This window comes from Pseudomonas sp. H9 (assembly GCF_004353925.1).
Classification (GTDB): Bacteria; Pseudomonadota; Gammaproteobacteria; order Pseudomonadales; family Pseudomonadaceae; genus Aquipseudomonas.
Genome location: NZ_SMOK01000032.1, coordinates 1 through 54,235, shown reverse-complemented (window position 1 = coordinate 54,235; position 54,235 = coordinate 1). Strand labels below are relative to the sequence as shown.

The window sequence follows — 54,235 nt, the reverse complement described above, 5'->3', positions numbered from 1 at the left end:
TGCTGGGGGTGAGCTTTGCCTTGGTCGGTAATTTCGTTGCGGTCAGCCGGGTGATGTTGCATGAGTTGCTGCACTGGAACATTCCGGCTCCGCGATTGATCGCTGCGGTTGGCCATGTCGCCGGGGATATGCCCAAGGGTGCCCCGGCTGGCCCAGAAGGGTTGGTCGGGCTGGACTCGTTGTGGGAGCTGCTGCTGCGCTCTGCAGTGCTGTGGTATGCCTGCTTCGCCTTATGGACCGTGCTGGGCTAACGCCTCCTTCGGTGGGAGCGGGCTTGCCCCGCGATTGCGGTGTGACAAACAAATAGCAATCGCGGGGCAAGCCCGCTCCCACAATCTCTTAACGTTAAGTTACAAAACCCCGATCCGATATGTGATAAAGCTACTGCTGATAAGTCACCAGTGGCCTTGTGCCATTGTGCGCGTAGAACAATAAGAATCGGAGGGGACTGCCCGTGAAGAGCCTGTTGTATCCGGCCATCGCGCTGATGAATCGTTTGAGCTTCGGGATGAAGTTCAGTCTGATCAGTATTATGTTTTTCCTGCCCATGTTAGTGACCAACTTCTATCTGGTCCGCGACTCCTATGCACAGTTTCGAGCGACTCAGGTAGAGCTGCAGAGCCTTGCCCTGCTCAATAGCAGCCTGGCCTTGCGCGGTGACCTGGAATCTCTGGGTAGTCTGGTGCAGATCAATGCCGTGCTTGGCCAGTCGGGAAAGGCTGCAGACCTGGAGTCGCAGATCTCCCGGCTGCAACAGCAGATACAGAGCCGAATCTCCGGGCTTAGCGCTGTTACCGCCGATGAGAAGCAGGCCGTTGAATTTCAGGCCAAGCGCGACGAAATGCTCAAGCAGCTCAAGACTGCACAGGCAGAGTCGTCGTTATCGAGCAAGGTTGCGCACCTGGACAAACTGTTGGGCCAGGCCCAGGTGCTGAGCAGCATGATCGCCAGCCACGCCGGCCTCAATCAGGACAGCGACCTGGCGATTCGTCAATTCACCGAGTTGATGACCACCGTTACGCCTGAAGTCACCCAAACACTCGGCGACGGCCGCGCGATGGGCGCCTATTCACTGGGCCAGGGCTTTCTCAATTCTGCGACCAGTACACGACTGGAAGACTTGTTGCAGCGCTTGGACAAGCTGGCTGCCAATTACGCACTCAAAATTGAGGATGCGCTGAGCAATGATCCAGATGCAAAAGCGCAACTGGGCAGCCTGGCTGCCGCGAGTCAGGCGTCGCTGAAACAGGCCAATGAAATGCTCGAGGAGCAGGTGGTCGTAGCTGACACGCTTGATGTGCAGTGGTCGGCGTTCTATCAGCAGATCAGCAGCCTGATGGGGCAAACCTACGCGCTCAATACAGCAATCAGCGAATACCTCGACCAGCAATTGCAGGAACGCCTGGGCAAACATCAACTGCACATGGTGTTGCTGGTAGCGGCCCTGGCCGCAGTGTTCTTGCTGATTGTCTACCTGTATGGCGGCTTTTACGCTTCGACCCGACATACCTTGAAAACCCTGGGCGCGGTGATGGACAAGGTCGCTGCCGGTGACATGACCGTGCATTTTCGCGCCCATAGTCGCGATGAGCTAGGGGAGTTGGGGCAGGTGTTCAACGGCACCGTACGGCGCATACATGATCTGATCGAGCAGGTGGGGCACACAGTGTCAGAGGTTGAGCGCCAGACCGAGCAGGTTCATGCGGTGTCGGCGCGCAGTAACCAGGCGGTCAGCGGCCAGCGCGGGCAGATCGAGCAGGTCGCCACGGCCATGAACCAGATGTCAGCCACCGCCCAGGAAGTGGCGCGCAGCGCGGCAGCTGCGGTCAACAGTGCCCACAGCGTCAATCAGGAAACCGTCAATGGTCGCGGTCTGGTCGAATCCCAACAGGGCAACATCGTGCGTCTGGCGGGGGAAATCGATCAGTCGGTAGACGTAATCAACCAGTTGGCCAGCGACAGTCAGGCAATCAGCCGCGTGCTGGAAGTGATCAAAAGTATTGCCGAGCAGACAAACCTGCTCGCCCTCAACGCAGCCATTGAGGCCGCGCGCGCCGGAGAGCAGGGGCGTGGGTTTGCGGTGGTGGCCGATGAGGTTCGCACCCTGGCCAAGCGCACGCAGCATTCGACCGAAGAAATCGAGCAAATGATTTCGCGCCTGCAAGGTGGTGTTGGTGCGGCGGTCAAAGCCATGGATGCCAGCCATCAGGTGGCGGCGGGTACGGTTGAGCAGTCACAACGGGTGCAGCAGGCACTGGAGAACATTCTTGGCGCAGTGGGCAGTATCGTTGACCAGAACCAACAGATTGCCGCTGCCGTGGAACAACAGACCAGCGTTGCCCATGACATTGACCAGAACATTGTCGAAATCAACCGTGCCGCAGAACACACCACCCAGGGCGCACATCAGACAGAGGATGCCAGCCGCCAGTTGTCGGCTCAGGTAACGGAATTAAAGCGGCTGATCAGTGCGTTCAGAGTCTGATGGAGCGGTTGCTGAAGTTTTCCACGCTGTGACAAAGTAGCGGCCTGAAGGATTCCAGGGAGCCGGATGTGTCGGCAACGCTGCGGGTGTAGTCTCACCCTCACAGCAACGGAACCTCGAATCCCCGCGATTCGGCTCCCTCAGCATATTCACTGACGAGGTACAGACATTGGCCATCATCCATCCTAAAGTTCGCGGTTTTATCTGCACCACTACGCACCCGACGGGTTGCGAGCTGAACGTACGTGATCAGATCGAAGCCACCCGCAAGCTGGGCGTGCGCAAGGATGGTCCGAAAAAGGTCCTGGTGATCGGCGCATCCAGCGGCTATGGCCTGGCGGCACGTATCACAGCAGCTTTCGGTTTCGGCGCTGACACCTTGGGTGTTTTCTTCGAAAAGCCGGGCACTGAAACCAAGGCCGGTACCGCTGGCTGGTATAACTCTGCCGCGTTCGACAAATTCGCCAAGGCCGAAGGCCTGTACAGCAAGTCGATCAACGGTGACGCCTTCTCCGACGAAGCCCGCGCCAAAGTCATCGAACTGATCAAGAACGAAATGGGCGGCCAGGTTGACCTAGTGGTCTACTCGCTGGCTTCGCCAGTACGCAAGCTGCCACAGACTGGCGAAGTGGTGCGCTCGGCCCTCAAGCCGATCGGCCAGCCGTACAAGTCGACCGCCATCGACACCAACAAAGACACCATCATCGAAGCTTCCATCGAGCCGGCCAGCGAGCAAGAAATTGCCGACACCGTGACCGTGATGGGTGGCCAGGACTGGCAGTTGTGGATCGATGCCCTGAACGCCGCCGGTGTTCTGGCACCGCAAGCGCGCACTGTGGCCTTCAGCTACATCGGCACCGAGATCACCTGGCCAATCTACTGGCACGGCGCGCTGGGCAAGGCTAAGCAGGATCTGGACGAAACCGCCAAGCGCCTCAACGCGAAAGTCGGCGGTGGTGCGAACGTTGCGGTGCTCAAGTCGGTGGTGACCCAGGCCAGTTCGGCTATTCCGGTGATGCCGCTGTACCTGTCGATGGTCTTCAAGATCATGAAGGAAAAGAACGTTCACGAAGGCACTCAAGACCAGCTCGATCGCATGTTCCGCGACCGCCTGTACCGTGAAGACGGTGCACCAGCGGCGCTGGACGAAGAAGGTCGTCTGCGCCTGGACGACTGGGAGCTGCGTGATGACGTTCAGGACGCCTGCAAGGCCATGTGGCCTCAGGTAACTACCGAGAACCTGTTTGAACTGACCGACTACGCCGGTTACAAGAAACAGTTCCTCAACCTGTTCGGCTTCGAGCGTGCAGACGTCGACTACGATGCCGATGTTGCCACTGACGTACAGTTCGACTGCATCGAGCTGTAATCACAGCCTGCTCGTTACCGCTGTGTTTGCACGGCGGTAACGACTGTTTGAGGTTTCCCAATGAGCAGCCTCGAAACATTTCCCCCTTTGCCAACCGCCAGTAACACCGCATTCGCGTTTCAAGAACGTGCAGGCGATGGCTATCTTCTCGGCGGCTTTTGTTGGCGCCATGCACTGCCGGACAATACCCGCCCGGTCGTCATCATCAATGCCGCGACCTCTGTACGCTGCAACTATTACGCGCGTTTTGCCCAATATTTGTTCAGCCACGGCTTCGATGTCATGACCTATGACTACCGTGGTATCGGCGAGTCGCGCCCGGCGTCCATGCGTTATTTCAAGGCCTCGTGGACCGACTGGGGTTCACTGGACTTCGAGGCCATCGTGCAACGCGCGGTGCGAGAGTTTCCCGGGCAACCGATAGATGTTGTCGGTCACAGCTTTGGTGGCTGCGCGGCAGGTCTGGCGAGCTCTGCTACCCGCGTCCGCAGATTGGTGACGGTCGGTGCGCAGTTCGCCTACTGGCGTGACTATGCCGCCGACAGCCGCTGGCAGTTGCTTGGCAAATGGCACGTGGTGATGCCCGTTTTGACACGGCTGTTCGGTTATTTTCCGGGTAAGCGCCTGGGTTGGCTGGAGGATACGCCAGCGGGCGTGGTGCACGACTGGACGACAAGGACGGCAACCTATGAGTTGCGCCCTAGTGGTAAAGCGGCGGGGGACTTGCCGTTTGCCCGGGTCAAAGCGCAAACCCTGGCGATCAGCCTGACCGATGACCCTTTCGGTACGATTCCGGCGATTGAGCGGCTATTGAGTTACTTCAAAGCCAGCGAGCGTAGCCATTTGCGTATTGCACCTGCTGATATCGACGCGGCGCAGATCGGCCATTTCGCTTTTTTCCACAACCGCTTTCAGCAGCGGCTATGGCCAATTGCCCTGCAATGGCTACAACAAGGGCAACTGGCCGAAGGCACGCCAGGATGCTTGAAGGCGTTTAGCGAGGCTTGAGCGGCTGCTCGGTGAACTTCACGGCGCTCAGGCCGTGTTTGATCAGCGCACGGATGTTGCCGTGGTCGCTGCCTTCCGGGGTCGCCAACACCGAGCGGTAGTGTTCACCAAAGGCTAGCAGCGCTTCTTCATCGCTCAGGCCTTCCAGCAGGGCCAGGCCCAGGGTTTTGCAGGAACCTTCGTTCTGTCCGGCAGCGCTTTGCACTCCACCGTTGTTGAAGGCTTGTGGCTGGTAGTCGTAGTGGGCTGCGACGAAGGCCAGGGTGTCGGCGAATTGATGCTCGCCGGACTTCAGGCTGGCGCGCAGGGTGTTCAGATCAGTCATTTGGCTTTCCTTTGGCGAACGCCGCTTGCTGCTCGGCGCTGGCTTCTTTCTGGTATTGGGCTTTCCATTCGGCGTACGGCATGCCGTAAACCACTTCGCGGGCTTCGTCCATGCTCAGCTCGATCTGGCGCTCGTCGGCGGCGGCCTTGTACCACTTCGACAGGCAGTTGCGGCAGAATCCGGAGAGGTTCATCAGGTCGATGTTCTGCACATCCTTGCGGCTGTCCAGGTGAGCCACCAGGCGGCGGAAGGCCGCTGCTTCAAGCTCGAGTTTCTGTTGGTCGTTCATGGTCATTCTCGTCACAAGGATGCGTCAGTCTACCGCGATGCGGTTTTTCAGGTGGCGACCACCGTTGATCACCACGTTGCTGCCGGTGCTGTACTGGCTTTCAAGCAGAAACCGCACAGCCTCGATCAGCGGCTGTGCGCCGGGTTCGAATTCCAGCAGGGCTTTTTTCAGGGTTTGTTTGCGGTAGGCCTCGTCGCTGTTCTCTTTGAGAATCAGCAGCCCCGGCAAGATCGCGTTGACCCTGACCACCGGTGCGTATTTTTCGGCGAACGACAGCACCATGTTCTGTAGCGCGGCCTTGGTCGCGGCGTAGCCGATGTGGCTCTTGCTGCCGCGCGAGGACGTTTCATCGCAAATGTGGATGATGTCGGCCTTGTCCATTTTCAACAGTTGCTCGCCCAGCGCCAGGTTCAGGTGGTAGGGCGCTTCGACATGCAGTTTGAACATGGTGTTGAGGTTGGCCAGGTCATCATCGAGCCACAGCGAAGCGTTGTGGACGATGGCCCGCAGGCCATCATAGTTGCGTTGCAGGTGATCGATCAGGGCCAGGCGGTCGTCTTCCTGGCACAGGTCGGCCTGGAACTGGATGATGTTCGGGTGCGCCGCCTCAGGGCTTTTGCTACGGCTGGCGCTGACTACGGTATAGCCGGCCTGCGCCAGGTTCACGGCCAATGCCAGTCCGACACGCTGGCTGGCTCCGGTGACAAGAATTGGGCTGTTCATGGTGGGGGCGGTCAACTTATTCAGGTTCTCTTTAGGTAGCCCCCAGCATACCCGAACTAGGCAGGATTGCGCGCACCCTGCGGCCCGGAGCGGTGCGCCGGAGTATTGAGCCAATTGGCCAGCAAGCGGGTCGACAATGGAATGAAGAAGTACACCATCAACGGCGTCAGCCCCAGGGTGCTCAACAAGACTCTTGGCACCAGATCGAGCGCGCTGAGCCAGTGACCGAACAGCAGGTTGAACAGCAGCGAAACGGGAAAGAATGCCAGCCAGATCGCGACTGCCTGTTTCCAGCGAGCAGGGCGCTGCACCGGATTGGTGCCAAACCAGCCGTCCAGGCCACTGGCGCGTAGTTCCAGCGGTTGCTCGAACAGGCCGTTGCCGCGGCTCAACCAGGCCCTGCGTGACGCTGAGTGTTCCCAGGCCTGCATGGTTTGCTCGTTGGTGAAGCGGAAAATGATCTGGAACTCATCACCTTGTGGCGGAGGGGCCAGGACGCCGGAGCCGAGGTAGCCGGTGAAGTCGGTGGCGAGCTGTTCGCCTTCGTGCAGCCAGCTCATGAGGTCTTGATAGCGGCCGGCAGCGACGCGGCGAGTCACCATCAAGGTAACGGGAGGGGTAGACATTGTGTATCTCCTGGCAACCGGGCGTGGCGGGTGGCCTGCCCATGAAATGCGTCCGGGGTGGTGGACAGCATTTGCTTGTATGCAAAAAGCGGGCACAGATTATTGCTGAATTAACCTGACTCGTCAGTGCTGAGGTCTTGGCAATGCAAAGAAATGGACATGGTCGCCCTCCTGTTGCCCGGAGTAGAATGCGCCTACCCCCAAAAACCATGGTTTTCCGGCAATGCTTGAACCTGCCCAGCCTTCGTTGAATCCAGGCGACCTCAATCACGAGGAGCTTTTCCCCATTCGCGAAGTGTCCCGTTTGACGGGCATCAATCCGGTCACCTTGCGGGCGTGGGAGCGCCGCTATGGGCTCATTCAGCCAACACGCACCGAAAGTGGGCACCGACTCTATTCGCACGCCGATATCGAAGAGGTTCGCACCATTTTGGGGTGGATCGAACGTGGGGTAGCGGTCAGTAAGGTCGGTAAAGTGCTTGCTCGCAGCCAGAGCCTCAAACCGCAGAGCGAACCGGCGCCCATCCAGGCGTCTGTGGGCGACTACAGACAATGGCAATTGCAACTGCGCCAGGCCGTCAGAGCGTTTGATTCACAGCGGCTTGAGCAGGTTTACGGCCAGGTGTTCAGTAGCTACCCGTTGGTGGTGGCCTTCCAGGATATTATCTTGCCGGTGTGGCAGGAGCTGCGCAGCACCAAAGAAGCCTTCGGCCATTTCAGCGAATGGTTGTTCCTCGACGGTTTTTTGCGTGGGCGAGTGTTGCAGCGCCTACAACTTTCAGCGCAACAGCAAGAAGTCAGGGTGGTGCTCGCTGCAATTCCAGGACATTGCCGAGAGCTGGAGTTGCTGGTGACGGCGCTACTGCTTGGCAGCAGCGAGATAAGCGTGACGGTGTTGGGGCTGGGGCAGCCTGTCGAAGAGTTGGGCTTGGTGTGTGAACGTATGATGCCCCATGCACTGGTGCTGTTCTCGAATCATCCGCCAGCACAAGACCTGCCCAAACGCCTGGCCCGTCTGGCTCTGACCGTCGAGTGCCCGGTGTTGTTGGCCGGGGAAGCTGCCGATCTGGCTCAAGACAGTTTGATTGGTTCGCAGGTGGCCTGTCTAGGTAGCGAAGGCCGCTTGATGCGCCGACGCTTGCAGCAGTATCTGGCCGGTCACTTGGACAGTTGAGGGTGCAGCTCCGGGTGTGCCTGACGATGGGCCTGGAGAATGTACTCGCGCAGCCGTTCGATTTCTGACGCTTGACTGCCGCTCAGGTTGTAGGCCGCCAGGTTGCGACCAGTGCGGCGCTGCAGCACGCCGTGCAAAGCTATCGGGGTGCCATGGTCGGGCGCGAACCAGAGGTCGAAGCTGCTCGGTGGCTTGGGCTGGTCACGGACTTCCAGCAACACACCCTTGAACGAAATTTCCCGAACCCACAGGCCGGTACTCAGGCCCAGTTCGTCTTCCAGCGCCTGAGGCTTGGACAATGTCAGGCGCCATGGGCGCACCTTGGGGCCTTCTTCTTCGTAGATATGCGGCGCACCCAGTTGCAATTGCAGCGAGTGGAACTCGTCTTCGACCAGGTGCAGGGGAAAGGTCATCTGGTGGTTGTCGAACTGCGCCTGCAAGGTGACCTGCTCTTGGGCAATCAATTGCGTCAGCAGGCTTTTGACTTCGCTGCCCGCATTGACCATCAGGCGCGACAACGACTCAGCTGAAGAAGGCTGCGAGGTGTGTTGCATGGACCTGATGAAATCCAACTCATCCTGGGTCAGGAGGGCGTTTGCGTGCATGGGCGAACTCGAACGTGTCAGTCGTAAATGCGTTTTGTCACCGTCATGGACAACCAAACGGTGGTTTAGTTTTACCGTTGGTCGCTTTCCAGTTCAGCAATGCGTGCGCGTGCTTGCGCCAACTCGATCTCCAGTTCCTTCACCCGCTGTTCGGCCTCGACCTGGCGGCTGACATCTTTCTGGATACCGATGAAATACTTCAGCTGATCAGCTTCGTTGACCACCGGGGTGATCGACAGCTCATTCCAGAATGCGCTGCCGTCCTTGCGGTAGTTGCGCAGGATTTCCCGGCTCGGCTGGCCGCTCTTGATTGCGGCACGGATCAATTCACGTGCGGCCTGGTCACGGTCATCGTTCTGTAAAAAGCGGCAGTCGCGGTAGAGGATATCGTTGGCTTCATAACCGGTCAGGCGCTCGAATGCCGGGTTTACGTAGATCAGAATGGTGTCGTCATCACCTTCTTGTTCGGCGACCACGATGCCGTCGTTGGAGGCATCAATCATGCGTTGCAGCAGTTGGGCGTTGATCATCGGCAGAGTTCGCAAGGTTGTCAGTTGAGCACGCTGGCTGATTCTAGGGGATTGGCCTGGGGCTCACACGTGAAGAATGCGGCCTTTTGCCAGTGTCCGATGCTAGTATCCTACGTTTTTACTCAGTTTCGGAATCCACTATGAAAGTCGCTATCCTTTCCGGGTCGGTCTACGGTACGGCCGAAGAAGTCGCACGGCATGCCGAGGCACTGCTCAAAGCCGCAGGTTTCGAGGCCTGGCACGCTGCCCGCGCCACCTTGCAAGACCTCCAGGGCTTTGCCCCCGACGCCTTCCTGGCCGTGACCTCGACCACCGGAATGGGGGAGCTGCCTGATAACCTGATGCCATTGTTCAGTGAGATTCGCGATGTGCTGCCGGCCGCCTGGCGCGGGCTGCCGGGTGCCGTGATCGGCCTGGGTGATTCGAGCTACGGCGACACCTTCTGTGGTGGTGGTGAGCAGATGCGCGAATTGTTTGCTGAGCTGGGTGTTAACGAGGTGCAGCCGATGCTGCGTCTGGATGCCAGCGAGACAGTTACCCCGGAAACCGACGCCGAGCCTTGGCTGGCAGAGCTGATCAACATCCTGCGCGGTTGATCAACCCGGCTGCGGTTGCTCGCGCAGCAGCTGCAGCCAGGCTTGCGCGGCGTGCGACAGGTAGGCGCCCTGGCGCCAGATAAATGCGATGTCCCAGCGCAGGTCGGCAGGTTCACTCAACACCAGGCGAACTACGCCAGGGCGCTCCAGGCCCCGCGCTACAACCCTGGGTAGCAGCACAACGCCTTGGCCGGCAGCGACCAGCGCGGCAAGGAAGTCGGCCTGGCCGCTGCGCCCACCTTCCCGTGGTGTGAACCCCAATTGTTGGCACGCACTGAGCAGCCGATCATTGAGCACAAAGCTGCGCTGATACAGCAGAAACGGCGTATCGGCCAGTTGCGCCAAGCTGATCTGGCCATTTTTTGCCAATGGGTGATCGGTCGGCAACAGGGCGTCCAGCGCTTCATTGCAAAACGGCTGGAAGGCAAACGCTGGATCATTCGGCGTCAGGCTGCCACCCAGTTCCAATTCGCCGCTCAACACTGCCTGTTCAACACTGCGGCTGCCACCTTCCAGCAAATGTATGGTGATGTTCGGGTAGCGCCGGCGATATTCGGCGAACAGCCGGGCAAACAGGGCATCGCTGCCCAACAGGGGCAGGCCGAGGCGCAGTTCACCACGGCCCAGGTGGCTCAGATCATCGAGTTCGTGCTTAAGCTCCTGGCGCAGACGCAACATGGCTTCGCCGCGCTCCAGCACGATTTTTCCGGCGTCTGTCAGGTGTAGCTGCGAGCCATGCCGTTCCAGCAGCACCACGCCCAGGTCCTGTTCCAGCTGGGCCACCTGCTTGCTCACGGCCGACTGGCTGATGTTCAAGGTTTGCGAGGCCTGGGTGAAGCCGCCGCGGCGGTGCACTTCAATAAAGCTGCGCAGCTGTTTGAATTCCATGATCTGGATTCCATTATGGAATTGAGGCTAGTCTAACAATTCGTTTTTAGCGTGGCGACCTGGGCTCTAGAATAGAGCCTTGAAGAGGTCCCCCTGCCATGAAACCTGCATCCATCAAACGCTTTCTACGCCTGCTCGCCGAGTTAACGGTATTTCTTGCCTTGTACGCATTCGGCGGTCAGTTGGCGGCTTGGCTGGGCTGGCCCATTCCCGGTGGCGTGATGGGCTTGGCGCTGCTGCTCGTGGCTTTCGCCCTGGGCTTGCTGAAACCGGCCACCTTACAGTTAGGCGCCGGATTGCTGATGGCTGAAATGCTGCTGTTCTTCATTCCTGCGCTGATGAGCCTGCTGGACTACGGCAGCCTGGTGCGCGACGAGGGATGGCGGATCTTGGTGGTGATCGGGATCAGTACCTTGGTTGTCATGGTGCTGACGGCGCTCACGGTGGAGTGGGTCTGCCGCTGGAGAATGCGCCATGACGTTTGAACCGATGCCGCTCTTCTGGCTGGCCCTGACCCTGTTGGCCTACTTGGGTAGCCGCTGGTTGTATCGACGTACCGGGCGCTACCTGTTGTCGCCGCTGATCCTGGTGCCGGTTTTGCTGCTGGCGATCGCCATCCCCCTGAACACGGCGTACGCCGAATATTCGCGTGACACCCATTGGTTGATGTCGGTGCTGGGGCCGGTCACGGTGGCGTTTGCGATCCCCATCTGGCAGCAACGCGCACTGCTGGCGCGGCATTGGCCAGCACTGGCGCTGGGCATGCTGGTGGGCAGTTCGGCTTCCATCGCTAGTTCCTGGGGCCTGGCACATCTGTTGTCGCTGGATAACGCCGTGAGCCTGTCGCTGCTGCCTCGTTCGATCACGACACCTTTTGCCATGCCGCTGGCTCAGGATTTGGGTGGGGTGCCTGAACTGACTGCGGTATTCGTGATGTTTACGGGTGTCTTGGGAGCAATGCTGGGCGGGGTGCTGCTCAAGTTCCTGCCGCTGCGTACACCGCTGGCCCGTGGTGCGTTGTTCGGGGTGGGAGCGCATGGCGCCGGGGTCAGCCGCGCGCAGGAAGTGGGCGGGGAAGAGGGCTCTGTGGCCGGGTTGGTGATGGTGCTGACTGGGTTGCTCAACCTGTTCGCTGCACCGCTTCTGACACTTATCGTGTGAACGGGCTCGCTAATTCACGGCCTGACTCACAAGGTCAATAAGCTGGCTGCCAATGCAACTTACCTTCGTTCGTGGGCTGACTAGACTGTCCCCCCAGTAGAGCACACGAATGTGCCGAGGTGAGTGCAATGATCGCGACTGATGCCTTGCTCAACACAACGCTCCTGCTTTTATCGGGGGCACACTGATGCCTCTGGCCGAGATTCCATTGTGCGTCTGGCGTACGCGGGGCTTGAATTTTTCGTTCCGCGGCCAGGCCATTCGATACTGGACGGCAGGGCAGGGTGAGCCTCTGCTGCTTATTCATGGGTTTCCCACTGCAAGTTGGGATTGGCACTACCTGTGGGCGCCACTGGCCCAGCGCTATCGGGTCATTGCCTGCGACATGCTTGGCTTTGGTGATTCAGCCAAACCGCTGCACCATCGCTACAGCCTGATCGAGCAGGCCGATTTGCAGCAAGCCTTGCTCGAGCACTTGAAAATTCAGCAGCCGGTGCATTTATTCGCTCACGACTACGGTGGCAGCGTTTCCCAGGAGCTGTTGGCGCGCCACTATGAAGGGCTCGCGAACATCGCCAGTTGCGTGTTCCTCAACGGCGGGTTATTTCCTGAGCGGCATCGGACCTTGCTGATTCAGAAGTTGCTGCTCAGTCGATTGGGTTGGTTGGTCGCGCGTTCGTTCGGGCGTGACGATCTGGTGCGTAACGTGACTCAGATCTATGGCCCGTGCACGCACCCCAGCGAAAGTGCGCTGGACGATTGCTGGAGCCTGATGACGGCGAATCGCGGCACGCGAATCCTGCACAAGTTGATCGCTTATTTACCCGAGCGAGTCGTTCATCGTGAGCGCTGGGTCGCAGCCCTGCAGCACGATGGCGTCCCGTTGCGGTTTATCAACGGCGCGGTCGACCCTATCTCTGGCGCCCACATGCTGGAACGCTATCAAGAACTGGTACCCAATCCCGATACTGTGTTGCTTCAAGGCATCGGCCATTACCCCCATACCGAAGCACCGGCACAGGTGCTGCGCCACTACCTGGCGTTTCGCGAGCAGACGTTGGCAAACGATGCGCAGAAGGTGGCCTGGTCCTGAGCGGCCGGGCGCGTTGCATCATCTGCTGACCTTATTGCCTGCCATTCACCCTGAGCCCGCTTGATTGTGTGCTGGCAGGTGCTGGCTGACACTCAGGCATATCTTGCTGATTTCTCTGGAGTGTTGAGCATGAACGAGTCGGTGCGCCTGGACGATAAAGTGGTGATTGTGAGCGGTGCTGGCGGCGGCCTGGGTCGGGCCCATGCCTTGCTGTTTGCGCGGCACGGTGCACAGGTTGTGGTCAATGACCTGGGCGGCTCGACCCATGGCGAAGGTGCCAACGCCTCTGCAGCAGACCGCGTGGTAACAGAGATCCGTGAGGCAGGCGGCACGGCAGTGGCCAACCATGATTCAGTGGCCGACGGTCAACGAATCGTCGAGCAGGCACTGGATACCTTTGGTCGTGTCGATGTGGTGGTCAACAACGCCGGCATCCTGCGCGATAAAACTTTCCACAAGATGGAAGACAGCGACTGGGACCAGGTTTATCGCGTGCATGTTGAAGGCGCCTACAAGATCACTCGCGCAGCTTGGCCGCACCTGCGTGAACAGAACTGGGGGCGGGTCATTTTCACCGCCTCGACGTCTGGCATCTATGGCAACTTCGGCCAGGCCAACTACGGCATGGCCAAGCTCGGCCTTTATGGCCTGACCCGCACCTTGGCCATCGAAGGGCGCAAACACAACATTCTGGTCAATGCCATCGCCCCCACCGGCGGTACACGCATGACTGAAGGGTTGATTCCGCAGCAGGTGTTTGAGCAACTGAAACCGGAGCTGATCAGCCCGCTGGTGGTTTATCTGGGCAGTGAGCAGTGCCAGGACAGCGGCGGTTTGTTTGAAGTCGGCGGTGGCTGGGTGGGTAAAGTGCGTTGGGAGCGCAGCCTGGGCGTAGGTTTCAACCCACATCAAGGCTTCACCCCGGAAGATGTGGCGGCCAACTGGCAAGCGGTGGGTGACTTTACCGATGCGCAGCACCCGCGCGACAGCTTTGAGGCGCTACAGCAAATGATGGCCAACCTGCAGAAGTTCGCCGTGTAGGAGCGGGCTTGCCCCGCGATTGCGGTGGGTCAGTCTAGATCCATCGCGGGGCAAGCCCGCTCCTACAGCAGGTTGAGGTCGCTACTGGTTCCTGCCTATGCTGGACGGCCATGACCGACGCAGGAGTACAGAGGATGTACGAATCCAAGACCGAGGCCGTGCTTTCGCCTCGTCAATTTCGTTTTCGAATGCTGCGCCATGTCCTGGCGGCTTGCTTGTTGCTGGTAGCCTCAATTCTCTTCGGCGTGCTTGGCCACCTGTATTTCGAGCCGCACATTCCCTTGCACGACGCAATCTTCAACGCCACCTTGCTGCTCGGTGGGGTAGGGCCGGTGATCTTGCCCGAGAGCATGGGCGGCAAGCTGTTCTTTGCTGCGTACGGCTTGTATGTGGGCTTGGTTTTCGTGGCCAGCATCGGCCTGATTCTTGCCCCCATCGCACATCGCCTGCTGCATCGCTTCCACTTCGACGATAACGACGATTGATCCGGTAGGAGCGGGCTTGCCCCGCGATCGATTCAAACTGGCACACCGCAATTGCGCGGTAAGCCCGCCTCTGCCGGTGGGCGATAAAAAAGGCCGCTGCATAGCAGCGGCCAAGTAAGACGTAGATCAAGGAGCTTCAAAATCAACGTCGGTGAACCTGTTGCCGGGAGGCGGGGTGTGCACGCCTGAGGTGCCCGGACTAGAGGGCTGGCAGCGGTGCTGCGGCCCATGCAAACAGGATAAGCCGCTGACCCGTAAGGAAAAATAACCATTTGTGACATTCTCTGTTGCACGGCTGGCAACAGTGCAATGCGGCTCACAGTAGCGCAGAAACCTGTGAATGACCGTGAGCCTTTGTAAGCAAACTTAGGGGGCTTCTTCGTAGCCCATACGCCAACTGATCAATTTCGCGGCTGCCAGTAGTTGCTGTGCGGCCGGGCCTTGTTCGTCAGCGTGGAAGATCGACGTCGGGCCAACCACTGTCAGCACCGCGACGATGTGGCCCATGGCATTGAACACCGGTGCCGAGAGTGCATCGACGCCGGGCATCAGCAATCCATGCACATGGTGCAGGCCGCGCTGGCGAATGCTGGCAAACAACGCTTCGTATTCACCAGCGCTGTGCCCGGATGCTGCCAACTCCTGGTCTCGTAGCTCGACGGTTTCGCGTTCCGGCAGGTAGGCACCGAACACCAGGCCGGTCGACGAACTGAGCAGCGGCAGTACCGAGCCGATCTGGGTGACGACGGTGACCGCACGGGCTGCCGGTTCAATATTGACCACCGTGGCTCCCTGATTACCCCACACGGCAATGAAGCAACTTTCATTGAGTGCATCGCGCAACTGCGACAGGGGCATGGCCGCGACTTTCAGTACGTCCATCCCGGCCAGCGCTGCAAGGCCCACACGCAAAGCTTCACGACCCAGGCCATAGTGGTTGGTGGCCGGGTTCTGTTCGGCGAAGCCGCTGGCAATCAGCGCCTGCAAGTAGCGGTGGACCTTGCTTGCAGGCATGTCGACATGCTCGGCCAGGCGCGACAGTGAGGTGGAAGGTGATAGCTCGGCCAGGGCCTTGAGGATATCCGTGCCGACTTCGGCCGAGCGGACCTTCTGTTTGCCGGTGCTGTCGGCGGGGGAACTGGCTTTAGCCATGGTGCATTCGATCCGGGTAGTCCAGGTGGGCGTCTTTATAGCTTGACGGTCTTCGCCAATCAAATTACGTTATGCGTAATGTAATTACGATAAAAATAACGCAGAGGTGTTGCCACCGGCTACGGTTTGCAACCAACTGCCATCAACCGGCCTGCAGTGGGCCCGGAGGCTCGATGAACCTCGAAAGCACCCCCGTCCTCGATTACTTGAGCGGTTTCGGTAACGAATTCGCCAGTGAAGCTTTGCCTGGCGCTCTGCCGGTCGGGCAGAACTCACCGCAAAAGGCCCCCTACGGCCTGTATGCCGAGTTGTTCTCCGGTACCGCCTTCACCATGGCCCGCAGTGAGCTGCGCCGCACCTGGATGTACCGCATTCGCCCCTCGGCCCTGCACCCACGCTTTGAGCGGCTGGAGCGGCAACTGGCTGGCGGCCCGCTAGGCGCGGTAACGCCCAACCGCCTGCGCTGGGGCCCACAGCCAATTCCGAGTGAGCCAACCGATTTCCTTGATGGTTGGGTGGCCATGGCTGCCAATTCGGCTAGCGAGAAGCCTGCCGGTATCAGCATCTACAACTATTGCGCCAATCGCTCCATGGAGCGTGTGTTCTTCAACGCCGACGGTGAACTGCTGCTGGTGCCGGAACAGGGCCGCCTGCGTTTGGTCACCGAGCTGGGCGTGCTGGAGGTCGAACCGCTGGAAATCGCCGTGCTGCCGCGTGGCTTGAAGTTCCGCGTCGAATTGCTCGACAGCCAGGCACGCGGTTACATCGCCGAAAACCACGGCGCGCCCCTGCGTATTCCGGATCTGGGCCCGATCGGCAGTAATGGTCTGGCCAATCCACGCGATTTCCTCGCGCCTGTAGCGCATTACGAAGACCATCAAGGCCCGGTGCAGTTGGTGCAGAAGTTCCTCGGCGAATTGTGGGGCTGCGAGCTCAACCACTCGCCGCTGGACGTGGTCGCCTGGCACGGCAACAACGTGCCTTACAAATATGACCTGCGCCGTTTCAACACCATTGGCACGGTCAGCTTCGATCATCCGGACCCGTCGATTTTCACCGTGCTCACCTCACCGACCAGTGTGCCGGGCATGGCCAACCTCGACTTCGTGATTTTCCCACCGCGTTGGATGGTGGCCGAGAACACCTTCCGTCCACCATGGTTCCACCGCAACCTGATGAACGAGTTCATGGGGCTGATCAAGGGCGAATACGATGCCAAGGCCGAAGGCTTCCTGCCTGGTGGCGCGTCCCTGCACAGTTGCATGAGCGCCCACGGCCCCGACGCCGAAACCTGCGCCAAGGCCATTTCCGTCGAGCTGGCGCCGAACAAGATCGACAACACCATGGCGTTCATGTTCGAGACCAGCCAGGTGCTGCGCCCGAGCCGCCATGCGCTTGAATGCCCGCAGCTGCAGGCCGACTACGATAGTTGCTGGGCAACACTGCCGAGCACCTTCACCCCACATCGGAGATAACCCATGAATCAGTCCGCTATTGCCCGCAGTTGGGTCGAACACGCCAACGGGCATCGCGATTTTCCACTGCAGAACCTGCCTCTGGGGATCTTCACTCATCAGAACCAGGCCAAACGCTGTGGCGTGGCCATCGGCGATGCGATTCTTGATCTGGAAGCCGTACTGGCTGCCGGTCTGTTCGAAGGTCAAGCCCGCGTAGCCGTCGAGGCGACCCGTGGCGGCGCCTTGAACGCATTCTTCGCCCTTGGCCGTGTTGCCCGTGTTGCCCTGCGTGAGCGTCTGCTGGAACTGCTCGGCGAGCACAGCGAGCATCAGGCTGCGCTGAAGCCACTGTTGCTTGCCAGCCGTGAGTGCCAACTGCACCTGCCTGCGCAGATCGGTGATTACACCGACTTCTATGTCGGTATCGAACACGCCAAAAACGTCGGCAAGCTATTTCGCCCCGATAACCCGCTGTTGCCAAACTACAAGTACGTGCCGATTGGCTACCACGGCCGAGCCTCGACCATTCGCCCGTCGGGTACCGATGTTCGCCGCCCTAAAGGTCAAACCCTGCCAGCCGGGCAGAGTGAACCAAGCTTCGGCCCGTGCGCGCGCCTGGACTACGAGCTGGAACTGGGTATCTGGATTGGCCAGGGTAATGAAATGGGCGACGCGATTCCGGTTGCCGAAGCTGCCGAGCATATTGCCGGTTTCTGTCTGCTCAACGACTGGTCTGCCCGTGATATTCAGGCCTGGGAATACCAGCCACTTGGCCCGTTCCTTTCCAAGAGCTTCATCTCGACGATTTCCCCTTGGGTCGTTACCGCCGAAGCGCTGGAACCGTTCCGTTGTGCTCAGCCTGCGCGTCCTGAAGGAGATCCTCAGCCGCTGTCGTACCTGCTGGACACCCGTGACCAGGCCAACGGCGCATTCGACATCGAACTGGAAGTGCTGCTGCTGACCGAGCGTATGCGCGAGCAGAACCTGCCAGCTCATCGTCTGACATTGAGCAATACTTTGAGCATGTACTGGAGTGTCGCACAGATGGTCGCTCACCACAGCGTCAACGGCTGCCAGCTGCAACCGGGTGACCTGTTCGGTTCGGGCACCTTGTCGGGCGCGCAGCCGGGGCAGTTCGGCAGCCTGCTGGAGATTACCCAGGGCGGCAAAGAGCCAGTGCAACTGGCTTCGGGTGAGGTGCGCAAGTTCCTTGAAGATGGTGACGAGATCATCCTGCGAGCCCGGTGCGTGCGTGAGGGTGTGGCATCGATCGGTTTCGGTGAATGCCGCGGCAAGATTCTTCCAGCCAAGTAAGAGGGCAGGGCCATGGATCTGTTCAACTACTTCCGCTCAACCTCCTCGTATCGAGTGAGGCTCGCCTTGGCGCTCAAGCAGCTGGAGTACCAATACGTACCGGTCAACCTGCTCAAGGGCGAACAAGGGCAGGCGGATTTCCTCGCGCTCAATCCGCAGGGCCGGGTGCCGGCCCTGCGGATCGACTCCGGTGAATTACTGGTGCAGTCACCGGCGATCATCGAGTACCTGGAAGAGGTTTATCCACAGCCGGCGCTGCTGCCTCAGGATCCGGTACTGCGCGCCCGGGCCCGTGGCGTGGCGGCGCTGATCGGCTGTGATGTGCATCCGCTACATAATGTCAGTGTGCTTAACCAATTGCGTGGCTCGGGTTTCAACGAGGAACAGGTCAATGCCTGGATCGCGCATTGGATTAGCCAAGGGCTGGCGGCTGTAGAGAAGCTGATCGGTGATGAAGGCTATTGCTTTGGCGAAGAGCCAGGGCTGGCGGATATCTACCTGATTGCGCAGTTGTATGCTGCAGACCGCTTCAATATCAGCCTCGCTGACTATCCGCGTATCCGCCGTGTTGCTGCACTGGCGGAGGAGCACCCGGCCTTTATCCAGGCGCACCCGGCGCGGCAGCCCGACACGCCCTGAACCTGTGGTGTTAGTGCACCGAGGGGGTGGGGGGATGCAATTGCCCCAGCCGCTCGGTCAGGCGCAGGCGCTGTATCGGGTCATCGCTGAGTAACAACGCATGCTCCAGGTCGAAGCGTTCGGCCTGTGGGCATTCCAGGTGCTGATACAAGGTGGCGCGTGCCAGGTAATCGCTGGCCGTGGCGGGGCCGAGTTGCAGCACGCGTTCGGCATCCTTGAGTGCGGCGAGGTCATCGTCGTGGGTCGAATGCAACTGACGCAGGTTGCGCGACAGGCGTTGGAGCATCTGTTTAGGGCTGGCAGTCTGCAGGTGTTCGGCGTTTAGCTGTAGCTGTGGACCAAACTGGCGCCCGAGCAGTTCGCGGCAGTCAGCAGGGTAGAGCCTGCGCCCACCACAAGGGTCGAGCAGGTGGTCGGCACCGGGCACACGCAAAAGAAAATGCCCGGGAAAATTCACGCCTTCCAGCGGAATCGACAAGCCATGTGCCAACTCCAGGGTCAGCAAGGCCAGGGCAAGCGGCTGGCCGCGGCGCCGTTCCAGAACCTTATCCAGCAATGCCGCCTGGGGCCGTAGCGGGTGGTATTCATCCTGCTGGAATCCTAGCGCGTTGAGGCTGCGTAACAGCGGCTGGGCCAGTTCGCTGAGCGGCAGCATCGGCAGCCCACCGCTGACCTCCTGTTGCAGCGCTTTGACCTGGGCCATGATAACCGCAGGCTGGACGCTACTGTCGTGTTCAACTGCGACCCATAGTGCAGCCTCCAGCAAGGCAGCCGGGTCACGTTCCAGGCAGGCAAGACAGGCTTGGCGTGGGGTCATGACAATCTCCGCTCAAGCTTATTTTGTAGCGCTGGCAACGCCTTTCGTCCAGTGGTCCGGGCATTGTCATCTATCGGCAAAGTGCGGCCTATACTTCGATCAGCACCTCACTGAGGAGCCCGCTGATGTTCGCGCTGATGCAAAGCACCCGCACCCAATCGCTGCACCTGTGCATTGACCCTCCAACCGGTCTGAAGGCCGTGGTCGCTATTCATAGTGAACACCTTGGGCCGGCCATGGGCGGTTGTCGTTATCTGGCCTATCCCGACGACGACAGCGCCATGATCGACGCCATTCGCCTGGCTCAGGGGATGAGTTACAAGGCGGCATTGGCGGGTCTTTCACAGGGGGGCGGCAAGGCGGTGATCGTGCGCAACCCGCATGTGGAAAATCGAGCGGCGTTGTTCGAGGCCTTTGGTCGCTTTGTCGATACCTTGCAAGGTCGCTTCATAACTGCAGTCGACAGTGGTACCTCGACACTGGATATGGACTGCATTGCCCAGACCACTCAGCACGTTACCAGCACCACTGCCGTCGGCGATCCCTCGTTGCATGCGGCCATGGGGGTGTTTGCCGGTATCCGCGCTACGTCCATGGCGCGCCTGGGCAGCGACAACCTGGAAGGCCTGCGGGTGGCAGTACAGGGGCTGGGCAATGTCGGCTACGCACTTGCCGAGCAGCTGCATGCCGCCGGTGCCGAGTTGCTGGTCAGCGACCATGACCAAGGGAAGGTGCAACTGGCCATTGAGCAGTTCAATGCGCGGCCAGTTGCCAACGAGATGTTGATCAGCACGCCCTGCGATATTTTTGCACCGTGCGGGGTAGGGCCGGTACTCAATGGCCAGAGCGTGATGCAGCTACGTTGTGCGGCTGTGGCCGGTGCCGCCAACAATCAGCTGACCACGTTGCAGGTGGCCGATCAGCTGGAAAGCCGCGGAATCCTCTATGCGCCTGACTACGTGATCAATGCCGGTGGTTTGATCTATGTAGCGCTCAAGCACCGCGGCGAGTCGTTGAGTACCATTACTGGCCATTTGGCGCGCATTCCTTCGCGCCTCACCGAAGTGTTCGCCCACGCCCAGGCAGAAAAGCGCTCACCGGCGCGCGTGGCGCAGATGCTTGCTGAGCGTTTGATCTACAGCTGACAGGTATCAGGTGTCTTGTTCGCCAGTGAGCAGCTCAGACAGGGCGTCTGGCTGGCTCTTGAATGCCTTGGCAAACACGTCACGGTTTTTGGCCATATAGATGCCTGCATCTTCGACCTGCTGTTCACTGAGCGATGGCACGGCTTTTTTCAGGACCTCGGCGAGCAACTCGGCCAGCTCGAGCATTTTGTCGTGACGGTCAGCTTCGGCTTTATCCATGAACAAGCGCTCCAGATCGCGGCTGCTGCGGTATACCACTTCGACGGCCATTCATCACCTCACATGCCTTTTGATTATCGATAGATTCGATACTGTTTATTTGTACAGTATTAATGATAGGGTAATCCAAAGCACTAAGATAGTGGCAATTGAGCATTCTGCTTTTCGACGCCTGTCATGTCGGCTTGAGCCAGCCGGGCGCGGCACTTTTCCCGCTCTTAAAGGTCTGCTTGAGCGTGTAGAATTCCGGGCAGGCAGTCGAGCCATTCAATCAACCAAGGATATGTAATGAACGAGCTATCATCGCGCCTGAACCGGGAACGGCGCTTTCTGGTACTACTAGGGGTGATCTGCCTGGCCTTGATCGGCGGTGCGTTATATATGCAGGTTGTGCTCGGTGAGGCACCGTGCCCGCTGTGTATCCTGCAGCGTTACGCGCTGCTGTTGATTGCCGTGTTTGCCTTTATTGGTGCAGCCATGCCGGGGCGCCGCAGCCTGACGGTCCTTGAAGGCCTGGTGGTACTCAGTGCCATTGGCGGTATCGCTGCCGCCGGTAACCACGTGTATATTCTGGCCAACCCGGCTGTAAGCTGCGGAATAGATACTTTGCAACCAATTGTTGACGGCTTGCCGCTGGCGTCAGTGCTGCCGCTGGTGTTCCAGGTCGACGGATTCTGCTCCACGCCTTACCCGCCAGTATTGGGCCTTTCGCTCGCGCAATGGGCATTGTTGGCGTTTATCCTGACAGCTGTTCTGGTGCCATTGGGCATCTATCGCAACCGCCGCAAGCCTTAGACAAAAGTCATGTGTTGATGCAAGTCTGATGTGCAATGGATCTTTCCCTCAACGTCGCGCCCGCGTTGATCTGGATCAACCCTGAGGCCTTGAAATACAAGGCCTTCAGGGGTATTGAGCAGGGTGCGACAAACTGTCGCGAAACTGATTTTTTGAGCCTGATTGTTACCGATTCTGTAAAAGACTGTTGCTCAATTAGTCATAGTCTTTGAATGTCGACCTATCTACAATCGCCCCCAATTTCCGTTCGGCACCGCTTGCGAGTCGCAGGATTAAAGGAGCTTAAGGCTTCTTTTGCTGACTCTGACGAGCATCGCCTGCGGCGATGCCGGGCTGACCCCCCTCCGTGATTTCCCGCACCAAATGGAATTGGTCTGAAAACAGGCCTGTTGCCTACGAAGTCAAAACAATAAGCACCGTAATACCCGGTCAATGCCGAGCCGCCGCAGCTGGCCTCAAGGTATGACCGTATTCGATCCCATAAATGCTAACGCTTGGCAGGACGAAGTGTTGGCGACCAAAACACAAATTGCATTGAAGCAAGCTGCTCTAGAGGTCGTGAGATGAGTAAAAAGCGTTACCCCAGACTGTTTGGCATTCTGCCCTTTTTAGGCATGCTTTTACTCAGTGGGTGCAACTGGACCCTGCTCGACCCGAAGGGCCAGGTCGGCATTGAGCAAAAGAACCTTATCCTGATCGCTACCGGCTTGATGTTGCTGGTGGTGATTCCTGTCATTTTCATGACCATCGCCTTTGCCTGGAAGTACCGTGCTTCCAACAAGGCTGCGACCTACACCCCAGACTGGTCGCACTCGACCAAGATCGAAGTGGCGGTCTGGACCATCCCGGTTCTGATCATCATTGCCCTGGGCTATGTGACCTACAAGACCACCCACGAGCTGGACCCATACCGTCCGCTGGTTTCCGATGTGAAACCGGTGCAGATCGACGTGGTCGCCCTGGACTGGAAATGGCTGTTCATCTACCCGGAACAAGGCATTGCCACGGTCAACAAGATCGTCTTCCCGGCTAACACCCCGGTCAACTTCCGCGTGACCTCCGACTCGGTGATGAACTCGTTCTTCATTCCGGGCCTGGGTGGCCAGATCTACGCCATGGCCGGTATGACCACCAAACTGCACCTGATCGCCAACGAGAACGGCGAGTTCGACGGTATCTCGGCGAACTACAGCGGTGCCGGCTTCACCGGTATGAAGTTCAAGGCAATCGCCACTTCCCAGGCTGATTTCGAGGCATGGGTAAACGAAGTCAAGCAATCGCCTAAACAGCTGGACGCGGCTGAATACGCGGCATTGGCCAAAACTAGCGAAAACAATCCAGTCGCGCTGTACAGCGTGGCCTCGCCTGAGCAGTTCCAGATCATCGTCGACAAGTACGAAGGTATGAACCGCGGCCGGCCAGTCCACGAAAAAGAGCAGAGCAAAGAAGCGGCCGGTACCGAAGGGATGGACGTGAGTATGCATTCAGCTGCTGGGGCAGAGGAGTAAGAGATGTTCGGTAAACTAAGTCTGGATGCGATTCCGTATCACGAGCCGATAGTCATGGTGACGCTCGCCATGATTGCGCTCGGCGGTATCGCGGTGATTGGTGCAATCACCTACTTCAAGAAATGGACCTACTTGTGGACCGAGTGGCTGACCACTGTCGACCACAAGAAAATCGGCGTGATGTACATCATCGTCGCGATGATCATGCTGCTGCGTGGTTTTGCCGACGCCATCATGATGCGTACCCAGCTGGCTATGGCCACCGGTGGCGCAGAAGGCTATCTGCCGCCTGAACACTATGACCAGATCTTCACCGCTCACGGTGTGATCATGATCATCTTCATGGCAATGCCATTCTTCACCGGCCTGATGAACCTGGCCCTGCCTCTGCAGATCGGTGCACGTGACGTTGCTTACCCGTTCCTGAACTCCCTGAGCTTCTACCTGCTGCTGGCAGGCGTGCTGCTGGTCAACATCTCCCTGGGTGTTGGTGAGTTCGCCAAGACCGGTTGGGTTGCTTATCCGCCACTAGCGGGGATCCAGTACAGCCCCGGGGTAGGGGTGGACTACTACATCTGGGCGCTACAGCTATCAGGTCTAGGTACGACACTAACGGGCGTCAACTTCCTGGTCACCGTGCTGAAAATGCGCGCGCCTGGCATGAAGCTGATGGACATGCCGATCTTCACCTGGACCTGCACCTGGGCCAACGTTCTGATCGTCGCTTCGTTCCCGATCCTGACCGCCGCTCTGGCACTGCTGACTGTTGACCGTTATCTGGACTTCCACATTTTCACCAACGAGCTTGGTGGAAACCCGATGATGTACGTCAACCTGTTCTGGGCCTGGGGTCACCCTGAGGTTTACATCCTGATCCTGCCGGCCTTCGGTGTGTTCTCGGAAGTAACTTCGACCTTCGCTGGTAAACGTCTGTTTGGCCACAAGTCGATGATCTACGCTTCGGGCGCGATCGCGGTCCTGGGCTTTGCGGTATGGCTGCACCACTTCTTCACCATGGGTTCTGGCGCCAGCGTCAACACCTTCTTCGGTCTGGCGACAATGCTGATCTCGATCCCGACCGGGGTGAAGTTGTTCAACTGGCTGTTCACGATCTACCAGGGCCGTCTGCGCTTCACCGCGCCGATCATGTGGACCCTGGGCTTCATGGTTACCTTCTCCATTGGTGGTATGACCGGCGTACTGCTGGCTGTTCCAGGTGCTGACTTCGTTCTGCACAACAGCCTGTTCGTAATCGCTCACTTCCACAACGTGATCATCGGTGGTGCGGTGTTCGGCTACATTGCCGGCTTCGCCTTCTGGTTCCCGAAAGCCTTCGGTTTCACCCTGAACGAGAAGTGGGGCAAAGCTGCCTTCTGGTTCTGGATCTCCGGTTTCTACGTGGCCTTCATGCCACTGTACGCACTGGGCTTCATGGGTATGACCCGTCGTCTGAACCACTCCGACAACCCACTGTGGGAACCCTACCTGTACGTAGCCGTTGTCGGCGCCGTGCTGATCCTGTTCGGTATCGCTTGCCAGCTGATCCAGCTGTACGTATCGGTTCGCGACCGCAAGGACAACATGGACGTCACCGGCGACCCATGGGGCGGCCGTACCCTGGAATGGTCGACTTCGTCGCCACCTCCGTTCTACAACTTCGCTCACATGCCTGAGAAAGTGGGCCTGGATGCCTGGCACGAAGCTAAAGAAGCCGGTGTTGCCTACAAGGTTCCTGGCAAGTACGAAGCGATCCACATGCCGAACAACACCTCTACCGGTCTGTTCATGGGGCTGCTGCTGACCGTCTTCGGTTTCGCCTTCATCTGGCACATCTGGTGGCTGGTTGGCGCTAGCCTGGTTGCGACCATCGCTGTCTTCGTTGCTCACGCTGCGCGTGACGACCAGGGCTACATGGTTCCAGCCGAGGAAGTGGCGCGCATCGAAGGTGAGCGCTTGAAGGCCCTGGGCCTGGCTACCGGCTCGCCGGTTGGCGCACGTGTCGAATCGTTTGAACGGGTTTAATCAATGTCCAGTCATGTAATCAATGCAGACACTCATGCTCATGGTCACGACCATGGGCATGACGATCACCACCACGACTCGGGCCAGATGACCGTCTTCGGTTTCTGGCTGTACCTGATGACCGACTGCATCCTGTTTGCGTCGCTCTTCGCCACCTACGCGGTGCTGTCCGGCAGTTTTGCCGGCGGCCCGTCGGGTCACGACATTTTCCAGCTGGATTTTGTCGCGGTTGAAACCGCACTGCTGCTGTTCTCGAGTATCACCTTCGGCTTCGCCATGTTGCAGATGTTCAAAGGCAACAAAGGCGGCGTGCTGGGCTGGCTGGCTGTCACCTTCCTGTTCGGTGCCGGCTTTATCGCGATGGAAGTCTATGAGTTCCATCACCTGATCGCTGAGGGCTTCGGCCCACAGCGCAGCGGCTTCCTGTCGGCGTTCTTCGCGCTGGTCGGTACCCACGGTCTGCACGTAACTGCCGGTCTGATCTGGATGGCGGTCATGATGTACCAGATCAACAAGCACGGTATCACTGGCACCGCCAAGACCCGCATGAGCTGCCTGAGCCTGTTCTGGCACTTCCTGGACGTGGTCTGGATCTGTGTGTTCACCGTCGTGTATCTGCTGGGAGTTCTGTAAATGGCTAACGCACATAACGGCCACGCCGAGGGCAACCACGGTAGCGTCAAGTCCTACGTAATCGGCTTCATCCTGTCGGTGATCCTGACTGCGATTCCGTTCGGCCTGGTGATGTACCCAAGCATGCCGAAAGACATCACGGTCATGATCGTGGTGGCGCTGGCAGTCATTCAGGTGGTGGTCCACCTGGTGTACTTCCTGCACATGGACAGCTCCAAAGAGCAGAGCTCCAACGTGTCGACCTTCCTGTTTACAGTGATGGTTATTGCACTGTTGGTGGGCCTGTCGCTGTGGATCATGTTCAGCATCCACACCAGCATGATGGCGAAGTGAGGTAAGACGGCATGTCCATTAAGCACTTTATCCAAATCACCAAACCGGGGATCATTTTCGGTAACGTGCTTTCTGTGGCAGGCGGTTTTTTCCTTGCCGCGCAAGGGCATGTCGACTTCCTGCTGTTCCTGGCCACGGTGATTGGCACTTCGCTGGTGGTGGCGTCCGGTTGCGTGTTCAACAACTGCATCGACCGTGACATCGACATCAAGATGGAGCGCACCAAGAACCGTGCAATGGTTCAGGGCCAGATCTCGCTGAAAGTCGCCTTGGCCTACGCCACCCTCCTGGGGGTGGCAGGCCTTGGCCTGCTGTACGTGCAGGCCAACGCTCTGGCGGCGTTGTTCGGCCTGATCGGCTTCATCATCTACGTGGGTTTCTACAGCCTGTACCTGAAGCGTAAATCGGTGCACGGCACCCTGGTAGGCAGCTTGTCCGGTGCCATGCCTCCGGTGATCGGTTACTGCGCCGTGAGCAACAGCTTCGATCTGGCTGCATTGACCCTGCTGGTGATGTTCAGCCTGTGGCAGATGCCGCATTCGTATGCCATTGCGATCTTCCGTTTCAATGACTACCTGGCTGCCTCGATTCCGGTTCTGCCGGTCAAGCGTGGCATCGAGGTCGCCAAGAAGCACATCCTCTGGTACATCGTGGCGTTCCTGGTCGCAACCTTGATGCTGACCCTGGGCGGCTACGCTGGCACCAGCTATCTGGCAGTTGCAGCGGCCATGGGCATGTACTGGTTGTACATGGCCTGGACTGGCTACAAAGCTGCCGATGATCGCGTGTGGGCACGCAAGGTATTCGTGTTCTCCATCTTCACCATCACTGCCCTGAGCGTGATGATGTCGCTGGATACCCAGATACCGAGCGATGTGCTGATGACCTACATCCACTGAGGGTGATGGGTTGAACAAAAACGCCCCGGGCCGCAAGGCTCGGGGCGTTTTTGTTTGTGTCCGTTGGCATCAGCGCAAGGGGGGATTTGCCCTCTGCAGGCTGGCAAACACTGTGGATAAAGTGCGCCAACACTCATCCATGGAGGACACACACATGAGCGTATTGACAGTTTATTTCTGCGGCACCGGCTCACACCGTTTCGATGACACTAACCCAAATTTCTGGAATGGCGAGTTGGTCTCGACATTGGCAGCAAATGATCAGGGCAGGGAATATGCCCACTGGATCGCCGTCGACGGCCCAGGTAGTGGTGATTTGCAAGCCGATGAGCTGTTTGTTAAGCCGGGCGGCTACTACCAATGGACGCAGTCGCTGTTCGGTAAAGGTTGGGAAGAAAACGTCCAGCATGCCATGCAGATCATCAAGGGAAGCTGCAACTGGCAGCGCGAAGAGCTTAGCGAGGATGAATACAATCGCCTGAAAGAGGCTGGTGTTCCCATTCCGGATGCCACGGCAACGGCCTCTTGGTTCTGGCGTACCTACAACTACGGCAATCGCCAGATCACTCCGCAGATGCTGCAAGAGCAGATCATCAAACAGTTTCGCAAGGACGGCATCATCCCGACCCAGATCAACATGGTTGGCTGGAGCCGAGGTGCCGTCAGCTGCCATATGCTGGCCAATGCGTTGCTTGCTGATGAAGAGCTCAAGCACCTGCCAGTAAACATTTTTGCGCTCGACCCTGTTCCCGGTTTGGGTAACTTCGACTCCCATCGCGTACGCTTGGGTGAAAACGTGAAGCAGTACGTTGGTTTCTTCTGCCGTGACGAGCGCTCCAAGGGATTTGCTTGCGTGATTCCAGAAACTCACGCCAGCACCCAATGCCATGTCTATCCAATTGCGGGGCGTCATGCCACGTTGGTGGGTAATGCTTCGGCGGATGGTTCGTCGCGCGGCAAGGAGTTGACTGAACCCGGCTTGATTGTTCGGCACCTTGCCGAGGTTTGCCTGACTCGTTGGGGAGTAAAGTTGCAAAAGATGCTCAACCTCAGCGACAGCGACCTTCAGACTTACCATGAAACGCTGGAGCTGGATGAAGGCAAGTACCTGGCGATGTGCAAGCATTCCTACACAAAGATCACCGAGTCTGAAAACAACGAACGCGCTGTTAGCCTGGGCAAAAAAGGCGTAGCGTTTTCCAGCATCAGCGGTGCAGCCTACGAGCCTGGCATTGGCTTGGCTGCACCTATCAAGTGGGACGACCAAGCGTATAAAGCTATTCGTTGATCGACGGTGAGCCTGGGCGGCTTCGCTGGATTTTCTTCCTCGACTGGACAGGAGCCCCGCCCAGGCTCTATTGTTGGCACCGGCCACCGCAGTGGCCAACGTCGCTCGGACGGTTCCGGGCGCTTACGTCTTCGAGGAAGCCATGGCTGACCAAGGTTCGCCGCGCCGCTTTGCGCGCATTGATCGTCTCCCCCCTTACGTCTTCAACATCACCGCCGAACTCAAGATGGCTGCACGCCGTCGTGGCGAAGACATCATCGACCTGAGCATGGGCAACCCTGATGGGTCTACGCCGCCGCACATCGTCGAGAAGCTGGTGCAGGTCGCCCAGCGTGAAGACACACATGGCTATTCCACTTCCCGCGGTATTCCACGTTTGCGCCGGGCCATCTCTCGTTGGTACCAGGAGCGCTATGACGTCGAGATCGACCCGGAAAGCGAAGCCATCGTCACCATCGGTTCCAAGGAAGGCCTGGCTCACCTGATGCTGGCCACTCTGGATCATGGTGATACGGTGTTGGTCCCCAACCCCAGCTATCCAATCCATATCTACGGTGCGGTGATTGCCGGTGCCCAGGTGCGTTCGGTGCCGCTGATTCCTGGTGTGGACTTCTTCAACGAGCTGGAACGGGCGATTCGCGAGTCGATCCCCAAGCCGAAAATGATGATTCTCGGCTTCCCCTCCAACCCGACTGCACAGTGCGTCGAGCTGGACTTCTTCGAGCGGGTGGTGGCGCTGGCCAAACAGTACGACGTACTGGTGATTCACGACCTGGCTTACGCTGACATCGTTTATGACGGCTGGAAGGCCCCGTCGATCATGCAGGTGCCAGGTGCCAAAGACATCGCGGTGGAGTTTTTCACCTTGTCCAAGAGCTACAACATGGCGGGCTGGCGTATCGGCTTCATGGTCGGCAACCCGGAACTGGTCAGCGCCTTGGCGCGGATCAAGAGTTATCACGACTACGGTACCTTCACTCCGCTGCAAGTAGCTGCCATCGCGGCCCTGGAAGGCGACCAGCAGTGTGTGCGCGATATCGCCGAGCAGTACCGTCAGCGCCGCAACGTGCTGGTCAAAGGTCTGCACGAGATAGGCTGGATGGTCGAGAACCCCAAGGCCTCGATGTACGTCTGGGCGAAAATCCCGGAAGAGTACGCACACCTGGGCTCGCTGGAATTTTCCAAAAAACTGCTGGCCGAAGCCAAGGTTTGCGTCTCGCCGGGCATCGGCTTTGGTGACTATGGTGACGACCATGTGCGTTTTGCCCTGATCGAAAACCAGGACCGTATCCGCCAGGCAGTGCGCGGCATTCGCCAGATGTTCCGTGCCGATGGCGTAGGCAAGGCCAAGTAGCAACAGATCGCGGGGCAAGCCCGCTCCCACCGTCCCGGTAGGAGCGGGCTTGCCCCGCGATAGTTAGCGCTAGAAACGATACGTCAGGTCGGCCGTGACCGTCCGGCCAGTGCCGAGCAGGCAGGCATTGCTGATAAAACATCCCGCCACGTAGTACTTGTCGCTCACGTTCTTGACGTTGACCGCAGCCGACACGCCCTCAAGCGAAGCGTCGGCTTTGCCGAAGTCATACTTGAGCATGGCATCGACCAGCGTATAGCTCGGCACCTCGAAGGTGTTTTGCGCATCGCCATAGGTCGAGCCTGTGTAACGTACACCGATGCCTGCGCCCAACCCTGCAAGTGGGCCAGTCTGCAAGGTGTAGTCAGCCCACAATGAGGCCAGGTGCTCAGGGATGCGTACAGGTGTTTTGCCCTTGTTGCTGACACCGGCGAAATTGGGATTGTCCTTGGTCACTTCAACGTCGTTGTAGGTATACGCAGCAATCACATTCATGCCCTGTACCGGCTTGAGCAGGCCTTCGATTTCCACCCCGCGTGAAGTGACTTCGCCTTGCTGCACGCTGTAGCCCGGGTGGTCGACATCGCTGGTGGCCACGTTCTGCCGACGCAAGTCGAATGCAGCGAGGGTGACGTAGTTGTCGCTGCCTGGCGGTTGGTATTTGATCCCGACTTCATACTGCTTGCCGGTTTCCGGTTCGAAGGGCGAGCCGTCGTAGCTACTGCCGGAAGCCAACTTGAATGATTCGCTGTAGCTGATGTAGGGAAACAGGCCGGCGGCAAACTCATAGCCGAATGCAGCGCGCGCGCTGGTAGCTTCGTCACTGATCACCTGGTGGGTGTCGGTGATCTGGTTCTCGTTGTCCTGGCGAGCCCAGTCATGCCGGGCACCGAGGGTGGCGATCCAGTTGCCCAGGCGCATCTGATCTTGAAGGTAGAGCCCCAACTGGCGGTCTGTGCGGGCGGTGTCGAACAAGGCGGTGTAGCGCGAGGTGTCGATGTTTACGCCGCGTTGTGGGTTGTAGATGTTGATCGACGGCGCATCACCGTGCTGGACGAACTGGCTGCGATCACCGCTCAGGTAATCGCCCCCTGCCGTTACCGTGTGCTGCACACCCAGTGTGTCGAATTTGCCAATCAACTGGTTATCAAGGGTGTAATTGTCGCTGTCGTAGTTACGCAACTCGTAATAGCGGGCAATGGTGTTGCCATTGATCACACCGCTGTTACGGAACAGTTGATTTTGATAGCCATGAAAGTGGCTGTAGCGGAAGTTCTGACGAAAGCTCAAATGCTCATTGAAGCTATGCGTCAATTCATAGCCGATGTTGGTCTGCTCGGAACGCTCCTGGTCAAAGCCCGGCTCGTTGAGTGAGCGATGGCGCGGCACGCGGCCGTTGGGGTTGGAGCCGTCGAACAATGAGTAGGCCATGTTCGAGGTGAACAGGTTGGTGTTCTTCTGGTAAGAGGCCAGCAGCGTCACGCTGGTGTCTTCAGTCGGCGCCCAGGTCAGGCTCGGTGCGATGTATTGACGGTCGTCCTCGATGCCGTCGATTTCATTGTCGGCATCGCGACCGAGCATCACCAGGCGATAGCTCAACGTGCGTTGGGTATCCAGCACGTCGCCGACATCCAGGCTCAATTGTTGGCGATCATGGTTGCCTACTGACAGCCCCACTTCCCGGTGGGCGGTGAACAGCGGTTTTTTGGAGACCAAGTTGACAATGCCGCCAGGCTCGCCCTGCCCATACATCACCGAAGCGGGCCCTTTGAGAACTTCAATGCGTTCCAGGCCATAGGGCTCTGGCGCGTAGTAACCGACATTGTTGTTACGAAGCCCGTCCGTATAGGCATCGGCATTGAGCTGCTGAAAACCGCGAATCATGATGGTGTTATCGGTGGGGTTGTTGCCGGACACGTTGGTGTGCACGCCTGCGGTGTAGCTCAGGCCTTCACTGATGCTCTGCGCACCTTGCGCCTGCAGGCGGTCGCGGGTGATGACCGACACTGACATAGGCGTTTCCATCAAGGCGGTATCGCTTTTGGTAGCACTGCTGGCGCGGCTGGCCAGGTAGCCCTGGACCGGGCCGTAGGCACTCTGGGCGTTAGCGTTGATCGAGGTGGCGTCCAGTTGCAAGGCATCGCCTTCGGCGCCGGGCTGCAGTTGGTACTGATTGTCCGCCGTCGGCACTGCTACCAGGCCACTGCCTTGCAGCAGGCGCTGCAGCGCCTGGGCGGGCGTGAATTCGCCTTGCAGGGCAGGGCTGGTCTTGCCGGCACTCAAGGCACCGTTACCCACGATGTAGATGCCGGCTTCACTGGCCAGGCGGTTGAGTTGCACGGCCAGCGGCCCGGCGGGCAAGTCATAGCGCTGCAGTGATTCGGCAGCACTGTGGGCGCTGGCCAGCAGCAGTGAGCCGATCAGCAGCGGTGTGCCAAGACGGGCAGTCAGGGCATTGAATGTAGCAATGGGCATTCGATGTTCCTTGATGGATAGCGTTCTTTTGCTAATCCGAACGAGGCAAGGAAAACCGGAACGCAAATAGGAAAAATTCGCAAAAAAAATTAGAGAAGCTCGATGCTTGTCCACCAAGGTAGCGGTTGGCTGACGCGAATCGGTAGCGCGCCTTCCAGCATACTCAGGGTGCGTACCGGGTCGCTTGCCGGGAAGTTACCCACCACACGCAGTGCTCCGGCACCAGCAGAAACGCTGAGATAACCAGGCTGATAGCGCTGCAGTTCTTCGGCAAAGGCAGCCAAGCTGATGTCATTGGCCAGCAGCCGGCCCTGACTCCAGGCCTGGCGCGAGCTGTCGGCATCGATCAGCGAGCCACTGCCTTGACGGTCGAAATCGATCTGCCTGCCAGCCGGAACAATGGTTCTGACACCGCCACCGAATGGCTCGATGCGCACGGCACCGTCGAATACGTTCAAGCGGGTTTCCTGTTCGCGCTGCAGCACGCTGAAGCGGGTGCCCAGTGCCTGCATGCGACCTTGTGCGCTGTCGATGACGAAAGGCCTGCTGTCGGTGGCTGTTTCAATCAGCACCTCGCCGGCCAACAGTTGCAGGCGACGCAGTCCCGATTGGTAATCCACGTTCAACGCACTGTCGCCGTTGAGCCAGATACGAGTGCCGTCTGCCAGTTGGCGGGCATGGATTTCCCCGACGCCCGTGCGCACGTCACTACCCAGTGCCAGCAAGCGTTGTGGCAGAAGCTGATTGCGCCAGCCTGCCCAGCCCAGCAGGACCCCACCACACAGCAGTGACAGTGTGCCCAGGGTGCGCCGCCGTGTGTGCAGCTTGTGCCTGGCTCGCTGCAGGGCTTGCACCGAAGCATCGGCCTGGCTCTGCAATGGCTCGAAGCGCTGGCTGATGCGCTCGACAAAGGCCCAGGCGGTGCGGTGACTGTCGTGTTGATCAAGCCACTGTTGCCAATGTTGGCGCAAGGCGGCATGGTCGGCGTTGCCGGCGCGCAGGCGGGCGTACCACTGCGCTGCTTGTTGCAGGGTTGCCTGGTCGGGTTTGGCATCGGCGCTCATAGAAGATCCGCTTCCAGCAGCAGGCATTGGTACATGGCCTGGGCCATGTACTTGGTGACAGTACGCTCGGAAACACCAAGGCGTTCGCCGATTTCGCGGTAACCCAGCCCTTGAACCTGAGCGAGCAGAAAGGCCTGGCACACATTGTTCGGTAGCCTTGCAAGCATGTCCTGGACTTGTTGCAAGGCTTCGAACACCAAGGCACGCTGTTCTTCGCTGGGTGCATGCTGTTCGGGAAGCTCGGCCAGGGCGTCGAGCCAGGCTTGTTGCAGTTGCTGGCGCCGCCAGAAATCTACGCACAGATGTCGGGTGATGGTGCTCAGATAAGCCCGGGCATGCTGATCGCTTTCGAACTGACGTGGTTTTGCCAACAGGCGTACGAATACGTCGTGAGCGAGGTCGGCAGCGTCACTGGCATTACCAAGCTTTTTGTTCAGCCAGCCACGAATCCAGCCGTGGTGCGCGCAGTAATAGGCCTGGATCTGCTCTGCATGGGGCTTGTCGAAAGTCGACATAGAGGGTTCCCGTCCGCTGTGCGAATTAGATGCAATTGAGAAATCGTCGCATCTTATTGCAGGGCGCTGGTTGACGGCAATCAACTTCAGAAACGGGCGAATTCAACCGCTGGTCAGACGCAATATTTTTCTACATCTCCCCCCTTCTCAAAACGTTGCCGAAGCATAGAATGGCGGCGGGTTTTCTCCCAATAACGATAATCTTGCCCCCCCTTCTTTCATCATGTCCGAACATAATCCTTGTTTGAACTGCGGCGCCTGCTGCGGGTATTTCCGTGTGTCATTTTTCTGGGGTGAGTGCCAATCGGCGGGAGGTTTGGTTCCCGATGAGATGGTGGTTCAGATCAACCCTACGCGTGTGGCCATGATCGGCACCGACAGTAAACCTTGTCGTTGCATTGGCCTTGAGGGTGAGATTGGCAAAGGCGTCAGTTGCAGCCTTTACGAACAGCGTTCAAGCCCTTGCCGCGAGTTCGAGGCTGCCTGGGTTGATGGCAAGGCAAACCCGAGTTGCGATGCAGCCCGGGCTGCGTATGGCTTGCCACCACTGGAAGCCAACGAGCCGATCTGGCCGGATGAGGGCGCTGAAGTCGCCTGAAGGCTGACAACGCTGCGTGCAACAGCATTAAGGTAAACTGTGCGGCTCTTCGGACAGAACAGGAGTTCTACCCGTGTCGCACCCCTATGTATTTCCCCAGGACCTTTGCTTGCACAGCCCGCGTTTGCAGTTGCGGCCCATGCGTGCCGAGGATGCAGAGGCATGGCTGGGGATCATGGCCGATCCACAGGTCATGCGCTTCTGGAACCACGCCCCTTGGTGTCACCTTGACGAAGCACAGGCAGCCTTGGCGGCGGATCACCAGGCCTATGCGCAGGGGGAGTTGCTCAAGCTCGGTATCTACCGCAGTGACACCGGTGAATTGATCGGTATGTGCCAGTGTTCCAGTTTTGAGCGCGATTCGCGCCGAGGGGAAATCGGCTACTGCCTGTCAACCGCCGCCCAAGGCCAGGGCTTTATGAGGGAAGCACTGGAGCTGTTCGTTCAGTACCTGGCGAGTGACCTGAAGATGCGCCGCCTTGAGGCGGAAATTGACCCGCGAAACAGCGCTTCGGCACGAACCCTTGAGCGTTTGGGGTTTACATTGGAAGGCGTGCTGCGTGAGCGTTGGTGTGTGGCTGGGGAATTGTCCGATTCGGGGCTCTATGGTCTGCTGCTGGAGCGCGATGCGGGATGATTGCCAACCGTTATGTGTCGATCACCTTGGCGCTGTTCTTGTTGTGCCTGGGCTTTAACGCCGTGTACCTCAGCGGTGGCGGTCGCCTGCATGCATTGCAGGCGCTGCTGTACGGTCCTTGGGGCTTGGTGTTCGGCATGTTCGGTTGGTTTGCCAACCCGTTGTTGGCGATGGCGATACTGTTGCACCGTCGTTGGCGCTGGGTATCGCTGGGGCTTGGGCTGGGCGCGTTGTACCTGGCATTGACCAGCTTGGGCATCGAGCGGCTGCCCGACAATCGCAGCTACAACTTCGTCAACCTGACCCACTTTGCACCGGGGTTTTACCTCTGGCTGTTGTCGATCTTCGGCTTTTGTCTGGGGCAGGCTTGGTGGTGCAATCAGGCGCGTCAGGGGCGGGCGATACCAGGCTGGCACTGGCTCGATGCTGTGCTGCTGTTAGTGCTCGGCGTGGTGATCAGTTATGCCCTTCAAGAGCCCAGCCTGCGGTTTGAAGTTGACCGCGTTCTGGACGCGGAGCCTGCGGTCCAGCCACTGGACCGCAACGCTATCTAACAGACGTTATCTAGCAGACGTTGAAGTTCCCCACTGCACCACCAGCATTCCAAGCACGATCAGGCCGACCCCGGCCAGGCGCACGGCGTTAACTGGCCGCTGCGCCAGGCCCATCAACCCCCACTGATCGATCAGCAAGGACGACACCACCTGGCCGGCAATTACGCAGACGATAAACCCGGCAGCACCCAGGCGCGGGGTGAGCATCAAGGCTGCGGTGATGTAGGCCACGCCCGCCACCCCGCCAAACCAGGCCCACCAAGGTGCCTGGGTCAAGGCGCCAATTTGCGGCAGGGGAGCACGCATCACCAACAAAGCCGGAATCACCATCAACACACTGACGCCCAACGACACTAATGTCGCCCAAAGCGGATGCCCAAGCAGGCGTCCCAAGGCCGCATTGCTGCCAGCCTGGAAGGGCACTGCTGCGCCGGCCAGCAGCGCGATGAGCAAAGGCAACAGGGCTGCTGGGGTGAATGACAGACTCATGGCAAGGCTCCTTGAAAATGGCTTGGCTGAGTCTTGGCTATCCCTGGCGTGAATGGAAATTCGAATGCTGCACGAGCGTTATTCGCCCTGTGGATGATCTGCGCCTTGCACCAAGTGCTTTGCGCCCGGCATTCTGAGCGCCTCTTACATGGAGTTCCCTGATGAAACACTCACTGCTGGCAATCGCGCTGATGAGCGCTGTTACCCCTTTCGCCCTTGCCCAGAACGACTCGCCCGCTTACAGCCAATGCATGCAGGCGGCGCAAACCACCCTGGACATGAACAACTGCAATGGCGCCGAGATCGAGCAGCAAGACGCGCGCCTCAACACGGCTTACAAAAAGGCCATGGCCGCCCTGGAGTCCGCGCAACAGGCTCAGTTGCGTGACGCTCAACGTTCGTGGATCAAGTACCGCGACACCAACTGCAAGCTGTATTTCAGCCTCACTGGCGGCACCATTGATCAACTCAATGGTGCCGGTTGTGTGCTGGACATGACCAAGGCTCGGGCAGATGAGCTGTCTGCGTTGGCCGAGCATTGATGCTCAAGATGAGCGGTGGCGGGTGGCGCGGGCTTTGAGGTATTCGCGTACCTCAACCTGATTGCCGGAAAACTCGATACGCTCAGCCTTGCTGTCGCGGTGGTAGGCGTACATCGGGTCGTAATATTCGCTGAGCAGGCCGCTGATCCAGGCGCGGTGCAGATCGACCGTGGCATTACGTTGTTGTTCGTCCAACGCCTGCTGCAGCAGTGCTGACAAGCGTTGGTAGCGCTCGCCGCCCAGGCGCTTGAGAATGTTACCCATGCTTTGGTTCAGGCGTTCGGCGAACCGTTCAAAACCATGTTCGCTGCCGTGCAGGGCCACGAACTCGGCGCACAGGTTGATCACATAATCGCTGAGGATGCGCTCGACACGGTTGTCGAAACTGTCCTCCAGCCATACCAGCGGATAGCGCTGCATGCCTTGGTACAACTCCAGCGGCAGCGAGCAACTACCGACAATACGGCCTTCGTCTTCAAGCACGAACTGTTCAATGCCGCGTGCGCGCTTTTTCAGCACATCGATGGCCAGGTTGTTCTCGAAGTTGATTTGTACAGGTTGCCCGGTCGCGCGTTTACCGAAGCTGGAACCACGGTGGTTGGCATGACCTTCAAGGTCCACTGAATTATCCAGAACCTGCAGTACTTCGGTTTTACCGGTTCCGGTCAAGCCGCCGATCAGCACGAAATCGCATTCGGCCACCGCATCCTGGGTGGTTTGCAGCAGGAAATTACGCAGTGCCTTGTAGCCGCCGATTACCTTGGGGTACTGGATACCGGCTTCGCTCTGCAGCCACTGCTGGGAGATCTGTGAGCGCAGGCCGCCACGAAAACAGTACAGATAGCCTTCAGGGTTGGCGCGGGCGAAAGCAGCCCAAGCGGCGATACGTTCATCTTTGATCTGGCCGCTGACCAGTTGGTGGCCCAGGGCGATCGCCGCTTGTTGCCCTTGTTGCTTGTAGCAAGTGCCCACCTTCTGGCGTTCCAGATCGTTCATCAAGGGCAGGTTGATGACGTTAGGGAAGGCGCCCTTGGCAAACTCGACCGGGGCGCGCATGTCCATCATCGGCACATCGTGCAAAAACAAGTGGCGGTAGTCGGTGGTGTTGTCCCGCATTACAGCACCTCAACCGCATAACGCTGTCGCTCGACCAGCTCGCCGATCGGTGCCAGGTTCAGGCCCAACTCGGCAGCCACTGCGAGAAACTCGGCTTCACCTTCAGGCGCTACCGCAACCAGCAGCCCGCCACTGGTTTGTGGGTCGCACAACAGGTGCTTTTGTTCGTCGTTCAACGGGGCGATTTTTTCGCCGTAGCTGTCGAAGTTGCGCAGGGTACCGCCCGGTACACAGCCTTCTGCCAAGTAGTACTCGACACCCGGCAGACGCGGCACGGCACTGGCATTCAAGCGCGCGCTCAACCCGCTACCATCGGCCAGTTCGACCAGGTGGCCGAGCAAGCCGAAGCCGGTCACATCGGTCATCGCCTTGACGCCGGCCAGCTTGCCAAAACGGCTGCCAGGGGTATTGAGGGTACACATCCAGTCGCGAGCCAGACCTTTGTCCTGCTCACGGAGCTTGGATTTCTTCTCGGCGGTGGTAAGGATGCCAATGCCCAACGGCTTGGTCAGGTACAGACGGCAGCCTTGGGTGGCGGTGTCATTGCGCTTCATGTGGCGCTTTTGCACCACACCGGTTACCGCCAGGCCGAAGATCGGCTCGGGTGCATCAATGGAGTGACCGCCCGCCAAAGGAATACCGGCCTCGGCGCACACCGCGCGACCACCGCGAATCACTTCGCGGGCAACCTCCGGGGCCAGTACATTGATTGGCCAGCCGAGAATGGCGATGGCCATCAGCGGGTCGCCGCCCATGGCATAGATATCGCTGATGGCGTTGGTCGCGGCGATGCGGCCGAAGTCGTAAGGGTCATCGACAATCGGCATGAAAAAGTCGGTAGTCGAAACCACGCCGCGCTCGTCATCCAAGGCATAAACCGCGGCGTCATCGCGCGAGGCATTGCCGACCCAGAGGTTCGGGTCCAGCGCTTGGGTGCCGCTTTCGGCGAGGATCACTTCAAGCATCTTCGGAGAGATCTTGCAGCCGCAACCGGCGCCGTGGCTGTACTGGGTCAGACGAATCGGCTCGCTCATACGCACCTCGAAATATCGTGAGGCCCGATTGTAGCAAAGCTGGTTATTGCGCCGATGCCTCTTATAATTCGGAGGCCAGCCTGAAGATGGCTGTTTCCCCGCTATTGAACCGGAGAATCCCTGATGCTCAAACGTCCTCTGGCGCTATTTGCCGGTCTCGTGCTGTCGTGTTCATCCTACTTGGCCCAGGCGGCCGATACCCTCAAGGTCAGTGCCATCCCCGACGAGGCACCCACTGAATTGCTGCGCAAGTTCAAGCCGCTGGGCCAATACCTGGAGCAGAAACTGGGTATGAAGGTGGAGTTCGTGCCGGTAGCCGACTACCCGGCAGTGGTCGAGGCGCTGGCCACCGACCGCCTGGACATGGCCTGGTTGGGGGGCTTTACCTTCGTTCAAGTGCACCTGAAGAGCCCGACTGCGACGCCTCTGGTTCAGCGTGAGCAGGACGCCAAGTTCACCAGCAAATTCATTACCGCCAACCCCGAGATCGAAAGCTTCTCCGACCTCAAGGGCAAGAGCTTTGCCTTCGGTTCGATTTCGTCTACCTCCGGTAGCCTGATGCCGCGTTACTTCATGCTCAAGGACAATGGCATCAAGCCTGAAGACTACTTCAGCCGTGTCGCCTATTCCGGTGCCCACGATGCCACCGCAGCCTGGGTTCAGGCTGGTAAGGTCGACGCCGGGGTACTCAACGCCAGTGTCTGGCAGAAACTGGTGGACTCCGGCAAGGTCGATACCGACAAAGTCAAAGTCTTTGCCACCACACCGGATTACTACGATTACAACTGGACGGTGCGCGGCAGCCTCGACCCCGCCCTGAAAGAGAAAATCAAGCAAGCCTTCCTTGACCTCGACCCGACCAAGCCAGATGACAAGGCGATACTCGATCTGCAGGCTGCGAGCCGCTTCATCGAAACCAGCCCGGACAACTACAAGGGTATCGAGGAGGCTGCCCGCACTGCTGGGTTGCTTAAGTGACGATCACACTCAATGGCACGAGTCTGCGCTTGGGGCAGGTTCAGGCGTTACAGGCGATTGATTTGCGCGTTGAGGCCGGTGAACGGGTGGCGATCATTGGCCCTTCGGGTGCCGGCAAGTCCAGCTTGCTCAATCTGATCGCCACCGCCATGGCGCCTAGCGAAGGTAGCATCGAGCTGCTTGGTGAAGCGCTCTGGCGGTTGTCGGCGCGAGCCCGCCAGCGCCTGCGCACACGTATCGGTCTGATTCACCAGGCACCGCCACTGCCACCTCGCCAACGAGTGGTGACGGCGGTGCTGGCCGGGCGCTTGGGGCAGTGGGGGACGCTGCGCGGGCTGCTCAATCTGTTGCACCCCAGCGACATTCCAGGTGCGCGCAAGGTGCTATCCGGGCTGGGCATGGCCGACAAGCTGTTTGCCCAGTGCGGGCAGCTGTCGGGCGGGCAGTTGCAGCGGGTAGGTATAGCGCGGGCCTTGTATCAGCAGCCCGAAATTCTGCTGGCTGATGAGCCGGTTTCGGCCATGGACCCGGTGCTGGCTGAGCACAGCCTGAAAACCTTGAATCAATATGCCAGTGACCATGGGATTACCCTGATTGCCAGTTTGCATGCAGTGGAGTTGGCGCTGACGCATTTTCCGCGAGTGATCGGCATCCGTGATGGGCGGGTGGCGTTCGACCGGCCGGCTGCAGAGGTCGCTCGAGACATGCTGGATGCGCTGTATGCCAATGAGCACTTGGGGTCACCACAGTGGCCTGCACCCACGCCCAGCCTGCAGATTCCGCGATGCTGACAGCAGACAGTCGCGACCCGGCAACACTGCCCCGGCTACTGCTGACCCTGTTGGCGATAGCCTTGCTCTGGCCAGGTATTCACCTGAGTGAGCTCAACCCCGGTGTGTTGCTGCAGGCTGAAAACCGCCGTGAAATGGGCAACTTCCTTAGTGCCTTCTGGCCACCGGCGCATGACCCGGAGTTCCTCGCGCTGTTGTGGACCGCAACACTGCAAACCCTGGCGGTGGCCACCGCAGGTATGACCCTGGCTTTGCTGCTGGCAATTCCGGCCAGCCTGCTGGCGAGCCGGGCGCTGTCGATGGCAGCCGCCTCACGCGCAGGGCGCCTCGGGTTCTGGTCGCGTACCGTGCGCCTGCCCGTACGCGGGCTGCTGATTTTTCTGCGCAGCGTGCCTGAAGTAGTCTGGGCGCTGCTTTTCGTCCGCGCTGTGGGATTGGGCCCGACGGCGGGGGTACTCGCTATCGCCATTACCTACAGCGGCATGCTGGGCAAGGTGTATGCAGAAATCTTCGAGTCGGTGAATCAACGCCCGGCTCACGCGCTGCTGCAGGCGGGCAGCAGCCGTTTAAGTGCGTTCTTCTACGGCATCTTGCCGGATGCGGCGCCAGAGCTAGTTTCCTATACGGTCTATCGCTGGGAGTGCGCAATACGTGCTTCGGTCGTCATGGGCTTTGTTGGCGCGGGTGGCCTGGGGCAGCAAATTGACTTGTCGATGCGCATGTTCGCAGGTGCCGAGGTAGCGAGTATGTTGCTGGCCTTCCTGATATTGGTCTGGCTGGCAGACCAGCTCAGCCGATTGTTGCGCGGTAGGTTGGCATGAGGCGCCTGGTCAATGGCTCGCTGATGCTGGCGTTACTGGCGGCCGTGGTGGGTTCATTTGCTTACTTGAGTCTCGATTTGCATGCCCTGTTCGGCAATGGTGGTCTCGGGCAAATGGCGGGTTATGCAGCGCGCTTTCTCAGCCCTGATGTGAGCCCTGAGCATCTACGCGCCGTCGGCAAGGGTGCGCTGGAAACCTTGGCGATGTCTGGCTTGGGGACGCTGCTTGCGGTGGTGCTTGGCCTGTTGCTGGCATTGCCAGCGGCAGGGCGTTTTGGTGCGTTGCTGCAAGCCGTCGCACGGCTATTGCTCAATGCTCTGCGGGCGATACCGGAACTGGTGTGGGCGGCGCTGACCGTGCTGGCGGCAGGGCTGGGGCCGAATGCCGGCACCCTGGCGCTGGCCTTGCACACCTCGGGCGTGCTCGGTCGCCTGTTTGCCGAAGCGCTGGAGAATGCCCCGCCGGAGCCGGCTGCGGCTATTCGCTTGCAGGGCGGTAGTCAGATTGCTGCGTTCTGCTTTGGCACCTTGCCGAACCTTTGGCCGCAATTGTTGGCCTACAGCCTGTATCGCTGGGAAAACAACATCCGCATGGCCAGCGTGCTCGGTTTTGTAGGCGCGGGTGGTTTGGGTCAGATGCTCTACACCACCCTGAGCCTGTTTCAAGAAGCACAAGCCAGCACGGTAATCATTGCCATGCTGGTGCTTGTGCTGCTGGTGGATGCCTTGAGTGATGTGCTCAGGCAGCGTTTTGTTCGGGCCTAACGGATACCCAGGTAGCGATCCAGCGACCAGCGTCCGCCGCCACGACCGATCACCACCAAGAGCAATCCCGCCCAGCTCATGTGAGTAGGCCAGGCATCCGGGTAGACGAACACCTGAATGACCAGGGTCATGCCGAGCAAGGCCAAACCGGCAAATCGAGTGAACAAGCCGAGTACCAGCAGCAGGGGAAAAAGGTGCTCGGCATAGGTCGCCAAGTGGGCGGCCAACCACGGCGAGAGCAAGGGCAGGGTGTATTCGGTTCTGAACAGTTCGTAGGTGCTGGGGGTGATACTCAAAAAGCCTTCGACTTTGGTTCGACCCGAGAGAAAGAAAATCGCGGCAATGCCCAGGCGGGCTACCAGCGACAGCCATGAGTCGCTGATCAGACCCTGCACCTGTGTGGCGCAGCGTGACCAAAGCGTATTGGCTGCGTCAGGCTGTTTAGCGGGGATGTCGCTGAGAATGTGCATGGCGTTCTCCAGTCACGCGAAAACCTCGGCCGCAAGCAGCTGGCCGAGCAGGGTGGTGAAATCCAGGGTTGAATCGAAGGCCAGCACCTTGTTGGCTGCTGCCTCCAGTGATAGTCCTGCAGCACAGGCGTCGAGAAAAATGCATTCGGCTTCGCCAAGCGGTTGCCATAGCACATGGCCGTTGTGGCGGCGGAGCAACAAGCCCTCGCCCTGCCAGTCGAGGGGCTCCGGTAGCGCCAGGGTTTGGCGGTTGCTGTTCCAGATGCTGTAGATGGGGTGTTGGGCGAACCACTGCCAACGCACGTCGGTGCGCGGGCGCAGGTATTGTTTGCCAAGCTGTTCAGCGGGAATGCGGGTCATCGCCGGTACGTCCAGCGCGCTGTCGTCAAGGGCGATATGCACTTCGATCCACAAGCGGTCGGCGCGCGCTACATCGGCCAGGTAAGGCAGGCTCTGCGCGGGCTTGAACTGTTCGAGGAAGGTAGCGAACTGTTCGCCATACAGAATCAGCCGGGCGTCGGAAGGCGGAGCCTGCACGGCATGTACAGCTGCGGCGGCACGAAACCAATCAGTGCCGACCAGCTGTTCAACCGTCGGGAAGTTGGCCTGCAAAGCATCGACACACCCTTTGAGCACGGTATTGCGATAGACAGTGAAACCGGCCTGACGGGTGAGTGGTAGTAGATTCGGCGAATCCGAATGACCGTACAGAGCGGCGATGAAGTCAGACTGGAATACACCAAGGGATGTATCGTTCATAGCTGCTCACCTACGCTGTCGAGCAAGGTCTGGGCGGTATTGCGCTCACGCATCAATTCAGTGAAGGGCGGGATCTGGTCGTCGCGCTCGATCAGTGTCGGGCGCGGCCCGACGCGTTGCAGTACATGTAAATACAGTGCCCAGACCTCGGCCGAGATGGGCGTGTCGTGGGAATCGATCAGCAACGCACTGTTGGCGTCCTGGCTGTAACCGGCCAAATGAATCTCGCTGATCGACGCCGCCGGAAACTTATCGAGGTAGGCGTGGGGGTCAAAGCCCATGTTGTGAGCGCTGACCTGAACGTTGTTGATGTCCAGCAACAGGCTGCAGCCGGTGCGTTGGACGAGCTCGCTGAGAAACTCGATTTCGCCGTAGTCATGCCCTTCCAGGTGGGCATAGTGGCTGGGATTCTCGATGGCCAGCGGCCGGGCGAGGATGTCCTGGGCGAAGTGAATGTTCTCGACAATACGCTGCAAGGCGGCATTGCTACGTGGGAACGGCAGTAGATCGGGGTGGTAGTGCCCCTGAAAGGTCGACCACGCCAGGTGTTCTGAAAACAGCGTTGGTTGCACCCGGTTGGCCAGGGCCTTGAGTCGATACAGATGCTCTGTATCAGGCAGATGATCAGCCGCCAGCGACAATGACACACCATGCAGCGAGAGCGGATGACGCTCGGCAATCGCCTCCAGCCAGGCGAGCCGAGGGCCTGCGACCATGTAGTTCTCCGGGTGCACTTCGAACCACATGCCTGGGGCCGTACAGTCCATGGCAGGTTCGTAGTGCTCGGCCTTGAGCCCAAGGCCTGCACCGAGGTGGGAGTATCTGTTCATGGTCGCTTCGCCCTCTACAGGTCGCTGTGCATCAGGATTGTTTTGGGGTCAGTGAGCCCATGCCATTAGGCGTTTTGATCGAGGTGCAGGTGCCGGCCGGTACGTTTTTCCAGGCATTGCCCTGGTAGTCAGTTTTCGAAGTGCCGGCGCAGCTGGTGCCGGCGCCTGCCTTGCAGTCGTTCTTGCCAGCCATGGCCACGCCGTAGCATTTCTCCATGGCGGGAGCCGGGGCATCGGTGGAGGAGGCAGCCATGGCGGTGCCCGCAATCGAGGCGAAGGCAAGGGCAGCGGCGGTAGCGGCGAAAGTTTTCATGGTGTCAAACTCCAAAAAATTGAGGTGGCCGGGCAACGTTGCTTACGGCTCGTGAAGTAATTCGCCCGGATCGCCGGAGCGGTTACAGTGATACAAGATTTTTTTTCGCCCTTTTCGAGGGAGCGCTGAAAACGCTATGGTTTCCGGCAGCACTGTCTGGCGCTCAGACACTTTCTTACGTCCCCTTGTAACCAGAGCCGTCGATGGATCGAACTACTCAAAGTGAACTGTTGCGCATGCGTGAAGCATCGCTGCAAGGCTTGCTGGTGGCGGGGCTGGATGGCGATGCGCAGGCTTATCGGCAGTTTTTGCAGCAGTTGAGCGGGCATCTGCGTGGCTATTTGCTCAAGCGCCTGAATTCCCGCCCGGACGATGTTGAAGACCTGCTTCAGGAGGTGCTGCTGGCTGTGCATAACGCCCGTCACAGCTACCAGCGCGAGCAGCCACTGACCGCTTGGGTGCAGGCCATCGCGCGCTATAAACTGGCCGACAGCCTGCGTGGCTATGGCCGCCGGGAGGCGTTGAACGATGTGCTCGACGACGCTGAAGAACTGTTTGCGCAAGAGCAGCAGGAACCCGCCCAGGCTCAGCGTGACCTGGGCAAACTGCTGCAGCAGTTGCCAGACAAGCAACGGCTGCCGATCGTGCATGTCAAGTTGGAGGGCCTGTCGGTCGAGGAAACCGCCAAGTTGACCGGGCTCACCGGTTCGGCAGTGAAGATCGGCATACACCGGGGGCTTAAGGCACTGGCGGCGATGATACGAGGTACATGATGAAAACTGACGAGCTGATTTCTTTGCTTGCCACGGGCATCGAACCGGTAGATCAGCGCCTGTTCGCTCGTCGCCTGACCCTTGCGATCCTGGCCGCTCTCGTCGGGGCCGTGTTGTTGACCGTTTTGCTGTTTGGCGTGCGTGAAGACCTCGCTGTGGTGGCACAAACCCCACTGTTCTGGGCCAAGCTTGCGTTGCCGGCCGCGCTGATGTTTGGGGCGGTGTTGGTCTTCAACCGGCTGGTCCGGCCAGGCCTTGAGGTGGGGGCGCGATGGGCGGGTATTGGCGTTCCGCTGTTTGGTGTTTGGGCTGCAACGCTGGTGGTATTGAGTGGAGTGCCTGAGGAGCAGCAACTGGCATTGATCTTTGGCCGTACCTGGCGCACATGCCCCTTCAACATTGCCTTGTTGTCGATACCTGGCTTTATTGCCCTGTTTCGCGCTTTACAGGCGTTGGCCCCAACCCAGTTGCGCCTGGCCGGTGGAGTAGCCGGTTTGCTGGCCAGCGCTTCGGCAACCCTGGCCTATTGCCTGCACTGCCCGGAGATGGAAGTGCCGTTCTGGGGGATCTGGTATGTGTTGGGAATGGCGATTCCCACCGCGCTTGGTGCGCTGCTCGGCCCTCGGTTGTTGCGCTGGTAAACGACGGCTAACTATAGCGTTTGCTTCATCTGCACCAGCGCAACTCGCGTATTGCCTGGGCCCTGGCGTTCCTCGATTGCAAAAGGGGTGAAGCCCAGTTGCGGATACAGCAACAGCCCCGCTGTGTTGTTGTTGAAGCACGACACCCATACTTCACGTGCATCGAACTGGCTACGCGCCAGCTCAATCATGTGTTGCACCAGATAGCGTGCTACACCGTGCCCGCGGGCAGCAGGCGCCACTACCACGTTACCGAGGGCGCAAATACCGCCCTGTTCAGCCTTGTAGAAATTGGCGAAGGCCAGCACTGCGCCGTCACCTTCGACTACGGTTGATCCGGCACGTTGAGCGATAGCCTCGCTCAGTTGTGCAGGCGTCAGCGGGTAGTGGGCCTTGGGAAACATGTAATACAGCTCGTCCGGGCCTTGAGGGAAGCAGCAGATCACGGCAATGTCCTGGGCCTGGACGGGGCGATGGGTCAGTTGCATTGCGAGGTTCGCTCATAAGGACGAAGGGAAGGGGAATCCTACACTGCTTGGTGACCTGCGCAGGTACAATTACGGCCTGTAAACCCGCCACCCGGAAATTGCCATGAGCCTTTCTCTCCCTCTTGCGCCTGAGCGCCGCCTCGGTGCGCCGCTGTTCGCCCTGGCGCTGCTGCTGATCGGAGCCCTGTTTCTCCAAGCCCGTGTCGGTACCAATCAGGTGTTGTTGCTTATCGTCGGCGCAGCCCTGGGGCTAACCCTGTACCACGCTGCCTTCGGCTTCACTTCCGCCTGGCGTGTGTTCATCAACGAGCGTCGTGGGGCTGGATTGCGGGCGCAAATGGTGATGTTGACCCTCGCCGTGTTGTTGTTCTTTCCGGCGCTCGATGCCGGCACGTTGTTTGGCCAGCCGGTCAAAGGCCTTGTCTCCCCGGCCGGGGTTTCGGTGGTGTTCGGTGCGTTTATCTTCGGTATCGGCATGCAGATGGGCGGCGGTTGCGCTTCCGGTACGCTGTTTACCGTTGGTGGCGGCAATGCGCGAATGCTGGTGACCTTGCTGTTTTTCATCATCGGTTCAGTAGCGGCTACCCACCACGTTGACTGGTGGTTCTCGCTGCCGTCGTTCCCGGCTACCTCGATTGTTCAGGCGTTTGGCCTGCTGCCTGCGTTGTTCTTGAGTCTGGTGGTGTTTGCCGTGATCGCCGGGGTCACGGTGCTGCTGGAAAAACGCCGTCATGGGCAGCTCGAAGCTGCGGTGCGCAGCGACCATCAGGGGCTGCGCCGTTTCTTGCGTGGGCCTTGGCCGCTGTTGTGGGGTGCGGTGGCGCTGGCGTTGCTCAATTACCTGACCCTGGCGTTGGCCGGGCGACCTTGGGGGATTACTTCGGCGTTTGCCTTGTGGGGCGCGAAAACCCTGGGTGGCCTGGGGGTTGATGTTGGCAACTGGGCGTTCTGGCAAGTGCCGGCCAATGCCAAAGCGCTGGCTTCGCCGCTGTGGGAGGATGTCACCACGGTGATGGACATCGGCATCGTACTCGGTGCCCTGCTGGCGGCTGGCCTGGCCGGTCGCTTCGCGCCCAACCTGAACATCCCCACGCGCTCGTTGGTGGCTGCGGTAATCGGCGGCCTGTTGCTTGGTTACGGTTCGCGCCTGGCGTATGGCTGCAATATCGGTGCGTACTTCAGCGGCATCGCCTCAGGCAGCGTGCATGGCTGGTTATGGCTGATTGCAGCCTATGCCGGCAACGTGATCGGTGTGCGCATCCGGCCGTTTTTCTTTGAAGGAGAACGGCGTCCGGCAACGTTGAGTGGTTGCTGATTTCGCTTTTGGTAGGAGCGGGCTTGCCCCGCGATGCGATATGGCAGACAGGCCTCTTTCGCGGGGCAAGCCCGCTCCCACTATTGGCTATGGGTCGCGTCCGGCCGTTTTTCTTTGAAGGGGAACGGCGTCCGGCAACGTTGAGTGGTTGCTGATTTCGCTTTTGGTAGGAGCGGGCTTGCCCCGCGATACGACGTGGCAGACAGGCCTCTATCGCGGGGCAAGCCCGCTCCCACTATTGGCTATGGGTTGCGTCTGGCCGTTTTTCTTTGAAGGGGAATGGCGTCCGGCAACGTTGAGTGGTTGCTGATTTCGCTTTTGGTAGGAGCGGGCTTGCCCCGCGATGCGGTATGGCAGACAGGCCTCTATCGCGGGGCAAGCCCGCTCCCACTAGTTCATAAGTCGTTTGAATCAATCGGCTGCCAAACTCCCCTGCAACCACGTACTGAAACTCCGGGTCAGTGGGCTTTTCTCGCTGTCTCGGTGAATCAGGCAGCTCCAGTCGGGGCCGCGTACCGTTTGTGCACACAGCGGCTGCAACAGCCCTTGCGTGCGGGCTTGAGTCGCTAACAATTGGCTGACCAAGGCGATGCCGTGCCCTGCGCAGGCGGCATCGAGCAGCAGGCCGGGGTCGGAGAAGTTCAGGCCGTTGCTGCGTTGTCCCACATCTTCGCCGCCTTCAACCACCCAGTGGCTCCAGTCCATTTCCCGTTCGCCATGCAAGGTTGTGCGCTGCTCACTGGGTGTGTTGAGCACGTCGGGATGGCAAGCCGGATACAGGCGATCACGAAACAGGGTCAGGTGGCTGCACTCGGCCTGAGCACTGAGGTCATCGCGCAGGCTCAGGTCGATGGTTTGCGTTGCCATGTCTGGCGGGTCGAAGCTGGTGAACAACCACAGGTCAACTTCCGGATGCTGGCGATGGAAGTCACCCAGGCGTGGTAGCAGCCAATGCCGGGCAAACGCTGGCGTGGTGTTGACCACCAGTTGATTGGGTTTGCGGTACTGCTCCAGGCGCCGAATGCCCACCGACAGTTGCTGCAGCATGGCTTGGGTGGTGCTTTGCAGGTCGTAACCGGCGTCGGTCAGGCTGACGCTGCGACCGTTGCGAAAGAACAGCGGTTGTTCCAGGAACGTCTCCAGGCTGCGTATCTGCTGGCTGATTGCCGACTGGGTCAGGTGCAGCTCTTCGGCGGCTTTGTGAAAGCTGCCCAGTCGCGCGGCAGCTTCAAAACCACGTAGGGCGTTCAGGGGAGGCCAGTGCTTTAGCATTGATAAGCTCTACTGATCAGTTGTCAGCTAAATCTATCGTTTGTTGTCACGATAATGAAGCCATAGCATTGAGTTTCTTACCGCAAGCGCGGTTTTCAGTAATTAATATCACTTAACTGAAAGGTGAGAAGCATGCAGTGCAATGGCGATCTGAGCAGTGGTTGGTTCATGCCCGCAGAATGGGTGAACCATGCAGCGACCTGGATGGTCTGGCCGCATAACAAACCGTTGTGGGAGTCTGGTTGGGGGGTGACCCTTGAGCAGGTTCAGGTGGATTTTGCACGGGTTGCCAATGCCATTGCGCGCTTCGAGCCCGTCAAGATGGTGGTCGATCCTTCGGCCCGTGCCAGTGCGGCAGCATTGTGCGGTGCGAACATCGAACTGATCGAATTGACGGTGAATGACAGCTGGTGCCGTGACTCCGGACCAAGCTTTATCTGCCATCCACAACAGGGACTGGCGGGTGTCAGCTGGCGCTTCAACGCCTGGGGCGGCAAGTCTGCACACGACCTGGACGAAAGCCTGGCGCGGCGCATCCTCAATCAGCTGGGCCTGAGCTGCTTTGGCACGGCCTTGAGCAACGAGGGTGGCGCTATCCACGTCGACGGCGAGGGCACCCTGATCACCACCGAATCGGTGCTGCTCAACCCCAATCGTAATCCCGGCATGAGCAAGGCTGAGATCGAAGAGATCTTCACGCGTTTCCTGGGGGTGAAAAAGACCATCTGGCTGCCCGGTGATCCGGATTATGTGACCGGTGACATGACCGACGGCCATGTTGACGGTGTCTGCGCATTTGCTCGCCCTGGCGTGCTGTTGGTGGATGCTACCCATGACCAGAGCTCGGTATACGCCCAAGTTGCCCGTGAGAACCGCCGCGCGCTGGAGCTGGCCACCGATGCTCAGGGACGCAGCTTTGAAATGCTGGAACTGTATGAAGCCAGCGAGGCGGTAGACGTCGATGCCGAGGTGTTCTGCGCCTCGTACACCAACTTCTACATTGCCAATGGCGCGATCATCATGCCTGCCTACGGCATTGAGGCTGATCAGGTTGCGGCCCAAGTGTTGGCCCAAGCGTTCCCGGGCCGCGAAGTGGTACCGGTACAGATCAACCATTTGGCGCACGGCGGTGGCGGCGTGCACTGCATCACTCAGCAGCAACCGGCCTGGCCAGTAAAGGGGTGATGTCATGAGCTTGCTGACCGTTGCTACTACGCAAATGCCATGCACCTGGAACTTGCAGCACAACCTCGACCGCGCCGAGCAACTGGTTCGTGAAGCCGCTGCCCAGGGCGCCGAAGTCATCCTGCTGCAAGAGTTGTTTGCCACCCCTTACTTTTGTATTGAACAGCATCACAAACACTTGGAGCTGGCTGAGGAGTTTCAACACAGCCAAGTGCTCAAGCGCTTTGCGGCGTTGGCCGCTGAGCTGGGAGTGGTGCTGCCGTTGAGTTGGTTCGAAAAGGCCGGCAACGCCTACTTCAACTCCCTGAGCGTGGCCGATGCCGATGGGCGCTTGCTGGGTGTCTACCGCAAGACCCACATTCCTAACGCCATCGGCTATCAGGAGAAGGAATACTTCAGCCCCGGCGATACCGGGTTTCGGGTTTGGGACACGGCCTTCGGGCGCCTCGGGGTGGGTATTTGCTGGGACCAGTGGTTCCCCGAGACTGCGCGCTGCCTGGCGCTGATGGGCGCTGAGGTGCTGCTGTTCCCGACAGCCATCGGCTCCGAGCCGGGTGCTACCGAGCTTGATTCGCGTGATCACTGGCAGATGGCGATGCGCGGACACGCCGCAGCCAATATTTTGCCAGTGGTGGCGGCCAATCGCGTCGGGCTGGAAGCGGCTACCACCGATCCTGAGCTGCAAATGACCTTTTACGGTTCGTCGTTCATTTGCAATCACAAAGGCAAGATGTTGGTCGAAGCCGATCGCATCACCCCGGGTGTGCTGGTGCAGCGTTTGGACCTGGGCGCCATGCGTGAAGAGCGCCTGACCTGGGGTGTTTACCGAGATCGCCGCCCGGAAATGTACGCCCCGCTGTTGGGGCTCGATGGCCGTCAAGTCAATGCATGCTGGAAGACTCAAGGGGTGTGAGATGAACATCAGCCGCAAGCATTTGTTGCTCAGCCTCGGCCTGGCGCTGGGAGCCTCGATGACCTCGGTGCATGCCGAAGACAAGACTCTGCGCCTATACAACTGGGCTGATTATTTTGCCGAAGACACCCTGTCGCGGTTCACCGCCGAAACCGGGATCAAGGTGATTTACGACGTCATGGATGGCAGTGAAGTGCTGGAAGCCAAGCTGATGACCGGCGGCAGTGGCTACGACTTGATCTTCCCCGGCGATACAGTAGCCGAGCGCCTGATGCGGGCCGGCAGCCTGCAAGCGCTGGACCCTTCGAAGCTTGAGGCAATGGCCGACATCGAACCGGGTCTGCAGAAGTTGCGCAGTCATTACCCTCATGCGATCAAGGCCACAGTGCCATACACCTGGGGCACCATCGGCCTGACGTATAACGACGAGCTGATCCGCAAGCGTATGGCGGATGCGCCGGTAAATAGCCTCGACATGCTGTTCAAGCCAGAACTGGCGGCGAAATTCGCCGACTGCGGCATTTCGATGATCGACTCGCCGGACGAGGTGTTGGCCGTGGTGCTCAACTACCTGGGGCGCGAGCCGCGTAGCGCCAAGAAAGAGGACCTGGCGGCGGCCAGTGACCTGCTGTTGAAAATCAGGCCGTACATTCGCAAGTTCCAATCGCAACCGGTGACCGACCTTGTCAACGGCAACCTGTGCCTGTCGCTTGGTTACAGTGGCGACATGACTCAGGCCCAGCGCACGGCAGACTCGGCCGGCAAGAAAGTCAGCTTTCAGTACCGCATTCCCAAGGAAGGCACCACGGTGTGGATGGACAACATGGCGATACCGGTTGATGCCAAACACCCGGAGTACGCCTATACCTTTATCAACTTCGTGATGCGTCCGCAAAACATGGCGGCCATCAGCAACTTCACCGGTTACCCGACCTCGAACGCCAAGGCGCGGCCTGATGTAGACCCGCAGATGCGCAACAACCCGGACATTTACCCGGAAGAAGCTGCCTTCGAGCGTTTGGTTACCGGCCAAGACATCCCACAGTCCGATATGCGCGCGCGCATGCGGGTGTGGACCAAGTTCAAAACAGCGCCGGGCAGCTGACTGCACAGCCGTCAGTTCCGGTCACTCAAGTGTTAGAGAGATATCCAGATGCCAACGCGTCGTGAGTTCATAAAGCAGGTTTCAGCGACCGCAGGCTTAGGTTTAGTCGCTTCCATGGGCCTGGGTTTCAGTGCCCCTCGGGCTCTGGCCGTAAGTGGCAAAGAGTGGTTCATGCCCGATGAAGGTGACAAGCAGCAGTGCGCCTTTGTTTCGTTTGGCGCACAAGAGTCGATCTGGGAGGACTTCACCTCGGACGTGCAAGAGGCTATCGGCCTGATCGCCAGTACCATTGCGCGTTATCAGCCGGTAACGGTGTTGTGTCGAGCCAGCGAGCGGGAACTGGCAGAGGAGTTGTGCGGTAGCCAGAACACTACCTTTGTCACCACTAAGCTGGATGATATCTGGATGCGTGACATCGGCGCCAACTTCGTCATCACTGAAGAAGGAGACTTGGGCGCGGTCGATTTCAACTTCAATGGCTGGGGCAATAAACAACAGCATGGCAATGACGCGCGTGTAGCGAAATGGGCCGCGAACAATGCCCAAGCCACCTATTTGCGCAGTGAGCTGGTGGGTGAGGGGGGCGGTATCGAAGTTGATGGGCACGGCACTGCGATCATGACCGAGAGTTGCTGGATAAACGCTAATCGCAACCCCGGCTGGAGCAAAGCTGAAGTTGAGGAGGAACTAAAAGCGTGTTTGGGATTGCGCAAGATCATTTGGTTGCCGGGCATCAAAGGTAAGGACATCACTGATGCCCATGTCGATTTCTATGCTCGCTTTGTTAAACCGGGCGTAATCATCGCCAACCTGGATACAGACCCTGAGTCTTATGATCACAAAGTGACCAAGGCACACTTGGAGATTTTGAAGAACGCCACCGACGCTGATGGTCGAAAGCTCACCATACATACCGTGTCGCCACCGCTGAAGCCGCGTAATAGCCGCTTCAGCAAGAACAATCCGGACTTTGCTGCTGGCTACATCAACTACTTCGTTATCAATGGCGCAGTGATTGCCCCGCAGTTTGGCGACAAGGCTGCCGATACCAAGGCATTTGACTTGTTGAGCGAGCTTTATCCGGATCGTGAAGTGGTGCAGCTCAATATTGACGCCATTGCAGCAGGCGGTGGAGGCATTCACTGCGTCACCCATCAACTGCCAATGGTTTGACATATCGAAATGCCAATTGACCGACGAGGCTAGAACTCGACTGGAGAGTTTCAGATGCTTTCCGTATACTCGCGCTTCCGCCAGAAGGCGGTGCTTCATAATTTAAAGGACTTAGTATGAAAAAGCTGTTGAAAGCATCTGTTGCTATTGCTGTAGTTTCGGGCGTAGCACTTCTTTCGGGTTGCACCGGTCAAGTCTACAACCAGCCAAAAAACTGCTCGTACGACTACCTGTTCCACCCTTCGGTTTCCATCTCTAAAGTTATTGGCGGCTGCGGTCCGATCGATAAGCTGCCACAACAGCAGTAATTTTAGAGCTGCACTGACTGGTTCGTTTACGGGCTAGTCGAGAGCCCCCTCCTACGGATGTAGCAGGGGGTTTTTTATTGGCTCTTCATGGGGCCTTCCGGTAGGCGCAGTGGTGCGCCGCCTACCGGCCTCAAATCGCGCTGTCTAGTCCTGAAATAGGTTTACACCTGTTCAGGTAGGCCGATAGGCCTCAAAACGCCCGATGCACAGCATCGGGCGTTTTGTTTTTCAGGGCCATATGGGGCCGTTCTGTGTTGTATATCTGCACTGCCTCGTCAACCATCTGCCTTGCTTGCTCAAGATCTTCAGGGCTGCTCAACAGCAGCTCCATCTTGAGGA

61 protein-coding genes and 2 pseudogenes (1 of these 63 cut by a window edge) are annotated in these 54,235 nt (G+C 59.0%); 40 read left to right on the top strand and 23 right to left on the bottom strand.

Features of this window, described 5'->3' with window-relative positions; genetic code table 11:
- The 5 genes and pseudogenes from ampE to E1573_RS22530 form a co-directional block, all read left to right on the top strand.
- Positions 1-251 carry the 3' end of a regulatory signaling modulator protein AmpE gene (gene ampE / locus E1573_RS22545; protein ID WP_133216761.1) on the top strand. The gene continues 583 nt to the left of window position 1, outside the view, so 251 of the gene's 834 nt are visible here — the last part of the coding sequence; the start codon falls outside the window, past its left edge; the stop codon is at positions 249-251.
- Between the two features lie 236 nt (positions 252-487).
- A pseudogene (locus E1573_RS27330) lies at positions 488-1,630 on the top strand (HAMP domain-containing protein); the annotation flags it as partial.
- Between the two features lie 282 nt (positions 1,631-1,912).
- Positions 1,913-2,485 (top strand): annotated as a pseudogene (locus E1573_RS27325) (methyl-accepting chemotaxis protein); the annotation flags it as partial.
- A 169-nt stretch (positions 2,486-2,654) separates the two neighbouring features.
- Positions 2,655-3,854: an enoyl-ACP reductase FabV gene (gene fabV / locus E1573_RS22535; protein WP_133216759.1), complete on the top strand. Its 1,200-nt coding sequence runs from the start codon at positions 2,655-2,657 to the stop codon at positions 3,852-3,854.
- Positions 3,855-3,914: 60 nt separating this feature from the next.
- Positions 3,915-4,862 carry an alpha/beta fold hydrolase gene (locus E1573_RS22530; protein WP_133216758.1) on the top strand — a complete coding sequence of 316 codons (948 nt, stop codon included), beginning with the start codon at positions 3,915-3,917 and terminating at the stop codon, positions 4,860-4,862.
- Here E1573_RS22530 and E1573_RS22525 read toward each other — a convergent pair.
- From E1573_RS22525 to E1573_RS22510, 4 genes are read right to left on the bottom strand one after another with little or no spacing between them, the layout of a single operon-like run.
- The gene (locus E1573_RS22525) at positions 4,849-5,187 is read right to left on the bottom strand and encodes a HopJ type III effector protein (RefSeq protein ID WP_133216757.1); all 339 of its coding nucleotides are present in this window, start codon (positions 5,185-5,187) and stop codon (positions 4,849-4,851) included. The two genes, E1573_RS22530 and E1573_RS22525, sit on opposite strands and share 14 nt — an antisense overlap.
- A complete protein-coding gene (locus E1573_RS22520; RefSeq protein ID WP_133216756.1) occupies positions 5,180-5,476 on the bottom strand; it encodes a DUF1244 domain-containing protein in 297 nt (98 codons plus the stop codon). The genes E1573_RS22525 and E1573_RS22520 overlap by 8 nt, the downstream gene beginning before the upstream one ends.
- 24 nt (positions 5,477-5,500) lie before the next feature.
- Positions 5,501-6,199 carry a dihydromonapterin reductase gene (gene folM / locus E1573_RS22515; protein WP_133216755.1) on the bottom strand — a complete coding sequence of 233 codons (699 nt, stop codon included), beginning with the start codon at positions 6,197-6,199 and terminating at the stop codon, positions 5,501-5,503.
- Between the two features lie 56 nt (positions 6,200-6,255).
- A complete protein-coding gene (locus tag E1573_RS22510; RefSeq protein ID WP_133216754.1) occupies positions 6,256-6,825 on the bottom strand; it encodes an antibiotic biosynthesis monooxygenase in 570 nt (189 codons plus the stop codon).
- Positions 6,826-7,048: 223 nt separating this feature from the next.
- Between E1573_RS22510 and E1573_RS22505 the strand changes: the two genes are divergently transcribed.
- A complete protein-coding gene (locus E1573_RS22505; RefSeq protein WP_133216753.1) occupies positions 7,049-7,999 on the top strand; it encodes a MerR family transcriptional regulator in 951 nt (316 codons plus the stop codon).
- On the opposite strand, the gene E1573_RS22500 is transcribed toward E1573_RS22505, so the two are convergent.
- On the bottom strand, positions 7,984-8,604 hold the full coding sequence (locus tag E1573_RS22500) for a hypothetical protein (protein ID WP_133216752.1): 621 nt from the start codon (positions 8,602-8,604) through the stop codon (positions 7,984-7,986). The two genes, E1573_RS22505 and E1573_RS22500, sit on opposite strands and share 16 nt — an antisense overlap.
- 71 nt (positions 8,605-8,675) lie before the next feature.
- The gene (locus E1573_RS22495) at positions 8,676-9,134 is read right to left on the bottom strand and encodes a PAS domain S-box protein (protein ID WP_133216751.1); all 459 of its coding nucleotides are present in this window, start codon (positions 9,132-9,134) and stop codon (positions 8,676-8,678) included.
- Between the two features lie 140 nt (positions 9,135-9,274).
- Here E1573_RS22495 and E1573_RS22490 point away from each other — a divergent pair, with 140 nt between their 5' ends.
- Complete coding sequence (locus E1573_RS22490) at positions 9,275-9,730, top strand: flavodoxin (protein ID WP_133216750.1); 456 nt, start codon at positions 9,275-9,277, stop codon at positions 9,728-9,730.
- On the opposite strand, the gene E1573_RS22485 is transcribed toward E1573_RS22490, so the two are convergent.
- Positions 9,731-10,618, bottom strand: coding sequence for a LysR family transcriptional regulator (locus E1573_RS22485; RefSeq protein ID WP_133216749.1), 888 nt, complete (start codon positions 10,616-10,618; stop codon positions 9,731-9,733).
- 98 nt (positions 10,619-10,716) lie between these two features.
- Between E1573_RS22485 and E1573_RS22480 the strand changes: the two genes are divergently transcribed.
- The 5 genes from E1573_RS22480 (at position 10,717) to E1573_RS22460 (ending at position 14,398) form a co-directional block, all read left to right on the top strand.
- Entirely contained in the window at positions 10,717-11,103 is a 387-nt protein-coding gene (locus E1573_RS22480; RefSeq protein WP_133216748.1) for a CidA/LrgA family protein, read from the top strand.
- The gene (locus E1573_RS22475; protein WP_133216747.1) at positions 11,093-11,779 is read left to right on the top strand and encodes an LrgB family protein; all 687 of its coding nucleotides are present in this window, start codon (positions 11,093-11,095) and stop codon (positions 11,777-11,779) included. The genes E1573_RS22480 and E1573_RS22475 overlap by 11 nt, the downstream gene beginning before the upstream one ends.
- Positions 11,780-11,966: 187 nt before the next feature.
- On the top strand, positions 11,967-12,872 hold the full coding sequence (locus E1573_RS22470) for an alpha/beta fold hydrolase (protein ID WP_133216746.1): 906 nt from the start codon (positions 11,967-11,969) through the stop codon (positions 12,870-12,872).
- Between the two features lie 129 nt (positions 12,873-13,001).
- Complete coding sequence (locus tag E1573_RS22465; RefSeq protein WP_133216745.1) at positions 13,002-13,913, top strand: SDR family oxidoreductase; 912 nt, start codon at positions 13,002-13,004, stop codon at positions 13,911-13,913.
- 134 nt (positions 13,914-14,047) lie between these two features.
- Positions 14,048-14,398 carry a hypothetical protein gene (locus tag E1573_RS22460; RefSeq protein ID WP_133216744.1) on the top strand — a complete coding sequence of 117 codons (351 nt, stop codon included), beginning with the start codon at positions 14,048-14,050 and terminating at the stop codon, positions 14,396-14,398.
- Positions 14,399-14,764: 366 nt separating this feature from the next.
- Here the strand turns inward: E1573_RS22460 and E1573_RS22455 are convergent, their stop codons facing one another.
- Complete coding sequence (locus E1573_RS22455; RefSeq protein WP_133216743.1) at positions 14,765-15,550, bottom strand: IclR family transcriptional regulator; 786 nt, start codon at positions 15,548-15,550, stop codon at positions 14,765-14,767.
- Positions 15,551-15,723: 173 nt separating this feature from the next.
- On the opposite strand from E1573_RS22455, the gene hmgA reads away from it, so the two are divergent.
- From hmgA to maiA, 3 genes are read left to right on the top strand one after another with little or no spacing between them, the layout of a single operon-like run.
- Complete coding sequence (hmgA, locus tag E1573_RS22450; RefSeq protein ID WP_133216742.1) at positions 15,724-17,025, top strand: homogentisate 1,2-dioxygenase; 1,302 nt, start codon at positions 15,724-15,726, stop codon at positions 17,023-17,025.
- Positions 17,026-17,028: 3 nt separating this feature from the next.
- Complete coding sequence (gene fahA / locus E1573_RS22445; protein ID WP_133216741.1) at positions 17,029-18,321, top strand: fumarylacetoacetase; 1,293 nt, start codon at positions 17,029-17,031, stop codon at positions 18,319-18,321.
- A gap of 12 nt (positions 18,322-18,333) precedes the next feature.
- Positions 18,334-18,960 (top strand): maleylacetoacetate isomerase, encoded by a 627-nt coding sequence (gene maiA / locus E1573_RS22440; protein WP_133216740.1) that lies wholly within the window; start codon positions 18,334-18,336, stop codon positions 18,958-18,960.
- Positions 18,961-18,970: 10 nt separating this feature from the next.
- Here maiA and E1573_RS22435 read toward each other — a convergent pair whose 3' ends face one another.
- Positions 18,971-19,777: a SirB1 family protein gene (locus E1573_RS22435; RefSeq protein ID WP_133216739.1), complete on the bottom strand. Its 807-nt coding sequence runs from the start codon at positions 19,775-19,777 to the stop codon at positions 18,971-18,973.
- A gap of 125 nt (positions 19,778-19,902) precedes the next feature.
- Here E1573_RS22435 and E1573_RS22430 point away from each other — a divergent pair, with 125 nt between their 5' ends.
- Complete coding sequence (locus E1573_RS22430) at positions 19,903-20,922, top strand: Glu/Leu/Phe/Val dehydrogenase dimerization domain-containing protein (RefSeq protein ID WP_133216738.1); 1,020 nt, start codon at positions 19,903-19,905, stop codon at positions 20,920-20,922.
- 6 nt (positions 20,923-20,928) lie between these two features.
- Here the strand turns inward: E1573_RS22430 and E1573_RS22425 are convergent, their stop codons facing one another.
- Positions 20,929-21,192: a YebG family protein gene (locus E1573_RS22425; RefSeq protein WP_133216737.1), complete on the bottom strand. Its 264-nt coding sequence runs from the start codon at positions 21,190-21,192 to the stop codon at positions 20,929-20,931.
- 237 nt (positions 21,193-21,429) lie between these two features.
- Here E1573_RS22425 and E1573_RS22420 point away from each other — a divergent pair, with 237 nt between their 5' ends.
- From E1573_RS22420 to alaC, 8 genes are all read left to right on the top strand, one after another.
- Positions 21,430-21,936: a disulfide bond formation protein B gene (locus tag E1573_RS22420; protein WP_133216736.1), complete on the top strand. Its 507-nt coding sequence runs from the start codon at positions 21,430-21,432 to the stop codon at positions 21,934-21,936.
- Between the two features lie 563 nt (positions 21,937-22,499).
- Positions 22,500-23,444 (top strand): ubiquinol oxidase subunit II, encoded by a 945-nt coding sequence (gene cyoA, locus E1573_RS22415; RefSeq protein WP_133216735.1) that lies wholly within the window; start codon positions 22,500-22,502, stop codon positions 23,442-23,444.
- A gap of 3 nt (positions 23,445-23,447) precedes the next feature.
- Complete coding sequence (cyoB, locus tag E1573_RS22410; protein WP_133216734.1) at positions 23,448-25,466, top strand: cytochrome o ubiquinol oxidase subunit I; 2,019 nt, start codon at positions 23,448-23,450, stop codon at positions 25,464-25,466.
- 3 nt (positions 25,467-25,469) lie between these two features.
- Positions 25,470-26,099: a cytochrome o ubiquinol oxidase subunit III gene (locus E1573_RS22405; RefSeq protein ID WP_026001353.1), complete on the top strand. Its 630-nt coding sequence runs from the start codon at positions 25,470-25,472 to the stop codon at positions 26,097-26,099.
- Entirely contained in the window at positions 26,100-26,432 is a 333-nt protein-coding gene (gene cyoD / locus E1573_RS22400; protein ID WP_133216733.1) for a cytochrome o ubiquinol oxidase subunit IV, read from the top strand.
- Positions 26,433-26,443: 11 nt separating this feature from the next.
- Entirely contained in the window at positions 26,444-27,331 is an 888-nt protein-coding gene (gene cyoE, locus E1573_RS22395; protein ID WP_133216732.1) for a heme o synthase, read from the top strand.
- A 154-nt stretch (positions 27,332-27,485) separates the two neighbouring features.
- A complete protein-coding gene (locus tag E1573_RS22390) occupies positions 27,486-28,619 on the top strand; it encodes a hypothetical protein (RefSeq protein ID WP_133216731.1) in 1,134 nt (377 codons plus the stop codon).
- Positions 28,620-28,761: 142 nt separating this feature from the next.
- Positions 28,762-29,973 (top strand): alanine transaminase, encoded by a 1,212-nt coding sequence (alaC, locus tag E1573_RS22385; RefSeq protein ID WP_133216787.1) that lies wholly within the window; start codon positions 28,762-28,764, stop codon positions 29,971-29,973.
- Between the two features lie 69 nt (positions 29,974-30,042).
- Here the strand turns inward: alaC and E1573_RS22380 are convergent, their stop codons facing one another.
- The 3 genes from E1573_RS22380 to E1573_RS22370 all read right to left on the bottom strand — a co-directional run bounded on the left by E1573_RS22380 (position 30,043) and on the right by E1573_RS22370 (position 34,027).
- On the bottom strand, positions 30,043-32,448 hold the full coding sequence (locus E1573_RS22380) for a TonB-dependent siderophore receptor (protein ID WP_133216730.1): 2,406 nt from the start codon (positions 32,446-32,448) through the stop codon (positions 30,043-30,045).
- Positions 32,449-32,537: 89 nt separating this feature from the next.
- Positions 32,538-33,512 carry a FecR domain-containing protein gene (locus E1573_RS22375; RefSeq protein ID WP_256659602.1) on the bottom strand — a complete coding sequence of 325 codons (975 nt, stop codon included), beginning with the start codon at positions 33,510-33,512 and terminating at the stop codon, positions 32,538-32,540.
- Positions 33,509-34,027 carry a sigma-70 family RNA polymerase sigma factor gene (locus E1573_RS22370; protein WP_133216729.1) on the bottom strand — a complete coding sequence of 173 codons (519 nt, stop codon included), beginning with the start codon at positions 34,025-34,027 and terminating at the stop codon, positions 33,509-33,511. The genes E1573_RS22375 and E1573_RS22370 overlap by 4 nt, the downstream gene beginning before the upstream one ends.
- A gap of 223 nt (positions 34,028-34,250) precedes the next feature.
- Between E1573_RS22370 and E1573_RS22365 the strand changes: the two genes are divergently transcribed.
- The 3 genes from E1573_RS22365 to E1573_RS22355 all read left to right on the top strand — a co-directional run bounded on the left by E1573_RS22365 (position 34,251) and on the right by E1573_RS22355 (position 35,816).
- Entirely contained in the window at positions 34,251-34,625 is a 375-nt protein-coding gene (locus E1573_RS22365) for a YkgJ family cysteine cluster protein (protein WP_133216728.1), read from the top strand.
- 73 nt (positions 34,626-34,698) lie between these two features.
- Positions 34,699-35,262, top strand: a complete 564-nt coding sequence (locus E1573_RS22360; RefSeq protein ID WP_133216727.1) for a GNAT family N-acetyltransferase — start codon at positions 34,699-34,701, stop codon at positions 35,260-35,262.
- Positions 35,259-35,816, top strand: a complete 558-nt coding sequence (locus E1573_RS22355; RefSeq protein WP_371925211.1) for a hypothetical protein — start codon at positions 35,259-35,261, stop codon at positions 35,814-35,816. Before E1573_RS22360 ends, E1573_RS22355 begins: the two co-directional genes overlap by 4 nt.
- A 6-nt stretch (positions 35,817-35,822) precedes the next feature.
- Here E1573_RS22355 and E1573_RS22350 read toward each other — a convergent pair whose 3' ends face one another.
- Positions 35,823-36,305, bottom strand: coding sequence for a DMT family transporter (locus tag E1573_RS22350; RefSeq protein ID WP_133216726.1), 483 nt, complete (start codon positions 36,303-36,305; stop codon positions 35,823-35,825).
- Positions 36,306-36,466: 161 nt separating this feature from the next.
- On the opposite strand from E1573_RS22350, the gene E1573_RS22345 reads away from it, so the two are divergent.
- Complete coding sequence (locus tag E1573_RS22345) at positions 36,467-36,847, top strand: lysozyme inhibitor LprI family protein (protein ID WP_133216725.1); 381 nt, start codon at positions 36,467-36,469, stop codon at positions 36,845-36,847.
- Between the two features lie 3 nt (positions 36,848-36,850).
- On the opposite strand, the gene mnmH is transcribed toward E1573_RS22345, so the two are convergent.
- Together mnmH and selD are read right to left on the bottom strand one after the other, a co-directional pair.
- Positions 36,851-37,963 carry a tRNA 2-selenouridine(34) synthase MnmH gene (gene mnmH / locus E1573_RS22340; protein ID WP_133216724.1) on the bottom strand — a complete coding sequence of 371 codons (1,113 nt, stop codon included), beginning with the start codon at positions 37,961-37,963 and terminating at the stop codon, positions 36,851-36,853.
- A complete protein-coding gene (gene selD, locus E1573_RS22335) occupies positions 37,963-38,997 on the bottom strand; it encodes a selenide, water dikinase SelD (RefSeq protein ID WP_133216723.1) in 1,035 nt (344 codons plus the stop codon). Before selD ends, mnmH begins: the two co-directional genes overlap by 1 nt.
- A gap of 123 nt (positions 38,998-39,120) precedes the next feature.
- Here selD and E1573_RS22330 point away from each other — a divergent pair, with 123 nt between their 5' ends.
- Genes E1573_RS22330 through phnE form a run of 4 tightly spaced genes read left to right on the top strand, consistent with a single transcriptional unit; the run spans position 39,121 to position 42,351 of the window.
- On the top strand, positions 39,121-39,975 hold the full coding sequence (locus tag E1573_RS22330) for a putative selenate ABC transporter substrate-binding protein (RefSeq protein WP_133216722.1): 855 nt from the start codon (positions 39,121-39,123) through the stop codon (positions 39,973-39,975).
- Entirely contained in the window at positions 39,972-40,766 is a 795-nt protein-coding gene (locus tag E1573_RS22325; protein WP_133216721.1) for a phosphonate ABC transporter ATP-binding protein, read from the top strand. Before E1573_RS22330 ends, E1573_RS22325 begins: the two co-directional genes overlap by 4 nt.
- Entirely contained in the window at positions 40,760-41,587 is an 828-nt protein-coding gene (locus E1573_RS22320; protein ID WP_133216720.1) for an ABC transporter permease, read from the top strand. The genes E1573_RS22325 and E1573_RS22320 overlap by 7 nt, the downstream gene beginning before the upstream one ends.
- Positions 41,584-42,351: a phosphonate ABC transporter, permease protein PhnE gene (gene phnE, locus E1573_RS22315; protein ID WP_133216719.1), complete on the top strand. Its 768-nt coding sequence runs from the start codon at positions 41,584-41,586 to the stop codon at positions 42,349-42,351. Before E1573_RS22320 ends, phnE begins: the two co-directional genes overlap by 4 nt.
- On the opposite strand, the gene E1573_RS22310 is transcribed toward phnE, so the two are convergent.
- The 4 genes from E1573_RS22310 to E1573_RS22295 are packed head-to-tail and all read right to left on the bottom strand — an operon-like array spanning position 42,348 to position 44,723.
- Positions 42,348-42,821, bottom strand: a complete 474-nt coding sequence (locus tag E1573_RS22310) for a DoxX family protein (RefSeq protein WP_133216718.1) — start codon at positions 42,819-42,821, stop codon at positions 42,348-42,350. The two genes, phnE and E1573_RS22310, sit on opposite strands and share 4 nt — an antisense overlap.
- 12 nt (positions 42,822-42,833) lie before the next feature.
- Complete coding sequence (locus E1573_RS22305; protein WP_133216717.1) at positions 42,834-43,580, bottom strand: DNA-binding domain-containing protein; 747 nt, start codon at positions 43,578-43,580, stop codon at positions 42,834-42,836.
- Positions 43,577-44,410, bottom strand: coding sequence for a DUF692 domain-containing protein (locus tag E1573_RS22300; RefSeq protein WP_133216716.1), 834 nt, complete (start codon positions 44,408-44,410; stop codon positions 43,577-43,579). Before E1573_RS22300 ends, E1573_RS22305 begins: the two co-directional genes overlap by 4 nt.
- A 31-nt stretch (positions 44,411-44,441) precedes the next feature.
- Positions 44,442-44,723, bottom strand: coding sequence for a DUF2282 domain-containing protein (locus tag E1573_RS22295; RefSeq protein WP_133216715.1), 282 nt, complete (start codon positions 44,721-44,723; stop codon positions 44,442-44,444).
- A gap of 203 nt (positions 44,724-44,926) precedes the next feature.
- On the opposite strand from E1573_RS22295, the gene E1573_RS22290 reads away from it, so the two are divergent.
- Entirely contained in the window at positions 44,927-45,496 is a 570-nt protein-coding gene (locus E1573_RS22290; RefSeq protein WP_133216714.1) for a sigma-70 family RNA polymerase sigma factor, read from the top strand.
- Positions 45,496-46,137 carry a DUF1109 domain-containing protein gene (locus tag E1573_RS22285; RefSeq protein ID WP_133216713.1) on the top strand — a complete coding sequence of 214 codons (642 nt, stop codon included), beginning with the start codon at positions 45,496-45,498 and terminating at the stop codon, positions 46,135-46,137. The genes E1573_RS22290 and E1573_RS22285 overlap by 1 nt, the downstream gene beginning before the upstream one ends.
- Positions 46,138-46,148: 11 nt before the next feature.
- On the opposite strand, the gene E1573_RS22280 is transcribed toward E1573_RS22285, so the two are convergent.
- Positions 46,149-46,625 carry a GNAT family N-acetyltransferase gene (locus E1573_RS22280; RefSeq protein WP_133216712.1) on the bottom strand — a complete coding sequence of 159 codons (477 nt, stop codon included), beginning with the start codon at positions 46,623-46,625 and terminating at the stop codon, positions 46,149-46,151.
- 103 nt (positions 46,626-46,728) lie between these two features.
- Between E1573_RS22280 and E1573_RS22275 the strand changes: the two genes are divergently transcribed.
- Positions 46,729-47,940, top strand: coding sequence for a YeeE/YedE family protein (locus E1573_RS22275; protein ID WP_133216711.1), 1,212 nt, complete (start codon positions 46,729-46,731; stop codon positions 47,938-47,940).
- A gap of 411 nt (positions 47,941-48,351) precedes the next feature.
- On the opposite strand, the gene E1573_RS22270 is transcribed toward E1573_RS22275, so the two are convergent.
- Entirely contained in the window at positions 48,352-49,212 is an 861-nt protein-coding gene (locus E1573_RS22270; RefSeq protein WP_133216710.1) for a LysR family transcriptional regulator, read from the bottom strand.
- Between the two features lie 132 nt (positions 49,213-49,344).
- On the opposite strand from E1573_RS22270, the gene E1573_RS22265 reads away from it, so the two are divergent.
- The 5 genes from E1573_RS22265 to E1573_RS22245 all read left to right on the top strand — a co-directional run bounded on the left by E1573_RS22265 (position 49,345) and on the right by E1573_RS22245 (position 53,896).
- Complete coding sequence (locus tag E1573_RS22265; RefSeq protein ID WP_133216709.1) at positions 49,345-50,397, top strand: agmatine/peptidylarginine deiminase; 1,053 nt, start codon at positions 49,345-49,347, stop codon at positions 50,395-50,397.
- Between the two features lie 4 nt (positions 50,398-50,401).
- On the top strand, positions 50,402-51,310 hold the full coding sequence (aguB, locus tag E1573_RS22260) for an N-carbamoylputrescine amidase (protein WP_133216708.1): 909 nt from the start codon (positions 50,402-50,404) through the stop codon (positions 51,308-51,310).
- A 1-nt stretch (position 51,311) separates the two neighbouring features.
- Positions 51,312-52,415, top strand: coding sequence for an extracellular solute-binding protein (locus E1573_RS22255; RefSeq protein ID WP_133216707.1), 1,104 nt, complete (start codon positions 51,312-51,314; stop codon positions 52,413-52,415).
- Positions 52,416-52,463: 48 nt separating this feature from the next.
- Complete coding sequence (locus E1573_RS22250) at positions 52,464-53,588, top strand: agmatine/peptidylarginine deiminase (RefSeq protein ID WP_133216706.1); 1,125 nt, start codon at positions 52,464-52,466, stop codon at positions 53,586-53,588.
- A gap of 116 nt (positions 53,589-53,704) precedes the next feature.
- Positions 53,705-53,896, top strand: coding sequence for a YhfL family protein (locus tag E1573_RS22245; RefSeq protein WP_133216705.1), 192 nt, complete (start codon positions 53,705-53,707; stop codon positions 53,894-53,896).
- A gap of 190 nt (positions 53,897-54,086) precedes the next feature.
- Here E1573_RS22245 and E1573_RS22240 read toward each other — a convergent pair.
- A partial coding sequence (locus E1573_RS22240) for an integrase core domain-containing protein (protein ID WP_165957342.1) occupies positions 54,087-54,235 on the bottom strand: 149 nt, incomplete at its 5' end.

Coding starts and splice junctions, on each gene's coding strand:
- E1573_RS22530 (WP_133216758.1), top strand. CDS start 3,915: ATGAGCAGCCTCGAAACATTTCCCCCTTTGCCAACCGCCAGTAACACC.
- E1573_RS22525 (WP_133216757.1), bottom strand. CDS start 5,187: ATGACTGATCTGAACACCCTGCGCGCCAGCCTGAAGTCCGGCGAGCAT.
- E1573_RS22520 (WP_133216756.1), bottom strand. CDS start 5,476: ATGAACGACCAACAGAAACTCGAGCTTGAAGCAGCGGCCTTCCGCCGC.
- folM (WP_133216755.1), bottom strand. CDS start 6,199: ATGAACAGCCCAATTCTTGTCACCGGAGCCAGCCAGCGTGTCGGACTG.
- E1573_RS22510 (WP_133216754.1), bottom strand. CDS start 6,825: ATGTCTACCCCTCCCGTTACCTTGATGGTGACTCGCCGCGTCGCTGCC.
- E1573_RS22505 (WP_133216753.1), top strand. CDS start 7,049: ATGCTTGAACCTGCCCAGCCTTCGTTGAATCCAGGCGACCTCAATCAC.
- E1573_RS22500 (WP_133216752.1), bottom strand. CDS start 8,604: ATGCACGCAAACGCCCTCCTGACCCAGGATGAGTTGGATTTCATCAGG.
- E1573_RS22495 (WP_133216751.1), bottom strand. CDS start 9,134: ATGATCAACGCCCAACTGCTGCAACGCATGATTGATGCCTCCAACGAC.
- E1573_RS22490 (WP_133216750.1), top strand. CDS start 9,275: ATGAAAGTCGCTATCCTTTCCGGGTCGGTCTACGGTACGGCCGAAGAA.
- E1573_RS22485 (WP_133216749.1), bottom strand. CDS start 10,618: ATGGAATTCAAACAGCTGCGCAGCTTTATTGAAGTGCACCGCCGCGGC.
- E1573_RS22480 (WP_133216748.1), top strand. CDS start 10,717: ATGAAACCTGCATCCATCAAACGCTTTCTACGCCTGCTCGCCGAGTTA.
- E1573_RS22475 (WP_133216747.1), top strand. CDS start 11,093: ATGACGTTTGAACCGATGCCGCTCTTCTGGCTGGCCCTGACCCTGTTG.
- E1573_RS22470 (WP_133216746.1), top strand. CDS start 11,967: ATGCCTCTGGCCGAGATTCCATTGTGCGTCTGGCGTACGCGGGGCTTG.
- E1573_RS22465 (WP_133216745.1), top strand. CDS start 13,002: ATGAACGAGTCGGTGCGCCTGGACGATAAAGTGGTGATTGTGAGCGGT.
- E1573_RS22460 (WP_133216744.1), top strand. CDS start 14,048: ATGTACGAATCCAAGACCGAGGCCGTGCTTTCGCCTCGTCAATTTCGT.
- E1573_RS22455 (WP_133216743.1), bottom strand. CDS start 15,550: ATGGCTAAAGCCAGTTCCCCCGCCGACAGCACCGGCAAACAGAAGGTC.
- hmgA (WP_133216742.1), top strand. CDS start 15,724: ATGAACCTCGAAAGCACCCCCGTCCTCGATTACTTGAGCGGTTTCGGT.
- fahA (WP_133216741.1), top strand. CDS start 17,029: ATGAATCAGTCCGCTATTGCCCGCAGTTGGGTCGAACACGCCAACGGG.
- maiA (WP_133216740.1), top strand. CDS start 18,334: ATGGATCTGTTCAACTACTTCCGCTCAACCTCCTCGTATCGAGTGAGG.
- E1573_RS22435 (WP_133216739.1), bottom strand. CDS start 19,777: ATGACCCCACGCCAAGCCTGTCTTGCCTGCCTGGAACGTGACCCGGCT.
- E1573_RS22430 (WP_133216738.1), top strand. CDS start 19,903: ATGTTCGCGCTGATGCAAAGCACCCGCACCCAATCGCTGCACCTGTGC.
- E1573_RS22425 (WP_133216737.1), bottom strand. CDS start 21,192: ATGGCCGTCGAAGTGGTATACCGCAGCAGCCGCGATCTGGAGCGCTTG.
- E1573_RS22420 (WP_133216736.1), top strand. CDS start 21,430: ATGAACGAGCTATCATCGCGCCTGAACCGGGAACGGCGCTTTCTGGTA.
- cyoA (WP_133216735.1), top strand. CDS start 22,500: ATGAGTAAAAAGCGTTACCCCAGACTGTTTGGCATTCTGCCCTTTTTA.
- cyoB (WP_133216734.1), top strand. CDS start 23,448: ATGTTCGGTAAACTAAGTCTGGATGCGATTCCGTATCACGAGCCGATA.
- E1573_RS22405 (WP_026001353.1), top strand. CDS start 25,470: ATGTCCAGTCATGTAATCAATGCAGACACTCATGCTCATGGTCACGAC.
- cyoD (WP_133216733.1), top strand. CDS start 26,100: ATGGCTAACGCACATAACGGCCACGCCGAGGGCAACCACGGTAGCGTC.
- cyoE (WP_133216732.1), top strand. CDS start 26,444: ATGTCCATTAAGCACTTTATCCAAATCACCAAACCGGGGATCATTTTC.
- E1573_RS22390 (WP_133216731.1), top strand. CDS start 27,486: ATGAGCGTATTGACAGTTTATTTCTGCGGCACCGGCTCACACCGTTTC.
- alaC (WP_133216787.1), top strand. CDS start 28,762: ATGGCTGACCAAGGTTCGCCGCGCCGCTTTGCGCGCATTGATCGTCTC.
- E1573_RS22380 (WP_133216730.1), bottom strand. CDS start 32,448: ATGCCCATTGCTACATTCAATGCCCTGACTGCCCGTCTTGGCACACCG.
- E1573_RS22375 (WP_256659602.1), bottom strand. CDS start 33,512: ATGAGCGCCGATGCCAAACCCGACCAGGCAACCCTGCAACAAGCAGCG.
- E1573_RS22370 (WP_133216729.1), bottom strand. CDS start 34,027: ATGTCGACTTTCGACAAGCCCCATGCAGAGCAGATCCAGGCCTATTAC.
- E1573_RS22365 (WP_133216728.1), top strand. CDS start 34,251: ATGTCCGAACATAATCCTTGTTTGAACTGCGGCGCCTGCTGCGGGTAT.
- E1573_RS22355 (WP_371925211.1), top strand. CDS start 35,259: ATGATTGCCAACCGTTATGTGTCGATCACCTTGGCGCTGTTCTTGTTG.
- E1573_RS22350 (WP_133216726.1), bottom strand. CDS start 36,305: ATGAGTCTGTCATTCACCCCAGCAGCCCTGTTGCCTTTGCTCATCGCG.
- E1573_RS22345 (WP_133216725.1), top strand. CDS start 36,467: ATGAAACACTCACTGCTGGCAATCGCGCTGATGAGCGCTGTTACCCCT.
- mnmH (WP_133216724.1), bottom strand. CDS start 37,963: ATGCGGGACAACACCACCGACTACCGCCACTTGTTTTTGCACGATGTG.
- selD (WP_133216723.1), bottom strand. CDS start 38,997: ATGAGCGAGCCGATTCGTCTGACCCAGTACAGCCACGGCGCCGGTTGC.
- E1573_RS22330 (WP_133216722.1), top strand. CDS start 39,121: ATGCTCAAACGTCCTCTGGCGCTATTTGCCGGTCTCGTGCTGTCGTGT.
- E1573_RS22320 (WP_133216720.1), top strand. CDS start 40,760: ATGCTGACAGCAGACAGTCGCGACCCGGCAACACTGCCCCGGCTACTG.
- phnE (WP_133216719.1), top strand. CDS start 41,584: ATGAGGCGCCTGGTCAATGGCTCGCTGATGCTGGCGTTACTGGCGGCC.
- E1573_RS22310 (WP_133216718.1), bottom strand. CDS start 42,821: ATGCACATTCTCAGCGACATCCCCGCTAAACAGCCTGACGCAGCCAAT.
- E1573_RS22305 (WP_133216717.1), bottom strand. CDS start 43,580: ATGAACGATACATCCCTTGGTGTATTCCAGTCTGACTTCATCGCCGCT.
- E1573_RS22300 (WP_133216716.1), bottom strand. CDS start 44,410: ATGAACAGATACTCCCACCTCGGTGCAGGCCTTGGGCTCAAGGCCGAG.
- E1573_RS22295 (WP_133216715.1), bottom strand. CDS start 44,723: ATGAAAACTTTCGCCGCTACCGCCGCTGCCCTTGCCTTCGCCTCGATT.
- E1573_RS22290 (WP_133216714.1), top strand. CDS start 44,927: ATGGATCGAACTACTCAAAGTGAACTGTTGCGCATGCGTGAAGCATCG.
- E1573_RS22285 (WP_133216713.1), top strand. CDS start 45,496: ATGAAAACTGACGAGCTGATTTCTTTGCTTGCCACGGGCATCGAACCG.
- E1573_RS22280 (WP_133216712.1), bottom strand. CDS start 46,625: ATGCAACTGACCCATCGCCCCGTCCAGGCCCAGGACATTGCCGTGATC.
- E1573_RS22275 (WP_133216711.1), top strand. CDS start 46,729: ATGAGCCTTTCTCTCCCTCTTGCGCCTGAGCGCCGCCTCGGTGCGCCG.
- E1573_RS22270 (WP_133216710.1), bottom strand. CDS start 49,212: ATGCTAAAGCACTGGCCTCCCCTGAACGCCCTACGTGGTTTTGAAGCT.
- E1573_RS22265 (WP_133216709.1), top strand. CDS start 49,345: ATGCAGTGCAATGGCGATCTGAGCAGTGGTTGGTTCATGCCCGCAGAA.
- aguB (WP_133216708.1), top strand. CDS start 50,402: ATGAGCTTGCTGACCGTTGCTACTACGCAAATGCCATGCACCTGGAAC.
- E1573_RS22255 (WP_133216707.1), top strand. CDS start 51,312: ATGAACATCAGCCGCAAGCATTTGTTGCTCAGCCTCGGCCTGGCGCTG.
- E1573_RS22250 (WP_133216706.1), top strand. CDS start 52,464: ATGCCAACGCGTCGTGAGTTCATAAAGCAGGTTTCAGCGACCGCAGGC.
- E1573_RS22245 (WP_133216705.1), top strand. CDS start 53,705: ATGAAAAAGCTGTTGAAAGCATCTGTTGCTATTGCTGTAGTTTCGGGC.